The sequence below is a fragment of the Pantoea sp. SOD02 genome (genome assembly GCF_024707505.1).
In the GTDB taxonomy this organism is placed as follows: Bacteria; Pseudomonadota; Gammaproteobacteria; order Enterobacterales; family Enterobacteriaceae; genus Pantoea; species Pantoea symbiotica.
Genome location: NZ_CP102604.1, coordinates 519044 through 576714 on the forward strand (window position 1 = coordinate 519044; position 57671 = coordinate 576714).

The 57671-nt window shown below is 55.2% G+C and carries 52 protein-coding genes (1 of these 52 cut by a window edge); 25 read left to right on the forward strand and 27 right to left on the reverse strand.

Translation table 11 applies throughout. The features are described from left to right. The 5 genes from zapE to sspB all read left to right on the forward strand — a co-directional run. Window positions 1-876: the 3' portion of a cell division protein ZapE gene (gene zapE, locus NR302_RS02305; RefSeq protein WP_258144446.1), read on the forward strand. It extends 252 nt beyond the left edge of the window; only the last 876 of its 1128 coding nucleotides appear in the window; the start codon falls outside the window, past its left edge; it ends in the stop codon at window positions 874-876. Window positions 877-1114: 238 nt separating this feature from the next. Beyond that, window positions 1115-1543, forward strand: coding sequence for a 50S ribosomal protein L13 (gene rplM, locus NR302_RS02310; RefSeq protein WP_007886599.1), 429 nt, complete (start codon window positions 1115-1117; stop codon window positions 1541-1543). 15 nt (window positions 1544-1558) lie between these two features. After that, window positions 1559-1951 carry a 30S ribosomal protein S9 gene (rpsI, locus tag NR302_RS02315; protein WP_007886600.1) on the forward strand — a complete coding sequence of 131 codons (393 nt, stop codon included), beginning with the start codon at window positions 1559-1561 and terminating at the stop codon, window positions 1949-1951. Window positions 1952-2280: 329 nt separating this feature from the next. Then, a complete protein-coding gene (gene sspA, locus NR302_RS02320) occupies window positions 2281-2922 on the forward strand; it encodes a stringent starvation protein SspA (RefSeq protein WP_008104394.1) in 642 nt (213 codons plus the stop codon). A 3-nt stretch (window positions 2923-2925) separates the two neighbouring features. Then, window positions 2926-3414 carry a ClpXP protease specificity-enhancing factor gene (gene sspB / locus NR302_RS02325; protein ID WP_008104391.1) on the forward strand — a complete coding sequence of 163 codons (489 nt, stop codon included), beginning with the start codon at window positions 2926-2928 and terminating at the stop codon, window positions 3412-3414. A 52-nt stretch (window positions 3415-3466) separates the two neighbouring features. Here sspB and NR302_RS02330 read toward each other — a convergent pair whose 3' ends face one another. Further along, window positions 3467-5215 carry a sulfite reductase subunit alpha gene (locus tag NR302_RS02330; protein WP_008104389.1) on the reverse strand — a complete coding sequence of 583 codons (1749 nt, stop codon included), beginning with the start codon at window positions 5213-5215 and terminating at the stop codon, window positions 3467-3469. A gap of 69 nt (window positions 5216-5284) precedes the next feature. Further along, on the reverse strand, window positions 5285-10816 hold the full coding sequence (locus NR302_RS02335; RefSeq protein WP_258144447.1) for a glutamate synthase-related protein: 5532 nt from the start codon (window positions 10814-10816) through the stop codon (window positions 5285-5287). Between the two features lie 902 nt (window positions 10817-11718). Between NR302_RS02335 and arcB the strand changes: the two genes are divergently transcribed. Beyond that, window positions 11719-14073, forward strand: coding sequence for an aerobic respiration two-component sensor histidine kinase ArcB (gene arcB / locus NR302_RS02340; RefSeq protein WP_258144448.1), 2355 nt, complete (start codon window positions 11719-11721; stop codon window positions 14071-14073). An 876-nt stretch (window positions 14074-14949) separates the two neighbouring features. After that, window positions 14950-15672, forward strand: coding sequence for a monofunctional biosynthetic peptidoglycan transglycosylase (mtgA, locus tag NR302_RS02345; RefSeq protein WP_061718271.1), 723 nt, complete (start codon window positions 14950-14952; stop codon window positions 15670-15672). Window positions 15673-15677: 5 nt separating this feature from the next. On the opposite strand, the gene npr is transcribed toward mtgA, so the two are convergent. From npr to NR302_RS02400, 11 genes are all read right to left on the reverse strand, one after another. Continuing rightward, window positions 15678-15950, reverse strand: coding sequence for a PTS phosphocarrier protein NPr (gene npr / locus NR302_RS02350; protein WP_008104379.1), 273 nt, complete (start codon window positions 15948-15950; stop codon window positions 15678-15680). Beyond that, complete coding sequence (gene rapZ / locus NR302_RS02355; RefSeq protein ID WP_008104378.1) at window positions 15947-16801, reverse strand: RNase adapter RapZ; 855 nt, start codon at window positions 16799-16801, stop codon at window positions 15947-15949. Before rapZ ends, npr begins: the two co-directional genes overlap by 4 nt. Before the next feature lie 52 nt (window positions 16802-16853). After that, window positions 16854-17336 carry a PTS IIA-like nitrogen regulatory protein PtsN gene (gene ptsN, locus NR302_RS02360; protein ID WP_175501705.1) on the reverse strand — a complete coding sequence of 161 codons (483 nt, stop codon included), beginning with the start codon at window positions 17334-17336 and terminating at the stop codon, window positions 16854-16856. Window positions 17337-17496: 160 nt separating this feature from the next. Then, the gene (hpf, locus tag NR302_RS02365) at window positions 17497-17784 is read right to left on the reverse strand and encodes a ribosome hibernation promoting factor (protein WP_008104375.1); all 288 of its coding nucleotides are present in this window, start codon (window positions 17782-17784) and stop codon (window positions 17497-17499) included. A 21-nt stretch (window positions 17785-17805) separates the two neighbouring features. Beyond that, entirely contained in the window at window positions 17806-19245 is a 1440-nt protein-coding gene (gene rpoN / locus NR302_RS02370) for an RNA polymerase factor sigma-54 (RefSeq protein ID WP_154154511.1), read from the reverse strand. Window positions 19246-19293: 48 nt separating this feature from the next. Beyond that, a complete protein-coding gene (gene lptB / locus NR302_RS02375; RefSeq protein WP_008104371.1) occupies window positions 19294-20019 on the reverse strand; it encodes an LPS export ABC transporter ATP-binding protein in 726 nt (241 codons plus the stop codon). A 5-nt stretch (window positions 20020-20024) separates the two neighbouring features. Continuing rightward, window positions 20025-20579 (reverse strand): lipopolysaccharide ABC transporter substrate-binding protein LptA, encoded by a 555-nt coding sequence (gene lptA, locus NR302_RS02380; RefSeq protein ID WP_036648348.1) that lies wholly within the window; start codon window positions 20577-20579, stop codon window positions 20025-20027. Then, complete coding sequence (gene lptC / locus NR302_RS02385) at window positions 20554-21126, reverse strand: LPS export ABC transporter periplasmic protein LptC (RefSeq protein WP_036648345.1); 573 nt, start codon at window positions 21124-21126, stop codon at window positions 20554-20556. Before lptC ends, lptA begins: the two co-directional genes overlap by 26 nt. Continuing rightward, window positions 21123-21689, reverse strand: a complete 567-nt coding sequence (gene kdsC, locus NR302_RS02390) for a 3-deoxy-manno-octulosonate-8-phosphatase KdsC (RefSeq protein ID WP_258144449.1) — start codon at window positions 21687-21689, stop codon at window positions 21123-21125. The genes lptC and kdsC overlap by 4 nt, the downstream gene beginning before the upstream one ends. A 13-nt stretch (window positions 21690-21702) precedes the next feature. Next, complete coding sequence (gene kdsD / locus NR302_RS02395) at window positions 21703-22683, reverse strand: arabinose-5-phosphate isomerase KdsD (RefSeq protein WP_110868082.1); 981 nt, start codon at window positions 22681-22683, stop codon at window positions 21703-21705. 13 nt (window positions 22684-22696) lie between these two features. Then, entirely contained in the window at window positions 22697-23680 is a 984-nt protein-coding gene (locus NR302_RS02400; protein ID WP_008104362.1) for a calcium/sodium antiporter, read from the reverse strand. A 227-nt stretch (window positions 23681-23907) separates the two neighbouring features. On the opposite strand from NR302_RS02400, the gene mlaF reads away from it, so the two are divergent. The 7 genes from mlaF (at window position 23908) to murA (ending at window position 28688) form a co-directional block, all read left to right on the forward strand. Further along, window positions 23908-24723 carry a phospholipid ABC transporter ATP-binding protein MlaF gene (gene mlaF / locus NR302_RS02405; protein ID WP_008104360.1) on the forward strand — a complete coding sequence of 272 codons (816 nt, stop codon included), beginning with the start codon at window positions 23908-23910 and terminating at the stop codon, window positions 24721-24723. A 4-nt stretch (window positions 24724-24727) separates the two neighbouring features. Beyond that, complete coding sequence (gene mlaE / locus NR302_RS02410) at window positions 24728-25510, forward strand: lipid asymmetry maintenance ABC transporter permease subunit MlaE (protein WP_007886633.1); 783 nt, start codon at window positions 24728-24730, stop codon at window positions 25508-25510. Between the two features lie 4 nt (window positions 25511-25514). Continuing rightward, window positions 25515-26051: an outer membrane lipid asymmetry maintenance protein MlaD gene (mlaD, locus tag NR302_RS02415; RefSeq protein ID WP_008104357.1), complete on the forward strand. Its 537-nt coding sequence runs from the start codon at window positions 25515-25517 to the stop codon at window positions 26049-26051. Between the two features lie 18 nt (window positions 26052-26069). Then, the gene (gene mlaC, locus NR302_RS02420) at window positions 26070-26705 is read left to right on the forward strand and encodes a phospholipid-binding protein MlaC (protein WP_036648371.1); all 636 of its coding nucleotides are present in this window, start codon (window positions 26070-26072) and stop codon (window positions 26703-26705) included. After that, window positions 26705-27010, forward strand: a complete 306-nt coding sequence (mlaB, locus tag NR302_RS02425) for a lipid asymmetry maintenance protein MlaB (RefSeq protein WP_258144450.1) — start codon at window positions 26705-26707, stop codon at window positions 27008-27010. The genes mlaC and mlaB overlap by 1 nt, the downstream gene beginning before the upstream one ends. A gap of 114 nt (window positions 27011-27124) precedes the next feature. Continuing rightward, window positions 27125-27382: a BolA family iron metabolism protein IbaG gene (gene ibaG / locus NR302_RS02430; protein ID WP_258144451.1), complete on the forward strand. Its 258-nt coding sequence runs from the start codon at window positions 27125-27127 to the stop codon at window positions 27380-27382. 46 nt (window positions 27383-27428) lie between these two features. Then, entirely contained in the window at window positions 27429-28688 is a 1260-nt protein-coding gene (gene murA / locus NR302_RS02435) for a UDP-N-acetylglucosamine 1-carboxyvinyltransferase (RefSeq protein WP_008104349.1), read from the forward strand. A 67-nt stretch (window positions 28689-28755) separates the two neighbouring features. Here murA and NR302_RS02440 read toward each other — a convergent pair whose 3' ends face one another. Next, window positions 28756-29037: a helix-turn-helix transcriptional regulator gene (locus NR302_RS02440; protein WP_258144452.1), complete on the reverse strand. Its 282-nt coding sequence runs from the start codon at window positions 29035-29037 to the stop codon at window positions 28756-28758. A 234-nt stretch (window positions 29038-29271) separates the two neighbouring features. Next, a complete protein-coding gene (gene ispB, locus NR302_RS02445) occupies window positions 29272-30243 on the reverse strand; it encodes an octaprenyl diphosphate synthase (protein ID WP_061718262.1) in 972 nt (323 codons plus the stop codon). A 253-nt stretch (window positions 30244-30496) separates the two neighbouring features. On the opposite strand from ispB, the gene rplU reads away from it, so the two are divergent. The 3 genes from rplU to cgtA all read left to right on the forward strand — a co-directional run bounded on the left by rplU (window position 30497) and on the right by cgtA (window position 32506). Beyond that, window positions 30497-30808 carry a 50S ribosomal protein L21 gene (gene rplU, locus NR302_RS02450; RefSeq protein ID WP_007886644.1) on the forward strand — a complete coding sequence of 104 codons (312 nt, stop codon included), beginning with the start codon at window positions 30497-30499 and terminating at the stop codon, window positions 30806-30808. Between the two features lie 15 nt (window positions 30809-30823). Further along, window positions 30824-31081 carry a 50S ribosomal protein L27 gene (rpmA, locus tag NR302_RS02455; RefSeq protein WP_007886647.1) on the forward strand — a complete coding sequence of 86 codons (258 nt, stop codon included), beginning with the start codon at window positions 30824-30826 and terminating at the stop codon, window positions 31079-31081. Window positions 31082-31330: 249 nt separating this feature from the next. Next, complete coding sequence (gene cgtA / locus NR302_RS02460; protein WP_258144453.1) at window positions 31331-32506, forward strand: Obg family GTPase CgtA; 1176 nt, start codon at window positions 31331-31333, stop codon at window positions 32504-32506. Between the two features lie 40 nt (window positions 32507-32546). On the opposite strand, the gene NR302_RS02465 is transcribed toward cgtA, so the two are convergent. The 5 genes from NR302_RS02465 to NR302_RS02485 are packed head-to-tail and all read right to left on the reverse strand — an operon-like array spanning window position 32547 to window position 37403. Further along, window positions 32547-32963, reverse strand: coding sequence for a hotdog fold thioesterase (locus NR302_RS02465; protein WP_179451889.1), 417 nt, complete (start codon window positions 32961-32963; stop codon window positions 32547-32549). Between the two features lie 3 nt (window positions 32964-32966). Next, entirely contained in the window at window positions 32967-33725 is a 759-nt protein-coding gene (gene dhbA, locus NR302_RS02470) for a 2,3-dihydro-2,3-dihydroxybenzoate dehydrogenase (protein WP_154154497.1), read from the reverse strand. Continuing rightward, window positions 33722-34576 (reverse strand): isochorismatase, encoded by an 855-nt coding sequence (locus NR302_RS02475; protein ID WP_091003749.1) that lies wholly within the window; start codon window positions 34574-34576, stop codon window positions 33722-33724. The genes dhbA and NR302_RS02475 overlap by 4 nt, the downstream gene beginning before the upstream one ends. Before the next feature lie 18 nt (window positions 34577-34594). Beyond that, entirely contained in the window at window positions 34595-36211 is a 1617-nt protein-coding gene (locus NR302_RS02480) for a (2,3-dihydroxybenzoyl)adenylate synthase (RefSeq protein WP_258144455.1), read from the reverse strand. Window positions 36212-36221: 10 nt separating this feature from the next. Then, the gene (locus NR302_RS02485; RefSeq protein ID WP_258144456.1) at window positions 36222-37403 is read right to left on the reverse strand and encodes an isochorismate synthase; all 1182 of its coding nucleotides are present in this window, start codon (window positions 37401-37403) and stop codon (window positions 36222-36224) included. 176 nt (window positions 37404-37579) lie between these two features. Between NR302_RS02485 and fepB the strand changes: the two genes are divergently transcribed. Further along, on the forward strand, window positions 37580-38545 hold the full coding sequence (gene fepB, locus NR302_RS02490) for a Fe2+-enterobactin ABC transporter substrate-binding protein (protein WP_258144457.1): 966 nt from the start codon (window positions 37580-37582) through the stop codon (window positions 38543-38545). Here the strand turns inward: fepB and entS are convergent. Next, complete coding sequence (gene entS / locus NR302_RS02495) at window positions 38540-39790, reverse strand: enterobactin transporter EntS (protein ID WP_258144458.1); 1251 nt, start codon at window positions 39788-39790, stop codon at window positions 38540-38542. The two genes, fepB and entS, sit on opposite strands and share 6 nt — an antisense overlap. A gap of 141 nt (window positions 39791-39931) precedes the next feature. Here entS and fepD point away from each other — a divergent pair, with 141 nt between their 5' ends. Genes fepD through NR302_RS02510 form a run of 3 tightly spaced genes read left to right on the forward strand, consistent with a single transcriptional unit; the run spans window position 39932 to window position 42695 of the window. Then, window positions 39932-40921 carry a Fe(3+)-siderophore ABC transporter permease gene (gene fepD, locus NR302_RS02500; protein ID WP_258144460.1) on the forward strand — a complete coding sequence of 330 codons (990 nt, stop codon included), beginning with the start codon at window positions 39932-39934 and terminating at the stop codon, window positions 40919-40921. After that, window positions 40918-41901, forward strand: a complete 984-nt coding sequence (fepG, locus tag NR302_RS02505; RefSeq protein WP_258144462.1) for an iron-enterobactin ABC transporter permease — start codon at window positions 40918-40920, stop codon at window positions 41899-41901. The genes fepD and fepG overlap by 4 nt, the downstream gene beginning before the upstream one ends. Then, on the forward strand, window positions 41898-42695 hold the full coding sequence (locus NR302_RS02510) for an ATP-binding cassette domain-containing protein (RefSeq protein WP_258144463.1): 798 nt from the start codon (window positions 41898-41900) through the stop codon (window positions 42693-42695). Before fepG ends, NR302_RS02510 begins: the two co-directional genes overlap by 4 nt. 84 nt (window positions 42696-42779) lie before the next feature. Here NR302_RS02510 and NR302_RS02515 read toward each other — a convergent pair whose 3' ends face one another. Continuing rightward, window positions 42780-46691 carry an enterobactin synthase subunit F gene (locus tag NR302_RS02515; protein ID WP_258144464.1) on the reverse strand — a complete coding sequence of 1304 codons (3912 nt, stop codon included), beginning with the start codon at window positions 46689-46691 and terminating at the stop codon, window positions 42780-42782. Next, entirely contained in the window at window positions 46676-47905 is a 1230-nt protein-coding gene (gene fes, locus NR302_RS02520) for an enterochelin esterase (protein WP_258144466.1), read from the reverse strand. The genes NR302_RS02515 and fes overlap by 16 nt, the downstream gene beginning before the upstream one ends. Before the next feature lie 259 nt (window positions 47906-48164). Here fes and NR302_RS02525 point away from each other — a divergent pair, with 259 nt between their 5' ends. Beyond that, entirely contained in the window at window positions 48165-50435 is a 2271-nt protein-coding gene (locus tag NR302_RS02525) for a TonB-dependent siderophore receptor (protein ID WP_258144467.1), read from the forward strand. Window positions 50436-50441: 6 nt separating this feature from the next. On the opposite strand, the gene pmrB is transcribed toward NR302_RS02525, so the two are convergent. Genes pmrB through dacB form a run of 3 tightly spaced genes read right to left on the reverse strand, consistent with a single transcriptional unit; the run spans window position 50442 to window position 53595 of the window. Further along, window positions 50442-51503 carry a two-component system sensor histidine kinase PmrB gene (pmrB, locus tag NR302_RS02530; RefSeq protein WP_154193144.1) on the reverse strand — a complete coding sequence of 354 codons (1062 nt, stop codon included), beginning with the start codon at window positions 51501-51503 and terminating at the stop codon, window positions 50442-50444. After that, window positions 51500-52162: a two-component system response regulator PmrA gene (pmrA, locus tag NR302_RS02535; RefSeq protein WP_061718248.1), complete on the reverse strand. Its 663-nt coding sequence runs from the start codon at window positions 52160-52162 to the stop codon at window positions 51500-51502. The genes pmrB and pmrA overlap by 4 nt, the downstream gene beginning before the upstream one ends. Continuing rightward, window positions 52162-53595 (reverse strand): serine-type D-Ala-D-Ala carboxypeptidase, encoded by a 1434-nt coding sequence (gene dacB, locus NR302_RS02540; protein ID WP_154154463.1) that lies wholly within the window; start codon window positions 53593-53595, stop codon window positions 52162-52164. Before dacB ends, pmrA begins: the two co-directional genes overlap by 1 nt. A 246-nt stretch (window positions 53596-53841) precedes the next feature. Here dacB and greA point away from each other — a divergent pair, with 246 nt between their 5' ends. Next, a complete protein-coding gene (greA, locus tag NR302_RS02545; protein WP_008104312.1) occupies window positions 53842-54318 on the forward strand; it encodes a transcription elongation factor GreA in 477 nt (158 codons plus the stop codon). A 126-nt stretch (window positions 54319-54444) separates the two neighbouring features. On the opposite strand, the gene yhbY is transcribed toward greA, so the two are convergent. Then, window positions 54445-54738, reverse strand: a complete 294-nt coding sequence (gene yhbY, locus NR302_RS02550; protein WP_007886683.1) for a ribosome assembly RNA-binding protein YhbY — start codon at window positions 54736-54738, stop codon at window positions 54445-54447. 125 nt (window positions 54739-54863) lie between these two features. Here yhbY and rlmE point away from each other — a divergent pair, with 125 nt between their 5' ends. Next, entirely contained in the window at window positions 54864-55493 is a 630-nt protein-coding gene (gene rlmE / locus NR302_RS02555) for a 23S rRNA (uridine(2552)-2'-O)-methyltransferase RlmE (RefSeq protein ID WP_007886684.1), read from the forward strand. Window positions 55494-55668: 175 nt separating this feature from the next. Then, complete coding sequence (gene ftsH, locus NR302_RS02560; protein WP_036620266.1) at window positions 55669-57576, forward strand: ATP-dependent zinc metalloprotease FtsH; 1908 nt, start codon at window positions 55669-55671, stop codon at window positions 57574-57576. Window positions 57577-57671 lie beyond the last annotated feature (95 nt).

The following is a 57671-nucleotide window of genomic DNA, read 5'->3' on the forward strand; positions in this document are numbered from 1 at the left end:
AAAACCTGGGTGATGGATCTGTTTTTTCAGTCAATTCCTGGTGATCGTAAGCTGCGCCTGCATTTCCACCGCTTTATGCTGCGTGTCCATCAGGAGCTGACGCAGCTGCAAGGCCATAGCGATCCGTTGTTGATTGTTGCCGATCGCTTTAAAGCGGAAACCGATATTCTCTGTTTCGATGAGTTTTTTGTCTCGGATATCACCGATGCGATGCTGCTGGGCACGCTGATGGAAGCACTGTTTGCGCGCGGCATTTCGCTGGTGGCAACCTCGAACATTCCGCCGGATGAGCTCTATCGCAATGGCCTGCAGCGCCCGCGTTTCCTGCCAGCCATCGAACAAATCAAGCGTCATTGTGACGTGATGAACGTTGACGCCGGCATCGATTACCGCTTGCGCACCTTAACCTCGGCGCATTTGTGGAACTTCCCGCTCAACGATGCCACGCACAGTGAAATGGAGCGCATGTTCCGCGCGCTGTCAGGCAAAGCGCGTGAAGACGCGCCGGTGCTGGAGATCAACCATCGTCAGATGCCGACGCTCGGCGTGCATGAAGGCGTGCTGGCGATCAATTTCCTGACGCTGTGCGGCGAAGGGCGCAGTCAGCACGACTATATTGAGCTCTCGCGCCGTTTTCATAGCGTCTTGCTGTATGATGTGCCGGTGATGATTTATAAGACCGAAGATCAGGCGCGCCGCTTCCTGGCGCTGATCGATGAGTTCTACGAACGCCACGTGAAACTGGTTGTCGCGGCGGAAACATCACTGTTTGAAATTTATCAGGGCACACGCTTGAAGTTTGAGTATCAGCGCTGCTTGTCGCGTTTGCAGGAGATGCAGAGCGAAGAGTATTTGCGTCTGCCGCATCTGCCCTGATGACGTGGCATAAATCGTAGGTTTTAGATGCAAAAAGGTTCGATCTTTGAGTTCGACTTCTCTATAATCTTGCGACCCCACGTTACAGCATCGGTTTTCTTTCCCAAGAACTCGATGTGATCCGGTAACTCACTTGAAGGGGTGGCTTGCTGGGCAAAATGGTCGTGTGAGCCTCAATCGTTTACTTAGCGTTTGGGATTTCACCAACGTGTAACTTTTTATTTGGGTAAGCTTTTCAATGAAAACTTTTACAGCTAAACCAGAAACCGTACAGCGTGACTGGTATGTTGTTGACGCAACGGGCAAAACCTTGGGTCGCCTGGCGACTGAACTGGCGCGCCGTCTGCGTGGTAAGCATAAAGCGGAATACACTCCGCACGTTGATACCGGTGATTACATCATCGTTCTGAACGCAGAAAAAGTTGCTGTAACCGGCAACAAGCGTACTGACAAGATTTACTATCACCACACTGGCCACATCGGTGGTATCAAGCAAGCGACCTTTGCAGAGATGATCGAGCGCCGTCCTGAGCGTGTGATTGAAATCGCGGTTAAAGGCATGCTGCCGAAAGGCCCACTGGGTCGTGCTATGTACCGTAAACTGAAAGTTTACGCAGGCAACGAGCACAACCACGCGGCGCAGCAACCGCAAGTTCTTGACATTTAATCGGGATTATAGGCAATGGCTGAAACTCAAAACTACGGCACTGGTCGCCGCAAAAGCTCTGCCGCTCGCGTCTTCATCAAGCCGGGTAGCGGTAACATCGTAATTAACCAGCGCTCTTTGGAGCAATACTTCGGTCGCGAGACTGCACGCATGGTCGTGCGTCAGCCGCTGGAGCTGGTTGATATGGTTGGTAAATTTGACCTGTACATCACCGTTAAAGGTGGTGGTATTTCTGGTCAGGCTGGTGCGATCCGTCACGGTATCACACGCGCTCTGATGGAGTACGACGAGTCTCTGCGTTCTGAACTGCGTAAAGCGGGCTTCGTTACCCGTGATGCGCGTGAAGTTGAACGTAAGAAAGTCGGCCTGCGTAAAGCACGTCGTCGTCCGCAGTTCTCCAAGCGTTAATTGTTTGCTGCTTCGGCAGCGGCAGTTGGCTCAAAAAACCCGCTTCGGCGGGTTTTTTATTATCTGCATTTATGATTTTTTCCCACGAAAAACGCGAGCTTTACCCGCATTTTGCCCGCAAATCATCACGCCCGCCCCACAAGCTGCTTAAAATCTGGTAAACTCACTGTCACTTTGCGCCTGCGAGACGCAGCGTTGTGCTTGTCGTTCCTGTCGGGAAGACCGGACGATGCGACTAACGCTGACGGTAGGCGAATCTGATGAGCCGGTGAGTCGCCGCGTGGTTGGCTATTCGCAGTATCTTTTTGTGAACAAACTTGGAGGTTTTCATGGCTGTCGCTGCCAACAAACGTTCGGTAATGACGCTGTTTTCTGGTCCGACTGACATTTTCAGCCATCAAGTACGTATCGTACTGGCTGAGAAGGGCGTCAGCGTGGAGATCGAGCAGGTTGAAACGGATAACCTGCCGCAGGATCTGATTGACCTCAACCCGTATCGCACCGTACCGACGCTGGTCGACCGTGAACTGACGCTGTATGAATCACGCATCATCATGGAATACCTCGATGAGCGTTTCCCGCATCCACCGCTGATGCCGGTTTATCCGGTCGCGCGCGGTGAAAGCCGTCTGATGATGCACCGCATTGAACAGGATTGGTACAGCCTGATGCGCACCATCGAAACCGCCAACGGTGCAGAAGCCGATGCAGCGCGCAAGCAACTGCGTGAAGAGCTGCTGGCGATTGCGCCACTGTTCGCACGCACGCCGTTCTTTATGAGCGAAGAGTTCAGCCTGGTGGATTGCTATCTGGCGCCGCTGCTGTGGCGCTTGCCGCAGATGGGTGTTGATCTGTCTGGCGCGGGTTCAAAAGAGCTGAAAGGCTATATGACGCGCGTGTTTGAACGTGACTCTTTCCTTGCGTCACTGACGGAAGCAGAACGTGAAATGCGCCTGCAAGCTCGGGGCTAATGTATGGAAATGTCGCAACTAACGGCGCGTCGTCCTTACTTGTTGCGGGCGTTCTACGACTGGTTGCTTGATAATCAGTTGACGCCGCATCTGGTGGTCGACATCAATCTGCCTGGTGTGCAGGTGCCGCTGGAATATGCGCGTGATGGACAGATCGTTCTGAACATCGCGCCACGTGCGGTAGGCAATCTTGACCTCGCCAATGATGAAGTGCGTTTCAACGCGCGTTTCGGTGGCGTACCCCGTCAGGTTTCTGTGCCGATGGCTGCGGTTCTGGCGATTTATGCCCGTGAAAACGGCGCTGGCACCATGTTCGAACCGGAACCGGCTTATGAGCTGGCAACGGACGATCAGGATGGTAGCGGTCAGGAAGAGACGATGATGTCTGTGATTGATGGCGATCGTCCGGATGATGCGACTGACGACGATCACTCGCCAGATGATGAGCCGCCGCCGCGTGGCGGACGACCTTCACTGCGTGTGGTGAAGTAAAACGTGCATAAAAAAACGGGCCGATTGGCCCGTTTTTTTATGCCTGCGCGTCTTAGTAGACGTCGCGCAGGTAGCGTTTATCTTTCTTCAGCTGATCAACGTAAGCCGCCGCACGCTCGCTGGACAAGCCACCGAACTGACGAACCACTTCATACAGCGCGGCATCAACGTCTTTTGCCATGCGTGATGCATCGCCACACACGTAGAAGTACGCGCCATCCTGCAGCCAGGCGTACAGCTCAGCGCCTTTCTCAAGCATGCGATTTTGTACGTAGATCTTCTCTTCCTGATCGCGCGAGAAGGCCAGATCCAGATTAGTCAGCAGACCTTTCTCCTGCCATGCCTGCAGCTCTTCTTCGTAGATGTAATCGTGTGCCTGATGCTGGTCACCGAAGAACAGCCAGTTTTTACCTTCTGCGCCCGTTGCCTGACGTTCCTGCAGGAAGGCGCGGAACGGTGCGATACCGGTGCCTGGTCCAACCATGATCAGCGGTGCATTGCCGTTTGACGGTACGCGGAATGCTTTGTTCGGCGAGATGAAGATCGCCGGCTTTTCGCCGCGACGTACACGTTCAGCCAGATAAGTTGAGCACACACCTTTACGCTCGCGGCCGCCGCTGTGATAGCGCACGGAAGCGATGGTCAGATGTACCTGATTTGGATGCGCTTTCGAGCTCGACGAGATGGAGTAGGCGCGATGCTGCAGTGGACGCAGCATGGCAACGAATTCCGGCACCGACAAGCTGCGCGTCAGCTCAAGCTGCAGCAGATCCAGCGTGTCTTTGCCCCACAGCCAAACGGCAAGGGTATCTTTGTCGTCGTGCTGCAACACGTGACGCAGTTCCTGGTTGGTGGTGTTCTGACCAACCCATTCAATCAGTTTGCGTGACGGCTCTGAAATTTCGAACTGATAAGTCAGCAGATCGCCAAGGTTACGGTCAAAGCCAGGTACCGGCGTTTCGTAATCGGCTTTCAACTGAGTCAGCAGCAGTGAAACCAGTGACGCGTCGTTCACCGGGATCACACCCAGCGCATCGCCCGCTTCATATTTCAGGCCGCTGTCGGTGAGATCAAACTCAAAGTGACGAATATCTTTCGCCGACTCTTCAGCCGACAGGCGCTTATTGGTCGCCAATGCTGCCGCATAAGGGTTTTGCTTATTGCTGCCCGGAATGACAGGTGCTTCTGGCGCGCTTTCTAATGCATTACCGCTGCTGCCCGCACTGGCGGCGAATTGCGGCATTGCCGTGCCAATCCATTCGCTGGATGGCTCTTCGAAGTCGATATCGCAGTCTATACGATCGGCGACGCGTTTCGCACCGAGCTGCTCCAGACGCATATCGATGAATTTACCTGCCTGGCAGAAACCGTCGTAGCCGGTGTCGCCAATTGCCAATACCGCAAAGTGCATCTGCTCCAGACGCGGCGCAGTGCTGGCTGAAATCGCGTTCCAGAACAGCTGAGCGTTATCCGGCATTTCGCCTTCGCCGTAAGTCGAGGTAACGATCAGCACGTGACGCATGGTGGCGAACACATCCAGATCCACTTCGCCCAGCGCCTGCACCACCGGCACCAAACCTTTGGCGCGTGCGGCTTTAGCTGCCGTTTGCGACAGCGCTTCAGCATTACCGGTCTGTGAACCGAACAGGATATGCAACTGGGTATTTGCACCCGCAGCCGGTGCGCTCTGCTTGTCTTCTAATACCAGCAGGCGCGAATGGAGACCGGCGAGGAAGCCCGCCAGCCAGTATTTCTGCTCACCGTTAAACGGTGCATCTTCAGGAATGTAAGGAATTTTCATCGGTAAGGCACTCAATCCTGTTCAATCAAAATATAAAAACTAAATTACACATGTTCATTAGCACTGTAATCAGGAAAGTTTCCCGACCGCAGCAGCGATTTCTGGCAGTGCAGCACGCGCAAACAGCTCTTCAAAATCAGGCAGATGGCCCAGTACTTCACGGTTGCAGGCATCCTGATAAATGATCCAGCCGTATGTCGCCAGGCTGTCCATGGAGCGAATGTTGCGCTGCGTTAATGCCGCTTTGTAATCTGCCATACGTTTAGCGGCGATCAGGCTTGCCAGCTCGTCATCGCTGTAGCTCTCAATCGCAGAGCGTGCATGACGTTGCAGTCGGCTTATTAAGGTGAAATCTTCGGTCATCAGCAGATTGCGTACCGCTTTTTCCACCGCTGGATCTTCCACCGCCGTGCCTTTCGGCAGTTTGCCCAGAGCCAGCTGCTGCGCGAGGCTGAGAACGGTGTAGTTGTTCAGCAGAACAAACATCTCCAGCGTATCGGTCGCGCCGTAAGCCGGAACAGCACCGTTAGCAATGGTTTTACCGTCACGCCAGGCCGATTTGAACTTCGTCACCTGATGCGCAGCCAGCGACGTTGACAGCTCTTCGAGCAGGTCTTTACGTGATTTGGCTTTGAGGATTTCGGTGCCATCCTGATACAGCAGCAGCGAACGCGGCATCACATACACAAAGTGATGACACTCGGTTTCCCAGTTATCCAGCAGCCAGGCCGCGCGTGGCGATTGGGTTGCTTCCAGATGCCAGTTCAGCATGGTCAGCACCGCTTGCTTGTGCACCTGCGCCATTTCATCTTCATCGGCGATGGAGCCAAACAGCACCGAATCACCTGCCGCGTGCGCAGCCAGCGATCCATACGGGTCGTACTGGTAAGCGAAACCGCCGCTCATGCCGTTACCGAAGCCTTTACCAAAGGTGCCAAGGTTAAGAATGGCGCCGTTGGTCATGTATTCGCAGCAGAAGTCACCCACGCCTTCAACTACCGCAGTTGCGCCGGAGTTACGCACGGCGAAGCGGTCACCCGCCTGGCCCTGAACAAACAGACGACCGCCGGTCGCGCCAAACAGCGCGAAGTTACCGATCAACACGTTGCCATCGCTGTCCTGTGCGCCGCCGCCTGGTGACATTACCACCAATTCGCCGCCGCACTGGCCTTTGCCGACGCCGTCGTTACAGGTGCCGTAATGCTTCATTTGCATGCCGTCGTTGCAGAACGCGCCGAAAGACTGGCCGGCAGAACCGCTGGTATTAATCAGCACGCTACGCGGTGCCAGATAGTGACGACCGCGATCGTCTTTCATTACCGCTGGCAATGCTGCCAGTTGATCTTTAGGTAACTCATGGTTCAGCATGCGCTCGATATCGATCGCCAGCTGACCGCCCACGCTCTTGTTACGGTTGTTCAGGGTGATGCCCGCGCCCAGCGCGATTTCACGGCTTCCTACGCCAACCAGCTGCGTTTTCAGCTCGTTAACCCAGCCATCATCCAATTCAAAGTCTTTTTCCAGATACACCGGTTTAGCAATTTTCTGCTCTGGCACCACGGTCAACATAGCGCGCAGATCCAGTTTGCCGACTTCCAGCGGGTGATCCATCAAGTGCAGAAGATCCGAACGGCCACGCGCTTCGCGCAATGAACGCAGACCGAGGCGGGCGAGGAACTCACGCACTTCCTGCGCCACGTTGATGAAGTACTGCGCCAGCTGACGCGGATCACCATCAAAGGCTTCGGCGTTGGTGGTTAAACCGGCCGGGCATTTGACGTTACAGTTTTTCGCCATCACGCATTTCAACATCATCAGCGCGGTGGTGCCGAACTCGAAGCTGTCGCCACCGAGCAGGGCAGATTTGATCACATCGCTGCCGGTCTGCTGCGCGCCGGAGCAGCGCAGCTGCACTTTGTCGCGCAGGCCGTTAGCACACAGCGCCTGATGCACTTCGGCAATACCGATTTCCGCGACGCGGCCGGTATATTTCAGGCTGGTAACCGAAGCCGCGCCGGTGCCGCCGGTGTTACCCGCGACGTTAATCACATCCGCGCCGGCTTTCGCCACGCCGACGGCGATGGTGCCGATACCTTCAGATGAAACCAGCTTGACGATGACGCGCACGCGCGCGGCTTTACAGTCGTGGATCAGCTGAGCCAAATCCTCGATGGAGTAAGTGTCGTGGTGCGGTGGCGGTGAAACCAGCTCAACACCCGGCGTACCGCCACGCGCTGCGGCAATCTCAACGGTCACTTTCGGTGCCGGCAACTGACCGCCTTCACCGGGCTTAGCGCCCTGGCCGATTTTGATCTCCAGCTCTTCCAGCATTGGATCGGCCAGATAAGCCGCCCACACGCCGAAACGACCGGATGCCAACTGCTTAATACGTGACGCACGGATGGTGCCGTGACGTGAATAGTGCTCGCCACCTTCACCGCAGTTGCTCATGCCGCCAACCATGTTGGTACCGTGCGCGACAGCTTCGTGCGCCGGCGCCACCAGCGCACCGTGGCTCATCGCACCTGAAGCAAAGGTACGCGTGATTTCATGTGCAGGTTGAATCTCTTCCAACGGCAGCGATGGCAGCGCGGTGAAGATCAGCGACAGATAATCAGCGGCTTTGCCGTAAGCGGTGATGTGCAACACGCCATCCGCCACGCTGCTGCTTTCGATATCGTCGGTGAAACGGGTTTTCAGCGCACGCGCCAGCGCTTCAAGGCGCTCGTTCTCTGGTTTCAGGCCCGCAATCGCATCGATCAGACGCAGCTCAAACTGGTTCAGGCTGCCGTTCACCGCTTCACACTTCAGGCCACGCGTAGCGAAGCCGTTGTTCACCAGCGAGTAGCGGCCCAGTTTGCGGCCGAATTCGGCTTCGCTATCAACGTGGGTCAAATCGCACGGCAGCGCAAGGATGTCACGCAGCGCCGCAGGACGACGTTTACGCTCGGCATGCATCAGGCCGGAGAACTGACGGTAATCTGGCGTGATGGCAAAGGTGTCGATCACATCATTCGGGATGCGCTCAAAGCTGCTGTCTTTAAAGGCTTCTGCTTTGATGTTGAATGCGTTATCCAGTTTGGCCAACGTCATCAAACGAATAAAGTTGTCCTCTTCGCGCTCTTTATTAGCAAAGCGAATCGGCTGTTCCGTCATATCGATAAAGGTACGTACCGCGATGGTACCGTACGAGTGTCCCGCGCCTTCAGCACGCTCTTTGAACAGGCCGAGCAACGGTACTTCCGCTTCGCCCTGAATTTTCAACGAGCTCTGGTGCCAGTCAACTGCCATCTGAGCGATCGCCGGGAAGCCTGCGCCGCCGACAGGAGTTTTGATATTCGGGAAATATTTCTTCAATACCGGATCGTCGGTATTCAGGAAGTTCGGCTCGAAGAACTCGCCGCAGCTGTAGCTCTCAACAGTACACAGGCCGACTTTACCCATGGTTTTCATCAGCGCTTTTTCGGCTGCTTTGGCATAGCGTTTAAAGGCTTTATTGCCTTCTTCGCCTTCACCGAATTTCTCTTCCGCACGCATCTGCACGCCGAGTGGGTAAACGGCAGAAGCACCGAAGCCCAGCGTCGCCGCGATGTGGTGTGAAGAGATGCTTTGACCACTTTCGACTACCAGCGAAACATCCAGGCGCAGACCTTCCTGCACTAAGCGCTGGTTGATCGCCGACACCATCAGCAGCATCGGAATCGCTGCGTGCGTTGAGGAGATATGACGATCGGTGATCACCGCGATGCCGCCTTGCTGGCGTGCGAAATCCACCACATGCTGGGCTAAGTCATCAATGGCTTTTTCCAGCGCGTTGGCGTTGGCCGCACGGCTGACGATATCTTTGCCAACGACTGGCTCGTACAGCATCTCGAAGCGCGCATAAGGTGCGACGGTTTGCTCGCGCAGGCGCAGCATGTCGAGGTGCGTCAGAATTGGCGTTGGAACAATGATTTGCTGACCTTTGCTGCGGCCGAGATGCGGTTTTGCACCCAGAGCAACACGCAGCGTCATGCCGTCCGCTTCACGAATCGAATCGAGCGGCGGGTTGGTGACTTGTGCAAAACGTTGTGAGAAGTAGTGCGCCATGCCGCCTTCGTGATCGGACAGGCCGTTGATGGCGTTGCCGTAACCCATTGCTGAGATCTTCTCAGCGCCGGTTTGCAGCATCGGGTCCATCATGAATTTGAAGCTTTCCTGGTTGTAGTAGTAGGCGACAAAACGCTGATAGGTTTTGAGGTCACCACGATAACGCAGCGGCGAGCCGAGCTGCTCTGCCTGAATTTCCGGCAAGTCGGCGAGATCGATACGCGCTTTGCCCAGCAGCGACAGGTAATCTTTTTCAGCCGCCAGTTTTTCCAGCGCTTCAACCGTGGTGTAAGAGCGTTTCTCTTTGTGATCGTAATAGAGCATGCCGCCCGCTTCGATACGGCCACGACGCAGTACGCTTTCCGGTGGGAAGGCGATCTGGCCTGCTTCAGACATCGCACCGATGTATTCCGCAGTTTCAACGGAACGCAGTGGACGGAGGCCGAGGCGGTCAAGACGCGCGCCGATCACTTCACCGTTACCGAAGATCAGCGCAGCTGGGCCATCGTTCTTCTCTTCATATAAAGAGAAGTACTCGAGCATGGCGCGCACTTCGTTTGAGAGTGACGTATCGTTCTCCCACGCCGGCGGCATCATCGAAACCACGGCGTTGATCAGGTCGAGATTATCTTCCATCAAACGGCTGTGGATGCTCTGGTCGAGACGTGAGCTGTCTGACTGACCTTTTGGACGCACGATTTTTTTACCGCGCGCCAGCATCAGTGCCGCTTCAGCAATGCGATTTTTACGATCGGTGTTCAGCTCGCCGTTGTGCGCCATTAAGCGGAACGGTTGCGCCATGGTGGTATGCGGATCGGTGTTGGTCGAGAAGCGGGTGTGGAAAAACAGCCCGCGCACCTGATGGTCCGCATCGGTCAAATCTTTGAAGTATGGGATCACTTCGTTGGAGTTCAGGCGTGCTTTAAATACCTGCGTGCGCGAAGAGAGCGACAGCGGATAGAGGCCGCCGAATTCGCTTTCGGTAAAGGCGCGTGCTTCGATATCCAGCAGCGCGCGATAAATCTGGCGCTCGAATTCGAGTTGTTCAGTCACTTCCTGCGGCGCGGCAAAAATCCACTGCACAATCGGCAGCTGGAATTGCAGGGCGGCCGGGCGCGTCACGCTGCCGTCCAACGGCATATCGCGTTTCACTAAGATCGGGAAGTTATGCGCCGCCAGCGTTTCTTCAACCAAACGCTCAGCGTTGGCTCGCAGCTCTGCATCTTTTGGCACAAAAAAGTTACCGACGCCGAAACGGCCGGCTTCCAGCGCCAGACCGGTAACCTTGCGGAAGAAGTTCAGGGAGAGATCGACGTTTACACCCGCGCCATCGCCCACGCCTTCGGCAGACATGCCGCCACGATGCGGGACTGTGCATAGCGCGCTATGGGCCATCCGCAGAATCTCATGAGTCTGCTCGCCGTCCTTACGGGTAATGAAACCTACACCACAGCTATCACTTCCGGCTGATGGGTCATACAAACCATAGGGATTCGGTTTTTGCGTGGACATTGAGAGTCTCCTTAAACTTCTTTTGACATTACCTGCATTATTTCGCGTACCGCAGCGTGGCATTTAGAGCCAACGCGGCGGTATCAATTCTTGTGCCGCTCAGTAAAGAGCGGGCGTCGCAGCACCGAGCAAAGGCTCTCAAGACACTGTTGTCACGTCCTTAATGAGCTGCTCTTTTTATTCCGGTCTCTTTCGGGAGATAGCTTGCATCCAGAGGGAGGCTTCTTGCTGCATAGATATGCCGAGACACAGGCCCACCAGGAAAGCTTCCAGTGGAATTCCAACTTATCGGGAAAGCGAACTCAGGTCAAATAGCCAGCTTTGTTGCGGGTAATTGGCTTTTTCGTCACTTAATTAAATGATTATTAAGGTTTTATTGCGTAAATTTATGTCAATCTCCCGCTGCGCATTCCCCCAGGAAGTGTGAGCCGTCTCACTGTGACCCAGCCCTCTAATATCCAAACAATGCTGGCAGGAAGGGTTATAACAGCATTTAATTCTGTTGGGGGCAGTTGATACACAGCATGTATCTGTTTTTCTTATGGCGTCATATTTGAATCAAAATGGGGCTGCCATTAGTAAAATTAATCACGCGAGGCGTGCTTAAAAAATCACTTAAGTTGAATGGGTATGCAATAAAGAGGTGCAACCATCAGGAAAAATGGCTGCCAGGGTGCTGATTAGCACAGGATGTTGAGATAAGGCCCACAAAAGCGCGGCCCTCCAGATTATTCAGTTGGCAGAATTAGTCAAGCGCTTTGCGCATATAGAAGGGAACGTCGGCGAAATCGCGCTGCGATGCACCATTACAGGGCATAACCCGCGTGATATGGCAGGGTGAAGCGGGGCAGCGCAGCGATAATTACGCTATCATGAGCCAGATTTCGTTCAGGGAGCTCGTAATGAAACAGATTCGTCTTTTAGCGCAGTACTACGTTGATTTGATGGTCAAACTCGGCCTGGTGCGTTTTTCGCTACTGTTAGCCTCGGCGCTGGTCGTACTGGCGATGGTGGTGCAGATGGCCGTCACCATGGTGTTGCGCGGACATGTGGAAAGCATCGACGTTGTCCGCTCCATCTTCTTCGGTCTGTTAATTACGCCCTGGGCAGTCTATTTCCTCTCGGTGGTGGTCGATCAGCTGGAAGAGTCGCGCCAACGCCTGTCAAAACTGGTGGATAAGCTGGAAGAGATGCGTACGCGCGATCTCGAGCTTAATCAGCAGATGAAGGAGACCATCACCCAGCTTAATCAGGAAATTAATGATCGTATTAAAGCTGAGCAGGCGCGTGAGCAGGTGATGGATAAGCTGCGCGAAGAGATGGCACGACGCGAGCAGGCGCAAATCGAGCTGGAACAGCAATCCTCCTTCCTGCGCTCTTTCCTGGATGCATCACCGGATTTGGTGTTCTACCGCAACATTGATAAGCAGTTCTCCGGTTGTAACCGCGCCATGGAACTGCTAACCGGCATGAGCGAAAAGCAGTTGATTGGCCTGACTCCGCGCGATATCTACGATGACGAAGCCGCCACTAAAGTGCTGGAAACCGATGAGAAAGTGTTCCGCCACAATGTATCGCTGACGTACGAACAGTGGCTGCAATATCCCGACGGGCGCAAAGCCTGTTTCGAAATCCGTAAAGTGCCCTATTACGATCGCGTGGGTAAACGCAGTGGCCTGATGGGCTTTGGCCGCGATATTACTGAGCGTAAGCGCTATCAGGACGCGCTGGAGAACGCCAGCCGTGAGAAGACCACCTTTATTTCTACTATCAGCCACGAGCTCCGTACGCCGCTGAATGGCATCGTTGGGCTGAGCCGCATCCTGCTGGATACCGATCTCAATCAGGAGCAACTCAAGTACCTCAAAACCATCCACGTTTCAGCCATCACGCTGGGCAACATCTTCAATGACGTGATCGAAGTGGACAAAATCGAGCGCCGTAAAGTGCAGCTGGATAATCAACCGCTTGATTTCACCGGCTTCCTCGCCGATCTGGAAAATCTCTCTGGTCTGCTGGCGCAGCCAAAAGGGCTGAAGTTTGTTATGGCGCCAGAGTTGCCGCTGCCGCATAAAATCTCGGCGGATGGTACGCGCTTGCGTCAGATTCTGTGGAACCTGATTGGCAACGCCGTGAAATTTACCCAGCAGGGCGAGATTGTGGTGCGCGTCGCCTATCGTCAGGATGAAACGCTGCACTTTGAAGTGCAGGATTCCGGCATGGGCATTCCGCAGGAAGAGCAGGATAAGATCTTCGCGATGTACTACCAGGTGAAAGATCAACATGGCGGCAAACCGGCGACGGGTACCGGCATCGGTTTAGCGGTTTCGCGTCGTCTGGCACAGGCGATGGGCGGCGATATCAGCGTCAGTAGCGTCGCGGGGCAGGGTTCCTGCTTTACCGTCGAGATTAACGCGCCACGCGTCGCTGAGGAAGTTGAAGACGATAATCTGGATGACAGCATGCCGTTGCCGGCGCTGCACGTGTTGCTGGTGGAAGATATCGAGCTCAACGTCATTGTGGCGCGGTCGGTGCTGGAGAAGTTGGGCTGCAGCGTCGACGTCGCGATGACCGGAACGGACGCGCTGTCGATGTTTGATCCGCAGGAGTTCGATCTGGTGCTGCTCGACATTCAGCTACCGGATATGACCGGCCTCGACGTGTCGCGCGCTATCCATCAGCGTTATGCCGATGTGGCGCTGCCGCCGCTGGTGGCATTGACCGCCAACGTGCTGAAAGACAAAAAAGAGTATCTCGATGCCGGCATGGATGATGTGTTGAGCAAGCCGCTTGCCGTGCCAGCGCTTACGGCGGTGATCAAGAAGTTCTGGGATTATCAACCTGAGCAGGAAGAGATAGCCGTCGAGTCATCAGACGAGCAGTCACGCACGCTTTTAGATGTGGCGATGTTGGAGCAATACATTGAGCTGGTTGGCCCAGGATTGATTACCCAAAGCCTCACCATGTTTGAGCAGATGATGCCGGGTTACCTCGACGTGCTGGATTCCAACATGATGGCACGCGATCAAAAAGGCATAGCTGAAGAAGGGCACAAGATCAAAGGTGCAGCAGGTTCGGTTGGCTTACTGCATTTGCAGCAGTTAGCGAAACAGATTCAGTCGCCAGAATTGCCAGCGTGGTGGGACAACGTGCAAGAGTGGGTTGACGAATTAAAACAGGAATGGCTCAAAGACGTGAACGTGTTACGTGAATGGGTAGCAGAGCGGGAAAAATCACAGGACGTTAGAAAAAAATGACCCCAGTCGAAACTGGGGTGCGCGAATACTGCGCCAACACCAGGGAAATGGGTACTGCTGCTATTATTAGAAATCGAATAAGAAAGCAACAGTTCGGTATTGGTTAACGCTTCAAAATCACCTTAACAAATTCGCCAATGCTTGCGACAAGATTCATTAAATTGTGTGATGTTGAGCAGCGATTAAATACAGAAAACATTAATTTGCTGACACAGTCAAGCAAGGAATTAATTTCTTTGCCATATTGCACTTTTTTTGACCAAATGTTCTGCTTTTTGCCTGGTTTTGCTGCAGTGACCGGCAGGAAAAGCCTGACACAAGCATGGAAAATCTGATTCTGACAAAAAATTGAGGTTAAGTAAGGTTAACACTCTGATATTGATGGATAAAAACAGACTTTTCGGCTGGTTATCCAAAACGTTTTGGAAACCTTAAACGGAAAGTTCCAGTTTATAGTTTATTGAATAATGTAAACCAAACGTGCGGTAAATCGCTTTACCATCCGTGAGGTCGAATGCATACATGATCAGACAGATTTGGGCGCAATTTTCAGAATGGTCTCTGTTATCAATGAACAAGTTCGAACAACAATAAAATTGATAGTTAAGCATCATGAAAGCATTTACGTGAGCGATATCACATTCAGTTAAGTGTTCATGCATGCAGCATTTGATCTATTTATCGTTATGGAACCGATTCCTTTTTGGCGGAAGTGCTTGATGTGATTGGCTCTAATAGAGGAACACTGATTGCGATGGCAACAATTTTCCAGACGTCTTAACCAGTCTGAGGATAAAATTTAGTGGTTAATCGTTGGTATTCGCTATCGTGACTTGGGTGATTGATTAATACAGGGAACAGGTAAGAGAAAATTGCATGAGCAAGAGTAAAGGAACACTGGGAAAACGTATTAAAGTGCTGATTGCTAAAGCGCTACTGGCCTGGCTTGGCATCTGGTTAGCGGGCATTTTGCTGTTTGCTTTTTTACCGGTACCGTTCTCGGCGGTGATGGTGGAACGGCAAATCAGCGCCTGGTTTACTGGGCGCTTTGATTATGTGGCGCACTCGGATTGGGTCGGCATGGACGAAATCTCGCCGTGGATGGCATTAGCAGTTATCGCTTCTGAGGATCAAAAGTTTCCCGAGCATTGGGGCTTTGATGTCGATGCCATCCAGTCAGTGCTGGATAACGATGGCAATGAACGCATGCGCGGTGCTTCAACGCTTTCACAGCAGACGGCGAAAAACCTGTTTCTGTGGGATGGTCGCAGCTGGTTGCGTAAAGGGCTGGAAGCAGGATTAACGGTGGGAATCGAAACCGTGTGGACTAAGCGGCGTATCCTGACGGTTTATCTCAATATCGCAGAATTTGGCGACGGCGTGTTTGGCGTGGAAGAAGCTTCACAGCGCTATTTCCATAAACCCGCTAGCCGCCTGACGATGTCTGAAGCTGCGTTACTGGCAGCGGTGCTGCCCAATCCAATCCGTTTCCGCGCCGATGCGCCTTCAGGCTACACGCGGCAGCGGCAGCAGTGGATTATGCGGCAGATGCGCCAGTTGGGCGGCGAGGGTTTCCTCAATCGCTACAAGCTGCACTGATAGGTTTAATCCTCGTCAAAGCCCGCTTCAAACAGTTCTATAACCGCTGCCAGCGCCTGCTCTTCCTGCGGGCCGCTGGCTTCAATCTCAATATGGCCGCCTTTCGCTGAGTCGAGCATCAGCAGCGCAATCACGCTGCTGGCTTCGGCTTCGGTGCCCGATTCGTTACGCAGCAACACTTCAGCATCAAAACTCTGCACCAGCTCGAACAGCTTCATTGCCGGGCGCGCGTGCATGCCCAGCTTGTTACGAATCTCAACGGTTTGCTTCACGGTCATGATTTGCGTTTTTCCAGAGTGCGATGACGAGATTGCACGTTTTTACCGCGTGAACGGAAATAATCCGCCAGTTGTTCAGCGATATACACTGAACGATGCTTCCCGCCAGTACAGCCGATGGCGACGGTGAGATAGCTGCGGTTGTTGGTTTCCAGCATCGGCAGCCACAGTTCCAGATAGCTGCGCGTTTGATAGATAAAGTTGTGCACTTCGGTGTGACGATCGAGGAAGGCGGCAACTGGACGATCCAGGCCGGTCATCGGACGTAGCTTAGGATCCCAGTGCGGATTCGGCAGGAAACGCACATCGAAAACATAATCGGCGTCGATCGGAATGCCGTGTTTGAAGCCGAATGACTCAAACACCATGGTGAGTTCACGCTCGCGCTTGCCCAGCAGGCGCGTGCGCAGCATCTCCGCCAATTCATGAACCGACATCTCGGACGTATCGATAATCAGATCGGCGCGTGAGCGCAGCGGCTCCAGCAGATCGTTCTCTTCGTCGATAGCACTTTCCAGCGACAGATTTTTGCTGGAGAGCGGATGCAGGCGACGCGTATCGCTGTAGCGGCGAATCAGCGTGTTGCGATCGGTATCGAGAAACAGCAGCTGCGGCGAGAAGGTATCCGGCAGATTGTTGAGCGCGGCTTCAAAGACTTCCGGTGATTCCGGCATGTTGCGCACGTCAATGCTGACCGCCGCAGAAATATTGCGTTCGGTTAAGGTATTCGCCAGCTCCGGTAGCAATACCACCGGCAAGTTGTCGACACAGTAGAAGCCCATATCTTCAAGGGCACGCAGCGCGACTGATTTTCCTGAGCCTGACCGACCGCTAACGATCATCAGCACCATCACATTTCTCCCGTTTTAAACCGGCGAACAGGCCGGTAAAAGTGTTTCTCGCTTAAGAGTGTGCTTCCTGAGCTTCTGTGATAATGGCGTAGAGCTCTTCGTCGCTCTGTGCCGCACGCAAACGACGACAGACGGTTTTATCCGCCAGACGTTTGGCAACCAGCGAAAGCGTGTGCAAATGGGTTTTACACTGGTCCGCAGGTACCAGCAGGGCAAACAGCAGGTCAACCGGCTGATTGTCTACCGCATCAAAAGCGATAGGCTGATCGAGGCTGATAAACACGCCGACAGCGCGTAATGTATCCTCCTCCAGCTTGCCATGTGGAATGGCGATGCCGTTGCCAATACCGGTACTGCCCATACGTTCGCGGGTCAGGATGGCTTCGAAAAGCGTCTGGTGCGGCAGATTGAGCTGCTTCGCTGCCAGCTCGCTGATAATTTCCAGCGCGCGTTTTTTACTCTGGCAGTGTACGCCGCTACGGGTACAGTCCAGTGAAAGGACCGAGCTCAATTCCAGTGTTAGATCGTTGTTCATCATCGTTTCACTTGCGAGTTCACATAGCCGCGAGGTTCAGGCGATTGATTTCATTGCCGTTCGCCCGCTGGCGCTTGCGCAGATGACAAAACGGGGCGGTAATATCCGCCCCATTTATGCTCTAAGTGCCGAATCAGTCAGCACTCTGCAAGCGTGAAGGTTAGTGTTTTTTCAGTTTGTCTTTGTGTTTGGTCAGCTGACGGGAAAGCTTGTCGATTAACCCGTCGATGGCCGCGTACATGTCTTCCGCTTCCGATGTGGCGTGCAGCTCCCCGCCGTTGACGTGCAGTGTTGCATCCGCAATCTGCGTCACCTTCTCTACCTTCAGAACAATATAAACCTGATTGATGCGATCAAAATAGTGTTCCAGTTTGGCAAATTTGGTATTTACAAATTCACGCAGAGGTTCGGTAATTTCAACATTAAGGCCGGTAAGGTTTAGCTGCATAGGTCTTCCTTCTTCGTTCGGTCAAACCAGCTGTTTACGCTGGTTTGATGGCGGTATAGATAAAGACTCGCGATATTTAGCAACCGTACGTCGCGCTACCATGATGCCCTGTTCGGATAACATGGAGGTCAGTTTGCTGTCGCTCAAGGGTTTTGCGGGGTTTTCCGCCGAGATCAATTTTTTCACTAATGCACGAATCGCCGTGGACGAGGCTTCGCCACCGCCTTCGGTGTTGACGTGACTGGAGAAAAAATACTTCAGTTCAAAGATGCCACGCGGGCTGTGTAAATACTTTTGCGTGGTCACGCGGGAAATAGTGGATTCGTGCATATCAACAGCCTGAGCGATATCCGCCAGCACCATCGGACGCATGTACTCCTCACCCTGCTCAAAAAACGCCTGCTGCTGTTCAACGATACAGCGTGTCACTTTCAGCAGCGTGTCGTTACGGCTCTCCAGGCTCTTAATCAGCCACTTGGCTTCCTGTAAGTTGCTACGAATAAACTGATTATCGCTTTCATTACGGCCAGCTCCGCCCATCGCAGCATACTGCTGATTGATTTTCAGGCGCGGCATGCTGTCGGAATTCAGTTCAACCGTCCAGCGCTTGCTGATTTTGCGCACCAGCACATCGGGAATGACATATTCCGGTTCGCTGGTGTTGATTGACTGGCCAGGGCGCGGATCGAGTGACTGAATCAGCAACATCGCCTCTTTAAGCACCTCTTCCTTCAGACGCGTTACGCGCATCAGGCTGCGGAAATCATGGTTGGCCAGCAGATCAAGATGTTCGCTCACAATCAGGCGCGCTTCCGCCAGCATGGGCGTAGCGGCATCATATTGCGAAAGCTGCACTAACAGGCAATCACGCAAATCACGGGCACCGACGCCGACCGGATCGAAACGCTGCACGCGTTTAAGCACGGCTTCAACTTCTTCCAGCGTTAGCTCTTCATCGCCAATACTGTCATAAATATCTTGTAAGCTGACGGTGAGATAGCCGGTGTCGTCAATGGCATCAACAATGGATGTAGCGATGGCGCGATCGGTATCAGTGAACGGCGTTAACTCAACTTGCCACATCAGGTAATCCTGCAGCGATTGCGTGGTTTCGCCCTGATAGATTGGCAGTTCGTCATCCTGGTAATCGGTGCCGGTGCCTGACGGCGTGCCCGCAGTGTAGATTTCGTCCCAGGTGGCATCGAGCGGGAGATCTTCAGGCATGTCTTTCTGTTCAAGAGCTTCACGCGTGTCTAATGAATCACTCTCTTGTTCCTGAAATTCGCGTGCGTCGACTTCTTCGTGCAGGTCGGTTTGTTCAAGCAGCGGATTGCTTTCCAGCGCCAGTTGGAGTTCTTGCTGGAGTTCAAGCGTAGAGAGTTGCAGCAAGCGAATGGCTTGCTGCAACTGTGGTGTCATCGCCAGCTGTTGGCTGAGCCTGAGTTGCAAACCTTGCTTCATAATTCGGTTAGAATTTCCTAAGCAAACGTAGGGTGTTACGACACCTTATCAGAGTCTGAACTCTTCGCCCAAATAAACACGCTTAACCTGCTCATCTACAAGAATTTCATCAGGCGTGCCATGGGCAATTAAATGACCCTGGCTAACGATATAAGCGCGTTCACACACCGCGAGGGTTTCACGCACGTTGTGGTCGGTAATCAGCACGCCAAGGCCGCTGTCACGCAGATGCTCGATGATTTTCTTGATGTCGATAACCGAAATGGGGTCAACACCGGCAAAAGGCTCATCCAGCAGGATGAATTTAGGATTAGCCGCCAGCGCGCGAGCAATTTCCACACGACGGCGTTCACCACCCGACAGCGCCTGGCCCATGCTGTCGCGCAGATGGCCGATATGGAACTCTTCCATCAGCTCGTTGGCACGATCCTGACGCTGCTCTTCTGTCAGATCATCACGGATCTGCAGCACCGCCATCAGGTTGTCGTACACGCTCAGGCGACGGAAGATCGAGGCTTCCTGCGGCAAATAGCCGATGCCGCGACGGGCACGCGCATGCAGCGGCAGGATGCTGATGTCTTCATCATCAATCACAATGCGGCCCGCATCGCGCGGTACAATTCCCACCACCATGTAAAAGGTGGTGGTTTTACCGGCACCGTTTGGACCCAGCAGGCCGACAATCTCGCCGGATTTTACCTGCAGGCTAACATCTTCCACCACGCGGCGGCCTTTGTAGGCTTTCGCCAGGTTCTCAGCGATTAGTGTAGCCATAGCAATCAGTTACTCTTTTTAGGGCTCGCGGACGAACCGTTTTTGTCCTGCAGCTGCGACGGTACCAGAACGGTGGTCACGCGCTTGCTGTCACCCTGGCTGAACGCCTGCATCTTCTGCTCTTTCACCAGGTAAGTGATGCGGTCGCCTTTGATGTTACTGTCCTGCTGCTGAATGAAGGCATTACCGGTCAGCTCAACAAAATCATTCGCCAGTTCATAGTGCAGTTTACTGGCGTGGCCTTGCACCGGCTTACCGTTATCCTGCATCTGATAGAAGGTGGCTGGCGTGCCGTAAGCATCAACGATGGTTTTCTTGCTATCGCCGCCCGGACGGGTGACGACCACTTTATCGGCGGTAATCTTGATGGAACCCTGGGTCACAATCACGTTGCCGGTAAAGGTCGCGACGTTGCCCTGCAGGTCCAGCGCCTGATTGACGGAGTCAATATTCACCGGCTTGTCTGAGTCGCCAGTTAATGCCAGCGCAGGCAGGCTCGTTGCCAGCAGCGTACTCACCAGCAATAACTTAAGGCTATTTTTGTTCATTTTGAATTTCATAGGAAGTTTTGACCTTTTCAAGCAGCTCAGCATGTTTCGTCCGTAAATTGCCGCGCATTTTCATGCCAGTGGAATTAAAACTGCGGCCAAAAAGGGTGACTTGATCGTCAGATGTCACATCCTGGGTGACCAAATTAACCTGAGCGTTATCGGTAAGGATGCGCTCAAGCTGTGAATCCTGGGTCAAAGTATTGACGACAACGTTGCCATAAAGATAAAGCATACGATCTTTAGTCAGCTTTGCCTTATCGGCGCGCACCGACCATGTCGCGACTTTGTTTACGTCATAGGTGGTCATCACCGGATTATCGAACCAACTTATCTCATCGGCAGCAAAGTAGGTGACTTTATCGGAGACCAGCTTATAGCCCAGCGCGCCTGTTGGGTTATACACCACCGTGTTCGATTTCTCGCTGGTGTAGGTTGGCGCTTGATCGTTAGTCGCCACCGGCGTTCGGTCGTCATCCTGGTTGGTGAGATTCCAGCCGATCAGCACTAAGGCGATCAAGGCCAGGATCAGCGTCATCCAACGCCTGCTCTTACTCATATTGATTGCCCTTTGGCATCCTCAAATTTGTTCTGCGCCATCAAAATCAGATCGCACAACTCACGTACAGCGCCGCGGCCACCGGCAATGCGGGTAACATAATGCGCGCGCGGCAGTAAAATCGGGTGGGCATCGGCAACGGCCACGCTCAAACCCGCCTGCGCCATCACCGGCCAGTCGATCAGGTCATCGCCAATATAGGCGACTTGATCGGCGGTTAATGACAGTTTATCCAGGAGTTCCCGCCAGGCCAAAAGCTTATCCGATTGTCCCTGGTAAAGATGCGTAATGCCGAGCGTCTTACAGCGATCTTCCAGCAGTTTTGCTTTGCGGCCGGTAATAATAGCCACTTCGATGCCGGAGGTCAGCAAGCAACGCACGCCATAACCATCGCGCACGTTAAAAGCCTTCAGCTCTTCACCGCTGTTGCCCATGTAAATCACGCCATCCGACATCACGCCATCGACGTCACAAATCAGCAGGCGAATCTTCGCAGCACGCGCCATGACGTCCGCGCTCACCGGACCGTAGTAAGTCTCGACCATCGCCGTTTCAGCACTCATTGTTTCTTCCTGTTCAGACTACGCCAGCGCGCAGCATGTCATGCATATGTACCACACCGAGCAGGCGATCGTCATCGGCCACCAGCAGGGCGGTGATGTTTTTGTTTTGCATCAGATTAAGGGCATCGACCGCGAGCATATTCGGGCGCACGCGAATACCGCCGCTGGTCATCACTTCCTGAATGGTGGCTTTCTGGAAATCGATGCCCATATCGAACACGCGGCGCAAGTCACCATCGGTAAAGATGCCTTCGATTTTCATCAGGTCATCAACAATTACCGTTAAACCAAGATTCTTGCGGGTAATTTCCAGCAGCGCATCGCGCATTGAGGCATCACGGCTGACGTGTGGGATTTCATCGCCGCTGTGCATGATATCGCTGACGTGCAGCAGCAGTTTGCGGCCCAGCGCACCGCCGGGATGCGACAGCGCAAAATCTTCCTGGGTAAATCCGCGCGCTTCCAGCAACGCCACGGCCAGCGCATCACCCATGACTAAGGTCGCGGTGGTGCTAGTGGTCGGTGCCAGGCCGAGCGGACAGGCTTCCTGCGGCACTTTCACGCAGAGATGCACATCCGCCGCGCGGCCCATCGCGCTTTCCGGACGGCCGGTAATACAGATCAGCTGCACCTTCTGGCGCTTTAACACCGGCACCAGCGCAAGGATTTCGCCGGACTCACCGCTGTTGGAAATCGCTATCACCACATCATTGGTGCTGACCATGCCGAGATCGCCGTGGCTGGCTTCACCGGGATGCACAAAGAAAGAGGGCGTTCCGGTGCTGGCAAAAGTCGCGGCCATCTTTTTACCGATATGTCCGGATTTGCCCATGCCCATCACCACCACTTTGCCACGGCAGGCAAAGATCATCGCGCAGGCGCGATCGAAATCGTCATTGATATATTGGTCAAGCTGCTCCAGCCCTTCGCGTTCGATGCGCAGTACCGCTTTACCTGCTTGCTGGAAATCGAAATCCGGTTGCTGATGTGACATGGTCAGTCCGTCCTTAATAGCTTGTGATAAGCATGGGGCTAAGCCACAGCCACAACACCCACGCGATAAAACCACCTAATAATAGTGTGCCTGCGATACGGCCAATACGGCGTTTGCGCAGCAGGCAGAGCAGGGCGAACAGCACGCTCACCGCCAGCATCACCCAGTAATCACGCGCGAAGGCATGCGCATCAACGCTACCGGGATGAATCAGCGCTGGCAGGCCGAGCACAATCGCCAGATTGAAAATGTTGGCGCCGATCAGGTTACCGATAGCGATATCGTCCTCACCTTTCAGCGCGCCAGCCACAACGGTAGCCAGTTCGGGCAAGCTGGTGCCGACGGCAATCAGCGTCAGGCCCATCACCAGTTCGCTCACACCGAAGTAGTCGGCAAAGACGGTGGCGTTGTCGATCACCATCCGCGTCGACATCGGCAGAATAATTAGCGCAACCGCCAGCCATAGAAAGGCCACGGTGTTGCCGGCTTCATCGCGCGGCAATTCGGCCAGTTGTTCACGGGTTAGCGTGTCGTTATTGTCACGTTCAGCACGGCGAGCAATGCGGATCACCACCAGCAGATAACCCAGCGCGATCAGTAGCAGCGCAACGCCATCAAGACGGCTGAGGTGATTATCAAACAGCATGATGCCGCTGAGCAGTGAGACTAGCAGCATTAATGGCAGTTCGCGCCGAATCAGATTGGAGTGTACTGTCAATGGATGGAGCAACGCTGCGCCACCCAGAATCAAGAGAATGTTGGTGATGTTCGAGCCCAGCGCAGTGCCGACCGCTAAATCCATCTGTCCATGCTGCGCAGCTGAAAATGAGACGATCAATTCCGGCAATGATGTGCCAATGCTCACCACCGTCATACCTATGATCAGCGGTGGGATGCCAAAGGATCGACAGAGGATCGCCGCGCTAAATACCAGACGGTCGGCGCCGTAAACCAGTAAAATCAATCCGATAAACAGCAAGGCAGAGGCTACGAACATTAAAAATCCTTGATGGATGGAGGTGTCGGCGAACCTTGTCCGACAGGTAAAAACATTCTGCACGCACTAACAGGCGCTGATTTTGACTGTCTGAGAGGCAAAAGTAAATTTTAAGGCCGTTTTCGCCACACTAAGTGGGTAAGTTTCTGTAAAACTATCGTGCATTCGAGGCTACCAGGCTACCATCCACCGCTTTGATAGCGCCCGATCCGCATAAAGAGGTAAAGATGATCCAGCAGCAAACGAATCTGGTTGAGGTTCGTGGCGTCAGTTTCACGCGCGGAGATCGTACAATCTTTGACGATATCTCGTTAACGGTACCCGCCGGCAAAGTCACCGCGATTATGGGGCCGTCCGGAATTGGTAAAACCACGCTTTTACGTCTGATTGGCGGGCAATTACAGCCCGATAAAGGCGAGATTTGGTTCCGCGATCAGAATATCCCGACGCTTTCCCGCACGAAATTGTACGAAGCGCGTAAAAAAATGAGCATGCTGTTTCAGTCAGGCGCGCTGTTTACCGATCTCAACGTGTATGAAAACGTTGCCTGGCCGTTGCGTGAACATACGCAGTTGCCGCCAGAACTGTTGCACAGCACCGTATTGATGAAGCTGGAAGCGGTGGGATTGCGTGGTGCTGCGAAACTGATGCCTGCCGAACTCTCTGGCGGTATGGCGCGCCGTGCGGCGCTGGCGCGTGCTATCGCGCTAGAACCGGAACTGATTATGTTCGATGAACCTTTTGTCGGCCAGGATCCGATCACCATGGGCGTACTGGTGAAGTTAATTGACGAACTGAATCATGCTTTGGGTCTGACCTGCATTGTGGTTTCACACGATGTGCCTGAGGTATTGAGCATTGCCGATCATGCCTATATTGTTGCCGGACAAAAAATTATTGCTCAGGGCAGCGCGCCGGAACTGCGGGAAAATCCCGATCCGCGTGTGCGCCAGTTTATCGAGGGTCATGCGGATGGTCCGGTGCCGTTTCGCTTTGCCGCTGGCGATTATCTCAGCGACTTGACCCGCTCAGGGAGAACGTAAACTGATGTTGTTACAGGCGCTAGCGTCATTTGGACGTCAGGGAATTAATACCTGTGCCGCTTTTGGCCGCGCAGGCCTCATGCTATTTCATGCGCTGGTAGGTAAGCCGGCGTTTCGTCGCCATGCGCCGCTGCTGGTAAAACAGCTCTACAGCGTGGGCGTGTTATCGTTGCTGATCATCGTGGTATCCGGCCTGTTTATTGGCATGGTGCTGGGTCTGCAAGGCTATCTGGTGCTCACCACCTACAATGCTGAAACCAGCCTTGGCATGCTGGTGGCGCTCTCGCTGCTGCGTGAACTCGGTCCGGTCGTCACGGCGTTGCTTTTTGCAGGCCGTGCAGGTTCAGCGTTAACCGCTGAAATTGGTCTTATGAAAGCCACCGAACAGCTCTCCAGCATGGAGATGATGGCCGTCGATCCGTTACGTCGTGTGGTATCACCGCGCTTCTGGGCCGGCTTTATTAGCATGCCGCTGCTGGCGCTGATCTTTACCGCCGTCGGTATTGCCGGTGGCGCGCTGGTTGGCGTGAGCTGGAAAGGGATCGATCCTGGTTTCTTCTGGTCGGCGATGCAAAATGCGGTGGATTTCCGCACTGATGTCGTTAACTGCATGATCAAAAGCGCGGTCTTTGCCGTCACGGTAACCTGGATTGCGCTATTTAATGGCTATGATGCCATCCCGACCTCGGAAGGGATCAGTCGGGCGACGACGCGTACCGTGGTGCATGCTTCACTGGCGGTACTCGGTTTGGATTTTGTGCTGACAGCACTGATGTTTGGGAATTGATGCAATGCAAAGCAAGAAAAACGAAATCTGGGTTGGCGTCTTCATGCTGGCTGCGCTGCTGGCGCTGTTATTCCTCGCCCTGCGCGTCGCCGATCTCAAAACAATCGGCACCGAACCGACGTGGAAGATGTATGCCACCTTCGATAATATCGGCGGACTTAAAGTCAGTTCTCCGGTAAAAATTGGCGGTGTGTTAATTGGCCGAGTGTCAGATATCGCGCTGGATGAGAAAACCCTTTCACCGCGTGTAACCATGGATATCAGCGATAAATTCGCCAATAAGATTCCAGACACCAGCTCATTAGCCATCCGCACCCAAGGTCTGCTTGGTGAGCAGTTCCTGGCGTTGAATTTAGGTTTTGACGATCCCGAGCTTGGCTCATCGATGCTGAAAGATGGCGGCACCCTGCGTGACACCAAATCGGCACTGGTGCTGGAAGACCTGATCGGTCAATTCCTCTATAAGAGCGGCGATAACAAACCCGACAACAAATCCCAGGGCGCGGAGAGCGCACCAGCAGCACCTGCAACAACGGAATAACCTACGAGGTAAAACATGATGTTTAAACGTTTACTGATGATTGCTGTGTTGGCAATCGCACCGCTGGCAGCCAACGCCGCAGCGGATCAAACTAATCCTTACAAGCTGATGAACGAAGCGGCGGATAAGACCTTTACCCGTCTGAAAAACGAACAGCCGAAGATTAAGCAGGATCCGAACTATCTGCGTGAAGTGGTGCGTCAGGAACTGATGCCGTACGTGCAGGTAAAATATGCCGGTGCGTTGGTTCTCGGCCGCTATTATCGTGATGCGACACCGGCGCAACGTGATGCCTACTTTGCCGCGTTCGGTGATTATCTGGCGCAGGCTTACGGCCAGGCGCTGGCGCTGTATAACGGTCAAACTTACCAAATCCAGCCGGAACAGCCGATTGGCGATGCCAATATCGTGGCGATTCGCGTCACCATTATCGATCCGAACGGGCGTCCGCCAGTGCGTCTCGATTTCCAGTGGCGTAAGAACAGCCAGACCGGCAACTGGCAGGCGTATGACATGGTGGCTGAAGGCATCAGCATGATCACCACCAAACAGAATGAGTGGGGCGATCTGTTGCGCACCAAAGGCATTGATGGCCTGACGGCTCAGCTGAAAGTCTATGCAGCACAGCCGATCACCCTGGATAAAAAGCAATAATGAGTGAACCGTTACGCTGGCAGCGTACTGCCAGCACGCTGGCCCTAAGCGGCAAATTAGATCGTGATACCTTGCTGACCTTGTGGCAGGAACGCGAAACTGCGGTGGCGGATATCACCACCATTGATGTTGCCGGGCTGGAAAGGGTGGATTCAGCGGGTTTAGCGCTGCTGGTGCATCTGCGTGAAATCGCGCGAGCCCAAGGCAGCGCGCCACTTTTCTCTGGGGTCTCCGATAAACTCCAGTCGCTGATCACGCTGTATAACCTGCAGCAGATTATTGTTTCTGCGGAAAAAATCGCCTGATCTGCGGATGTCGAAGCTAAGCCCCTGATTTTTTCAGGGGCTTTTGCGTATTTAAGAGTCAGGCGCTTTCCTCTAAGATGGCAACCTTATTATTATTAAGCGAAGTAACGAGCAATGGAAAATAGTGAAGTTCAGGCCGTGCTGATGCAGGCGCTGGCATTAGAAGAAGTACACGTACTCAGCAACGATGGCAGCCATTTTCAGGTCATCGCGGTGGGCGAAATGTTCGGCGAATTGAGCCGCGTGAAGAAGCAGCAGGCTGTGTACGCGCCGCTGATGGATTATATTGCGGATAACCGTATTCATGCGGTTTCCATCAAAACTTATACCCCAGCCGAGTGGGCGCGCGACCGTAAACTCAACGGTTTCTAAGTGCCTCACCGGTTGTTTTATTGATAGATAATTGAGAGCCGTGTTAATGGACAAATTTCGTGTGCAAGGCCCCACTCGTTTAAGTGGTGAAGTGACCATTTCCGGGGCGAAGAATGCTGCGTTGCCGATTCTGTTTGCTGCGCTGCTGGCTGAAGAGCCGGTAGAGATTCAGAACGTGCCGAAGCTGCGTGATATCGATACCACCATGAAGCTGCTGAATCTGCTGGGTGCGCGCGTTGAGCGCAATGGTTCGGTCCACGTTGATGCTCGCGAAGTTAATGTTTTCAGTGCGCCATACGATTTAGTGAAAACCATGCGTGCTTCGATCTGGGCGCTGGGTCCGCTGGTGGCGCGTTTTGGTCAGGGCCAGGTTTCACTGCCGGGCGGTTGCGCTATCGGTGCGCGTCCGGTCGATCTGCACATTACTGGCCTGGAACAGCTGGGTGCGGAAATTAAGCTGGAAGAAGGCTACGTTAAAGCTTCTGTCAATGGCCGCCTGAAAGGCGCGCACATCGTGATGGATAAAGTGTCTGTTGGCGCTACCGTCACCATCATGAGCGCTGCTACGCTGGCTACCGGCATCACCATTATTGAGAACGCCGCGCGTGAGCCGGAGATTGTCGATACGGCAAACTTCCTCAATACGCTGGGCGCGAAAATCACGGGCGCGGGCACAGACAAAATCACCATCGAAGGTGTTGAGCGTCTGGGCGGCGGCGTTTATCGCGTTCTGCCAGATCGTATCGAAACCGGTACTTTCCTGGTCGCAGCAGCAATCTCACGCGGCAAAGTTGTTTGCCACAATACCAAGCCTGATACGCTGGATGCGGTGTTGTCTAAACTGCGTGAAGCTGGTGCAGAGATCGAAGTGGGCGAAGATTGGATCAGCCTGGATATGCACGGCAAGCGTCCAAAAGCGGTGAACATCCGCACGGCGCCGCATCCGGGCTTCCCAACTGATATGCAGGCGCAGTTCACGCTGCTCAACCTGGTGGCAGAAGGCACCGGTGTGATTACCGAAACCATCTTCGAAAACCGCTTCATGCATATCCCTGAACTGATTCGTATGGGCGCGCATGCGGAAATCGAAAGCAACACTGCGATTTGTCATGGCGTTGAAACCTTGTCGGGTGCGCAGGTGATGGCTACCGATCTGCGTGCATCAGCGAGCCTGGTGCTGGCGGGTTGTATTGCTGAAGGCACCACGTTAGTCGATCGTATCTATCACATCGACCGTGGCTATGAGCATATCGAAGATAAATTGAAAGCGATGGGTGCAAATATCGAGCGCGTAAGCGGCGAATAATTCTGCTTTTGCGCATTAAAAAACCAGTCACGGTAACGCGGCTGGTTTTTTTTCATCTGCAGTATGGTCAGATCTTTTTACGATCCGTGGTCGATCGTATGCGCTTTTTGCGATCCATCAGTAGGCCGGTAAAAGGATCATAATATCGGCTCGGCCAGATCTCTGCCGGATGCACCTTGATCGCATTGGCGATTAGCCATTCGCCTTTGGGCCAGGGGCGCGATAGCGCATTGGCCAATGTTGACGAGCTAAGCCCTGATTCACGTGACAGCGCTGCCAGTGATGTGCCTTTCTTACGTAATGCAGCAATGATATCTGCCGGGTGCCAATCCACTTTCCTTGGGTACATAACTTTCTTCTCCGTGTCCGTGTTATTACTTCATCTCCGCTGAAAAAGCTTTCCCGTTGCAGAGATATCTGGAAAAAACCCGCATTTTTATAGCAAATGTTTCCAGTTAATTTCCAGTAAATGTTTGAACGGCGCACGAAACTGCGTCACTTTTCGCAAAAGCAATGCAAGGGATGTAAGTGAAAGGGGAGAAGAGTGAGAAAGGAAACGGGACCAATGCAGGCCCCGTTAAAATCAGAAGTCGCGTTGTACTGACATGTGCGCCAGCGCTTCGAGTGCGCTGCGCCACGGGCTTTCGGGTAATACTTGCAGTGCTGAGATAGCTTTATCCGCCTCTTCTTCAGCACGTTTGCGCGTCCATTCCAGCGAGCCAGTTTGTTGCATTGCAGCCAGCACCGGTTCCAGCAGGTGACGACCGTTACCTTCTTCAATGGCTTTACGGATCATCTGCGCCTGTTCAGGCGTTCCGTTGTGCATCGCGTGCAGCAGCGGTAGCGTCGGTTTGCCTTCGCTCAGGTCATCACCGGTATTTTTACCCAGCGTTTCGCCATCCGCGCTGTAATCCAGCAAATCATCAATTAACTGGAAAGCGGTGCCAAGATAGCGACCATAATCCTGCAGCGCTTTTTCCTGCGTTGGCGACGCATCAGCTAAAATCGCCGATGCTTGCGAAGCAGCTTCGAACAGGCGGGCGGTTTTGCTGTAGATCACCCGCATGTAGCTCTCTTCAGTGATGTCGGGATCGTTGCAGTTCATTAACTGCAGCACTTCCCCTTCGGCGATCACGTTGACCGCTTCCGACATCAGCGCCAGGATCTTCAAGGATCCCATGCTGGTCATCATCTGGAATGAGCGCGTATAAATAAAATCGCCCACCAGCACGCTAGCCGCATTACCAAACGCGGCGTTCGCGGTGGCTTTGCCACGGCGCATATCGGATTCATCCACCACATCATCGTGCAGAAGCGTTGCCGTATGGATAAATTCGATCAGCGCCGCATTGGTGATGTGCAACGATCCCTGATAATTCAGCGCGCGTGCCGACAGCACAGCGATCATCGGACGGATGCGTTTGCCCCCGCCGCTGATAATGTAATAGCCCAACTGGTTAATCAGTGAGACTTCTGAATTCAGCTGCTCGAGGATGGTCTGGTTGACGGCCGCCATGTCCTGCGCGGTTAATTCATTAATCTGTTCTAAGTTCATTCGTCTTTTCAGCTTTACTCGTTTTTTGCATGGTAAGCGCTTTAAACAGCGTGAGTTCAGGTAATCTGTTACTGATTGTACTTGAAAAATCGGGTTGCGAAACGTTTGCATTCGCCTTGCGCTTTTTTTCTGCAAGAGAGTGCAAAGTGCTCTTGTCTTCTGCTGGAGTATTGCGTAGAATTCGCGCCCTATTGTGAATATTTATCGCGCCGCCTGATGAACAAGAAAGGCACGCGCAGAAGCGGAGTTTTATATGTACGCGGTTTTCCAAAGTGGTGGTAAACAACACCGAGTAAGCGAAGGTCAGACCGTTCGCCTGGAAAAGCTGGACATCGCAACCGGTGAAACCATTGAGTTTGACCAGGTTCTGATGATCGCAAATGGCGAAGACGTGAAAATCGGCGCGCCACTGGTTTCAGGCGGTGTGATCAAGGCAGAAGTTGTGGCTCACGGTCGTGGCGAGAAAATTAAAATCGTTAAGTTTCGTCGTCGTAAACACTACCGTAAGCAAGCTGGTCACCGTCAGTGGTTCACAGATGTGAAAATCACTGTGATCGGCGCGTAAGAGGAGATCTGACAAATGGCACATAAGAAGGCTGGTGGCTCGACCCGTAACGGTCGCGACTCCAACGCAAAACGTCTGGGTGTAAAACGTTTCGGTGGCGAATCTGTTCTGGCAGGTAGCATCATCGTTCGTCAGCGTGGCACCAAATTCCACGCAGGTAGCAACGTAGGTTGTGGTCGTGACCACACCCTGTTTGCCACCGCAGACGGCAAAGTAAAATTCGAGATTAAAGGCCCGAACAACCGTAAATATATCAGCATCGTTGCTGAGTAAGGTTGTCGTGCTGCAGACGTCTAACGTCTGAATACACGAATGAAAGGCCCCGCAGCTTTGCGGGGCTTTTTACATTCTGCTACTGAGCTTGCTGGATAACAGTTACGCTTTAGCACAGTTGTTGTACAATTTATGTACTCTTGGCTTTGCCAATCTTGTATTATCCGCCGTCGGTCAGCGCAGAAGACCCTGGCGGACCCGTTTGCGGCCTGCAAGCTGCCGTGAACGACAGCGTGACGGAGAAATAAAATGAAGTTTGTAGATGAAGCGACGATCCTTGCGGTCGCGGGTGATGGCGGCAACGGTTGCGTAAGCTTCCGCCGTGAAAAATATATTCCAAGAGGCGGCCCTGATGGCGGCGACGGCGGCGACGGCGGCGACGTATATCTGTTGGCGGATGAAAACCTCAACACCCTGATCGATTATCGCTTTGAAAAGTCTTTCCGTGCCGAACGTGGCCAGAATGGCCAAAGCCGTGATTGCACCGGTAAACGTGGTAAAGACATCATCGTTAAAGTGCCAGTCGGTACCCGCATAATTGACCAGGGCACAGGCGAAACGCTGGGCGACATGACGCGTCATGAGCAGAAGCTGATGGTGGCGAAAGGCGGCTGGCATGGCCTTGGTAACACGCGCTTTAAATCCTCGGTTAACCGTTCCCCGCGTCAAAAAACCATGGGAACACCGGGCGAGAAGCGTGACCTGCAACTGGAACTGATGCTGCTGGCTGACGTTGGTATGCTGGGTCTGCCGAATGCCGGTAAATCGACCTTTATTCGCTCGGTTTCCGCGGCGAAACCAAAAGTTGCGGATTATCCGTTTACTACGCTGGTGCCAAGCCTTGGCGTAGTCCGCATGGACAACGAAAAGAGTTTTGTTGTCGCTGATATCCCTGGCCTGATTGAAGGCGCAGCGGATGGCGCAGGTCTGGGTATTCGCTTCCTGAAGCACCTTGAGCGTTGTCGCGTTCTGTTGCACCTGATCGACCTTGCTCCTATCGATGAATCTGATCCGGTTGAAAATGCCCGCATCATTCTCGGCGAGTTGGAGAAATACAGCGATAAACTGTTCCAGAAGCCGCGTTGGTTAGTGTTCAACAAATGTGACCTGCTGAGCCGCGAAGAAGCGGAAAGCCGTGCCAAAGCGGTAGTGGAAGCATTAGGCTGGGAAGAAAAATATTACCTAATCTCTGCGGCTAGCCATGATGGCGTGAAAGATCTTTGCTGGGATGTGATGAGCTTTATCATCGAAAATCCAAAAGAAGCCGAAGAAGAAGCTAAAGAGCCAGAGAAAGTGGCCTTCATGTGGGATGATTATCATCGTGAAGCCATGGAAACTGCGCAGGAAGTGGAAGAAGACGACGATTGGGATGACGACTGGGACGAAGAAGACGACGAAGGCGTCGAAATCATTTACCAGCGTTAATCGCACAAAAAAGCGGCCAGAAGGCCGCTTTTTTTATTTCTTAACCCAGCACCGCCACCGTCAATCTCGAGGTGCAGCACAGCTGATCGCGGGCGTTACGAATCTCGATCTGCCAGCTTTGATTACGCGCACCAAGGTGTAGCGGGCGACAAATGCCGCGCACTTCACCGCTGCTCACCGCGCGATGGTGGCTAGCACTCACCTCAATGCCCACCACGCTTTTGCCTTCTTCGATGCTGAGATACCCGGCGATCGATCCCATCGACTCCGCCAGCACCACCGAAGCACCGCCGTGCAGCAGGCCAAACGGCTGCTGCGTGCGGGCATCCACCGGCATGGTGGCTTCGAGGTAATCTTCGCCGATAGTGGTAAACACAATACCAAGGTGTGCCACCAGCGAGTTCTCACCCATCTTATTCAGCGTTTCAAGATCGACCGATCGTTTCCAGATTGCCATCACTTAGGATCCTAGCGTTGCGCCACCGTCGACCACAATATCCTGCAGTACTACGTGGCTGGCAAGATCCGAAGCGAGGAACATCACGTTCGCGACGATCTCCTGCGGTTTCGCGATCTTACGCAACGGGATCCCCAGCTTGTACTGATCCGGGAAACCATTAATCATCTCCTGCTCGGCTTCTGGCGTATGCCACAGGCTGCGTTGCATATCGGTATCGGTGGAACCTGGCGAGACGATATTGCAGCGCACGCCGAACGGCGCCATCTCTAAACCCACGGTCAGACACAAGCTGCGCAGTGCGGCTTTGGAAGCGCCATAAGCGGACATGCCAAGACGCGGTGCATGCGCGGCATTGGAGGCGATAGTGACAATCGCGCCCGCCCGCTGCTGGCGAAACACCGGCAAGGTTTGCTGGAACATGTTGAACGCGCCGCCGGCATTCACCGCCAGACACGCTTGCCAATCTTCGAACGACAGTTCGTCGGTGCTACCAATACGCAGGATGCCGGCACCGTTCACCAGCACATCGAGACGTGGCTGGTCCGCCAGCAAACGCTGACAAACCGCTTTCACCTCGGCGGCGTTCGCTACATCCAGCACCTGCGTGGCGAACGGATAATCGGTTTGATCAAAACGCAGATCGAAGCCAATAACCTGCGCGCCCGCCTGATGGAAGCTCAGCGCGGTGTGATAACCAATCCCTTTGCCCGCGCCGGTCACCCAGACAATCTTGCCGCTAAAATCGAACGTCGCACTCATTTCGTCGGCACCCTTGATAACAGCGCCCACCAGCCATCGATGGTCGGATTTTTTGCCAGACTGACGAAGTCGATGTCGCTGTGCACCTGGCGCCAGCGCGCCGCCAGCGCCATCACGCGTACCGAATCCAGACCGTAATCGATTAGGTTCTCGTCATCTGCTGGCACATCGTCATCTTCCAGCAGCGGCAGAATCAGCGCACGCAGATCATCTTTGCTCAACGGCAGCGGCATCAGATCGGCGGTCATTACTACTTTACCGCTGCGACCCGCAGTGTAAGTCAGCGCCATCATGTGCTCTTCACGCGTGAAGTCGGCCAGCGCATCCGCCACCATAAATGGCTGGATATTACGCATAAAGGCGTCAGTCGCGGTGGTCAGGCAGCCGATATGTGCGTACACACCGGTGATGATCAGCTGATCGCGGCCCATCTCCTGCAGGATCGATTCCAGCGGTGATCGTACGAAAGCGCTGTAACGCCATTTGGTCAGAACCTGGTCGTCCTGATCCGGTGCCAGCGCATCAACGATCTTCTGTTGATCGGGATGTTTGTTCAGGCCCGGTCCCCACATGTCGTTAAGCAGCGCGCGATCGGCATCGCTCTGCTCGTTCGGCTGAGCGGTGTAGAACACCGGAATGCCCTGCGCTTTGCAGTAAGCACGCAGGCGAGCGATGTTTTCCACCACCTGATTTACCAGCGGGCTGTTCTCGCCCCAGAAATTAAGGAAATAAGCCTGCATATCGTGAATCAGCAGCGCGGCGCGCTGAGGTTCAACCGCCCACTTTACTTTGTTAGTTGGCAGTTCAGTCGCTGCAGGCAGCGCATAAGAGTTCAGTTTTGGAATAGCCATTACAATCTCCGGAACAGGTCAGGCTTGCGCTTGTTGATCGGCAAGCTGTTGGCGTAAACGTTTTTTATCCACCTTGCCGACAGGCGTCAGCGGCAGGGCATCTACGCAGGTAATACGGTCAGGTAATTTGAACTCGGCCACGCCCAGTTCGCGCAGGTGACGACGCAGCGCCACTGCTTTAATCGGTTGGCTGGCGACAATAAAGGCGCAGCTCTTTTCACCCATCAGTTCGTCGTTCATTGACACCAGCGCAGCGTGGATGACATCTGGATGGCGCTGTAGCAGATTTTCAATCTCTTCCGCGGCGATCTTCTCGCCACCGCGATTGATCTGATCCTTTTCGCGCCCTTGCACGGTGATGTAGCCCTGCGCGTCGATCTCAATCAGATCGCCTGAACAGTAAAATCCGTTGGTATCGAAGCTGGCAGCGTTATGTTCCGGGCTCTTGTAGTAGCCACGGAAGGTATAGGGTCCGCGCGTCATCAGGCGACCGATGGTGCCGGTTGGCAGCGCATTACCGTGCTCATCGGCGACCCACACTTCATCATCTTCAGAGATCGGGCGGCCTTGCGTGGTGAGAATAATTTTCTCATCGTCACCAAAGCGGGTGTAGTTCACCAAACCTTCGGCCATGCCGAACACCTGTTGCAGCTGACAGCCGATTTCGCGCTGAATACGTGCCGCCAGGGTTTCGCCCAGTTTGGCGCCGCCCACCTGAATACGCTGCAGCGAGGCCAGCTGTGTATTGCTGCCCCATTCCTGAATCGCCTGTAACCACAAGCTCACCGCCGGCGGCACCAAACCGGTATCGGTGACCTGATGCTTCTCGATCAGCGGGAAACAGAGCGTGGCGCTGGGATCGGCGGCCAGAATCACCTGACCACCGGCATAAAATACGCCGAGCGAGCCCGGTGAGCTCATAGCGAAGTTATGCGGTGCGGGCAGGGCGATGAGATAGCGCGTATCGGCGGTGACTTCACAGATCTCATCACTGGCGCGAATGCTGTAGTAATAGTCGTTGTGGGTGCGCGGAATCAGCTTCGGCGTGCCGGTGCTGCCGCCAGAGAGCTGGAAAAACGCCACTTCATCGGCGGCGGTTGGCGTGGCGACGAAATCACCCGCAGCTTCAGCCATCAAGGATTCCAGCGTGTTTTCCGGCTGATTGTCATTACGCAGAATCACCTGCTGCAGTGAAGGCTGCGCATCGCATAGCGTGCTGATAAAGCTATCGTCAGCAAACAGCGCGTGAGTGCGATCGGCAATCAGCAGCTTAGGTTCGATCTGCGCCGCATAGGCACTCAGCTCGGTACGCTGATGGCTGAACAGCGCGAATACCGACGCCACGCCGAGCTTAAACAGCGCAAATACCGTGACATAAAAATCAGCCACGTTGCCAAGCTGCACCAGCGCCGTATCGCCGTTTTGCAGGCCACGACGCTGCAGCGCGGCGGCCAGGTTGCTGCTCAGCACATCCATTTCGCGATAGCTGATTTGACGATCGCCATCAATCACCGCGATGGCATCATTGTGCTGATGACGCGCCAGAATGTCGGTCATCGGCACATCCAGCCAGTAACCTTTTTCGCGGTAGCGCGCAGCCAGATCGTCCGGCCAGCGAGTATAGGGAATGCTCATGCTCTTTCCTTTATTGCAGTCCAAAGGCGCGCAACATGGTGTCCAGCTTCACGCCGGTTTCACGCCACTCTGATTCGGGTTGGGAGTCGGCGACAATGCCCGCGCCAGCAAACAGGCGCACGCGCGTACCCTGCACGGTGCCGCAGCGGATGGTGACGACCCATTCGCCGTTGCCTTGGCTATCGCACCAGCCGACGATGCCGCCAAACAGTTGGCGATCAAAAGGCTCCAGCTGCTGAATGAGCTGCTGCGCGCGCTGATGCGGGAAGCCGCTCAACGCTGGCGTTGGATGCAGCAGGCAAGCCAGCGACAGCGCATTTTCGCGCTCATCCTGCACTTCACCGTCAATTTGCGTGGCGAGATGCCACAGCGTGGCGGTGGTGATCAGTGATGGAATGGTTGGCACCAACAGCAAACGGCTGCGCGGCTGCAGGGTGTCGCGCATCGCATCGGTCACCAGTTTGTGTTCATGACGATCTTTGCCGGAGTCCATCAGCGTATCGCCCGCAGCACGATCCTGTTGAGCATCGTCATGATTACGCCGCGCCGAGCCCGCCAGCGGACAAGAGCTAAAATCGCGCCCCTGTTTGCGCAGCATCAGCTCCGGACTGGCGCCAATCAGCGCACCGCCTTGCGGCAGCGGCAGATGGAAATGGTAGCTATTGGGGTTCTGCGCAATCACGCGCTGCATCAGTGCGGCGGTATCAACCGGCTGTTCGGTGACGATATCCATCAGACGCGACAGCACCACTTTATCCAGATCGCCGCGCTGCGTGGCCGCCACCGCATCGGCCACCATGGTGGTAAATACGTCGTGGTCCGGTATCGCTGCGCGGCGACGCACCTGCGGCAGATCGCTGACGTTTTGCGGCAGCGCGCTTTGCAGGTCGGCGCGGTTAAACGTCTGATAGGTTTCAGGAATAAACAGCGCAGCCGGCTGGCTGACGTCAAACGGGATCGCGCCGACCAGAATCGGATTGTCGATGCCCTGTTTTTTCGCCGTCGCAAAATGCTGACGCAGCTGTTGTTGGAAATCACCGTCCAGCGACGCGGCGTCATGCACCGGCGCGGTAATGGTGGTATAGCATCCTTGCGTTGCCAAACTACGCCACGGCGAGGTAAAGAGGAAACCACGGCTTAGCGCGGAATAATCCTTCAGCCAGGCATTTTCAAACGTGGAAGATTCCACCATAATTTTCACCTATAAATGATAAGATTATTAAGAATGATTATCATTTTTATTATGGGCCTGTAACCTACGTCGATTGGGCAAAGGTGTCAATCCATTCGCGGGATTTCAGCTGCGTTTAAACGTAATCAGGCGCTGACGCTAAGCAGGGCAATATGCTAAAAAGTGGACCAAAACTTATGAATAAATGCGGTTTTTGGGGCATTGCAGCCCTTATATGTGTTTTCCAGATTTTCACCAGCATCGCCCACGCTGAACAAGGTTGGCCGCGCACCGTGCAGGGCGCCAACGGATCGATCACCCTCAACCATGCGCCGCAGCGCATTGTCTCGACCAGCGTTACGCTGACCGGCTCGCTGCTGGCCATTGATGCGCCGGTCATCGCTTCCGGCGCGACCGCGCCGAACAGTCGCCTGGCTGACGATCAGGGTTTCTTCCGTCAGTGGAGCGATGTTGCCAAAAAGCAGCATCTTCAACGTCTGTATATCGGTGAACCCAATGCCGAAGCGGTTGCCGCGCAAGCGCCGGATCTGATCATCGTCAGCGCTACCGGCAACGATTCTGCCATTAAACTCGCCGAACAGTTCTCGGCTATTGCACCGACGCTGGTGGTCAATTACGACGACAAAAGCTGGCAAGATGTTGTCACGCTGTTAGGCAAGGCGAGCGGCCACGAAGCGCAGGCGGCGCAGCGCATTAAAGCTTTCGACGATCGTGAAGCGGCGTTGAAAAAAGCCATCACGCTGCCACCGCAGCCGGTCTCCGCTATGGTGTGGAACGGCGGCGGGCGCGCGGTCAATCTGTGGACCGCAGCCTCGGCGCAGGGCAAGCTGCTGGAACAACTTGGCTTCACCCTGGCAACGCCACCGGCGACGGTTGAGCAGGGCCACAGCATGGGGCAGCGCAAAGATATCATTCAGCTGTCGGGCGAAAGCGTTGCCAGCGGCCTGACCGGGAAAACTTTCCTGCTGTTTGCCGCTGACGATAAAACCACCCAATCGGTGTTGAGCAATCCATTCCTCGCGCAAAACGCCGCCGTACAGAACAAGCAGGTGTACGAGCTGGGCGTCGATTCGTTCCGTCTCGATTACTACAGCGCCAGCAATCTGCTGGCGCGTCTGGAAAAGCTGTTCGTTAAATCATGATGCCTTTTCCGCCAGCTCTGGCGCTGGTGGATGGTAACGACGTAAACGGCCCATCACCAACCACATCAATATGCCCAGCAGCGCCGCCGCAAAGCCAAATACGGCGGCGGCCTGCGGTGGCAGCAACCATGAACCCATCGCACCAATCACCGCCGCACCAATCGCATCGCCGGTCACGTTCTGCGCGGTCCACAAGCCGTTGATACGGCCTAACAGATGATCCGGCGTTAATGCCTGAATCATCGCGTACTGCACCAGGCTGTTGATGGCGCTGAAGTAACCGAAGGCGACTAAACAGGCGAGCGCCAGCAGCAGGTTCGGCATCAGGCTAAACAAACCCAGCGCGATAAACGCGGCAATCGCGCTGCCGAGCACCAGCTGTCCGGGACGCGCGGCGTGTTTCAGTTTACCGCTGGTGAATGCGCCGATCGCCGCACCAAGCGGCACAGCGGCGTACATCAGGCCAAGCTGGTCCGCGCTTACTGACCAATGCGGCGCGAGGGATGGATAGAGCACGCGCACCGCGCTGGCCAGCGTCACTAATGCGCCAATCAGCGCCACCATACCGACAATCGGGCTGGCGAAAAGAAACTGCACGCCAGCGGCGAGGGATTTCAGCGGATGTTCACGCGGCTGCGGCGGAGGCGGCAAGGTCGGCAATTTCAGCAGCGTTAACACGGTAAGCAAAGTGCCGAAGGCGGCGAGGGCGTAGTTCCAGGTTACGCCGCCATGCGCAATCACCAGACCGGCAATCGCTGGCGATAAAATCGAGCCGAAGCGCACCGTCAACATGGTGATGGCGCCCGCCTGCATAATGTTTTCCCTGCCGACCAGCGCGGGCGTCGCGGCCAGCAGCGCGGTCACGCCAATCGCGCCGAAAAAGCCATCCCAGAAACCGAGCAGATAAACCGCGATCAAAGAGGGTTCTGGCAGCGCGGCGTTGATGGCCAGCGCGATAAAACCTAAGCCGCAGGTCGATCGGGCAAACAGAATTAGCTTTTTGCGTTCATGGCGATCCGCCAATACGCCGCCGGTGAGCAGGCCGATAAACATGCCTGCAGCGGCCAGCGTCACCGCCAATCCCACCAGCAGCGGTGAATTTGTCAGGTGCTGAATCTGCACCGGCACTGCCACGGCGAGCATGCCGAGCGCGACAATCGAGATAAAACGCGCGATAAACACCGCGCGAAAAGCCGGATGGGTTTTCAGCAGCGAGAGATCGATAAAGTGGGAAGATTTGTTCATGTGTTCGCCTTATTGCACCAATTTTCCTCATCGTCCGCGAGGCGAGTCATGGTAACATAGCTAAACGCGAGTAATAACGATAACCATTATCAAGTTACATCGCGCATGCGACGACGTTGAACAGTGAAGGTTTAGAACGCTATGCGCCAGATTCGTGCATTAGCAGGCTCAGGGATTCTGCTCTTGCTCCTCATCGCGCTCAGCTTAATGCTGGGGGCAAAATCGATACCGCTTCCCGATGTTTATCATTCGCTTACCACCTCCTGTAACAGCGCGGAGTGCGTCATTGTGCGTGACGCGCGCCTGCCACGTACGCTGGCCGGTTTACTGGCGGGCGTGGCGCTGGGCATTGCTGGTGCGTTGATGCAGAGCCTGACGCGCAATCCGCTGGCCGATCCCGGCATTCTTGGCGTTAACGCCGGAGCCGGTTTCGCGGTGGTGATTGGCATTGCGCTGTTCGGTGCTGACTCGCCGGTGGATTGGCTCGGCTTCGCCTTTGGCGGCGCGCTGTTGGCTTCCGTGCTGGTGGCGATGACCGGCGCGATTGGCGGCGGGCGCGTCAATCCGGTGCGTCTGACGCTGGCCGGCGTGGCGCTGGGCGCGGTGCTGGATGGATTAACCTCTGGTCTGTCGCTGCTTAATCCTGACATCTACGATCATCTGCGCTTCTGGCACAGCGGTTCGCTGGATATTCGCAACTTCTCTACGCTGCGCACGCTGTTCCCGGCGGTGCTGATCGGCAGCGTGGTGGCCATTGCGCTGTCGCAGGCGCTGAACAGTTTGAGTATGGGCGGCGACATGGCGACCGCGCTCGGTACGCGAGTGGCGCGCACCCAACTGCTTGGCCTGTTGGCGATTGCGCTACTGTGCGGCGCAGCCACGGCGGCGGTGGGCCCGATTGCCTTTGTTGGTTTGATGACGCCGCACTTTGCCCGCTGGCTGGTGGGCAACGATCACCGCTGGATGCTGCCCGCGACCGCGCTGGTCACGCCGATTCTGCTGCTTGCCGCCGATATTCTTGGCCGCCTGCTGGTGGCGGGCGAGCTGCGGGTTTCCATCGTTACGGCGATGCTCGGTGCGCCGATGCTAATTGTGCTGGTGCGCCGTAAATTGGGTCGGGGTGCATTATGACGCGTCGTGTCTGGCTTCATACGCTTTGGCTGCTGTGCGCCTGCGCTCTGCTTGCCTGGCTGGCGATGACGCGCGGCGCATTGCAGATTAGCGGTGAACAGATCTGGCAAATTCTGCTCGGGCAGGGCGCCAGCAACGTCAAACTGATCGTGCTGGAGTGGCGCTTGCCGCGTGTGCTGATGGCGCTGTTGATTGGTGCGGCGTTAGGCATCAGCGGCGCGATTTTCCAGTCGCTGCTGCGCAATCCGCTCGGCAGTCCAGACATTCTTGGCTTCAACACCGGCGCTTACAGCGGCGTGCTGGTGGCGCTGGTGCTGTTCAATCAAAGCGTCACAGCGATGACTGGCGCAGCGTTGATTGGCGGTATTGCCACGGCGGCGCTGGTTTATCTATTTGCCTGGCGCAACGGCGTGGAAACCTTCCGCCTGATTATCGTCGGCATCAGCGTGCGAGCGCTGCTGATGGCGTTGAACTCATGGCTGATTATCAGCGCTTCGCTGGAGTCGGCGCTGAGTGCGGGCTTGTGGAGCGCCGGATCGCTCAACGGCATTACCTGGGCGAAAACGCCGCCGGTGATTGTGGTGCTGCTGCTGGCGTTACTGCTGATGGCGCTGCTGGCGCGGCGGATGCGGTTGCTGGAGATGGGCGACGATACCGCCTGCGCGCTTGGCGTGCCGGTGGAGCGCAGCCGCATGTGGCTAATGCTGATTGGCGTGGTGCTCACGGCGGCGTCTACCGCGCTGGTTGGGCCGATTTCGTTTGTCGCGCTGCTGGCGCCGCAGATTGCCCGTCGCCTCGGCGGCGGTGTCAAAGGTGCCTTGCCGCTGGCGGCGTTGTGCGGCGCGCTGCTGCTGATTGCCGCAGACTTCGCCGCACAGCACTTATTCCTGCCTTATCAATTACCGGTTGGCGTGATTACCGTCATTCTCGGTGGACTTTATCTGATTGCTTTACTGGTGCGGGAGGCGCGACGCCAATGACCGAGATCCCTTCACGTCTGCGCGGCGATGGCCTGACGCTGGGCTACGATAAAAAGGTGGTGGCAGAGAATCTGTCGGTGGCGATTCCGCAAGGTGAGCTGACGGTGATTATCGGCCCCAACGCCTGCGGCAAATCGACGCTGCTGCGTACACTGAGTCGCCTGCATACGCCGCTGAAAGGTGAGGTGTTGCTGGATGGCGCGGCCATTGCCAGTTATCCCACTAAAGAGGTGGCGCGGCGTCTGGGCCTGCTGCCGCAAAGTTCCAACGCGCCAGCGGGCATTAGCGTCACCGAGCTGGTGGCGCGCGGACGCTATCCGCATCAGGCGCTGTTTGGGCGCTGGCGTGCGGAAGATGAAGCGGCGGTGCAGAACGCGATGCGCGCCACCGGCGTGGCTGATTTGGCGCAGCAGTCGGTGGATACGCTATCGGGCGGTCAGCGTCAGCGCGTGTGGATTGCCATGGTTTTGGCGCAGGAAACGCCGCTATTGCTGCTGGATGAACCGACGACCTGGCTGGATATCACCCATCAAATTGAGCTGCTGGAATTGATGCAGGATCTTAATCAGCAGCATGGTCGTACGCTGGTAGTGGTGCTGCACGATCTCAATCACGCTTGTCGCTATGCCACGCATTTGATAGCGATGCGTTACGGCAAGATCGTTGCCGAAGGGAAGCCGTCGGAGATCGTGACGCCCGCGTTGATCGAGCAGGTGTATGGTTTGCGCTGCGTTATTGTGGAAGACCCGGTGGCGCATACGCCGATGATTGTGCCGCTGGGACGTGGGGGATAATTGAGGAGGTCGCCATAAATGGCGACCCTACAAAATCGTACCGGCCCTGCGTAGGGTCGCCATTAATGGCGACCTTCTTTCAAATTAACCCAGCAACCGCTGCAACAACGGCCCAATCTGCTCAAACATCTGCGGTGAAATGATCTCCACGTGGGCGCAATCCATCGGCCACACCTCCAGTTCACCGACATACGGCGCCCAGGCGCGGCGCGCATCTTGTCCTGGCTGCTGCGTCTGTTCGGCGAGGAACAGCGTGGCGCGACCGTTGAAACGGGCGCTGCGTGCCGTTGCCAGCAGGCGCACAGAACTGGCGTAATTGGCTTCAATGGTATCGAACATCGCACGCATCTCTTCACCGGCCTGATGGCGCTGCGCGGCGATAAACTGCTCGCGCTCGCGATTCACCTCTTCCAGTACCGCCGGATCCAGTACGTTCTCGCCGCGTTTCTCATCCCAGTTTTGCGTTTCCGGCGGCCAGGTATCCAGCAGGCCGAGGAACGCCACTTCTTCACCTGCCGCTTCCAGCCGTGCCGCGATGCCTTGCGCCAAAGTTCCGCCCAGCGAATAGCCGAGGAAATAGTAAGGTCCATGCGGCTGCACGTCGCGCAGGGTTTGCAGATGGGCGTCACACACCTCATCCAGATGTGCACTTTGGTTCAGCGGGCTGTCGATATCCGGCGACTGAATGCCGACCAGCGACCAGCGCTGATTGAGATAACGTTGCAGAATGCTGAACTGCCAGGCAAAACCCGACGCGGGATGGAAGCAGAACAGCATCGGTCCGTTGCTCTGACGCAGCGGCAGCACCGCTTCAAAACCGGCTTGCTGATGTGATTGCGTATCACTGAGCAGCGTTGCCAGTTTCTCAACCGTCGAGGCCACCATGATTTGCCCCACCGAAACCGGCTGTTGTAGCTCACGGCGCAGCTGCGCCGCTAAGCGCATCGCCAGCAGCGAATGGCCGCCGAGGGCGAAAAAGTCATCCTGTGCGCTGATTTCCTCGCGCGCCAGCAGCTGACAGAAAGCATTGGCTAAGGTGGTTTCCAGCCCGGAGTGCGGGGCGCGCCCTGCGCTGACGCCAGCCGATTCCGGCAACGGCAGCGCTTTACGATCCAGTTTGCCGTTGCTGCTGAGCGGGAAGGCATCGAGCTGCACAATCGCCACCGGCACCATATGCGCGGGCAGGCGTTGTGCCAGCGCCTGACGCAGAGCTTCGCTATCAACCCGCTGCTCTGCAATCACGTAACCGACCAGCTGACGCGCATCACCTTGCGCCGCCGAACCGCCGAGTACCACCGCGTGCGTGACCGCCTGTTCAATGCCGGGCTGCGCGCTGAGCACATGATCGATTTCATTCAGTTCGATGCGCTGACCGCGAATCTTCAGCTGATCGTCGCTGCGGCCGAGATATTCCACCGCGCCGTTATCCAGCCAGCGCGCTACGTCGCCGGTAAGATACATGCGTTCGCCGGGCACAAAAGGATCGGCGATAAAGCGGCTGGCGGTGAGATCGGGACGGCCAAGGTAGCCATGCGCCAGTTGCACGCCGGTTAAGTAGAGATCGCCCGCCACGCCCGGCGGCACCGGCTGCATGCGGGCATCAAGGATGCGTAGGCCGGTATTCCACACCGGAAAACCAATCGGCACGCTGGCGCCTTCGACTGCGGCCAATGCATCACCAAACGCCGGATACCAGCTGACATCCACCGCCGCTTCGGTTGGGCCATACAAATTGTGCAGCGGCACCTGCGTCAGTTTTTCCCATTCGCGCGATAAATCCGTTGGCAGCGCTTCACCGCTGCAGAACACGTTGCGCAAGCTGGCGCAGCAGGCAATCGCCGGTTGATCATCCAGCGCCGCGACAAAGGCCGCTAGCATCGAGGGGACGAAATGTGTGGTGGTGACTTGGTAGCTGGCAAACAACTGCTGCAGCGCTTCCGGATCGCGATGGGCTTCTGGCGGCGCCATCACCAACTGTGCACCGACCAGCAGCGGCCAGAAGAATTCCCACACTGAGACGTCGAAGCTGCTCGGGGTTTTCTGCAGCACCACATCATCGGCTTGCAGCGGATAGCGATCCTGCATCCATAGCAGGCGATTGACGATGGCTTCATGCCCCACCAGCACGCCTTTAGGGCGACCAGTCGAACCTGAGGTGTAAATGATGTAGGCGCCATCCTGCGGCGTCGGCGCGCTGGCCAGCTGCAGCGCATGCGGGTTGTTATACAGCACATCAAAATGCAGCTGATTGACCGACGCGATGGCGCTGAAGCGCGCGCTGAGCGCCGCGCAGGTGATCAGCGTTTTCGGCGCGGCGTCCTCTAACATCAGCTGTAAACGGTCATCCGGATAACCGGTATCAAGCGGCAAATACGCGGCTCCGAGCGAAACAATCGCCTGTAGCGCCAGCGAGAGTTGCACCGAACGCTGCAGCGCCACGGCGACAATATCGCCACGCTGCACGCCGGCGGCGCTGAGATCGGCGGCCAGCGCAAACACCTGCTGCTGCATTTCGCGGTAGCTAAGCTGATGTTGCGCATCGGCCAGCGCTGGTGCATCGGGCGTACGCGCCGCCTGTTGCGCTAACAGGGAAGCGAGCGTTTCAGCTGGCAGCGGATAGGCGGTTTGGTTGATCGCGGCAATCTGCGCATGTTCTTCGGCGGTGAGCAGGTCGAGTTCGCCGCATGGCCGTAGCGGCTGTTGCGCCAGCTGATCGAGCAGCAGAGCAAAGCGGCTGGCGTGACGTTGCAAAGTTTGTTCGCTGTAACGTTCGGCATTCGCCAGCAGCTCCAGCGTCAGTTCACCGTGCTCGCTGATATAGATGGCGATTTCCAGATCGCGCACCGGGCCGGACGCCAGTTGATGCGTGATGCCTTCCACGCCAGCGAAATCAAGCTGGTAATCAAACATCTTCAGATTGATCACCGGACCGTACAGCGGATCGCCATCGCCGAGCCGGCCGAGATCGCGCTGCACCTGCTCAGCGTCATAGCGCTGATGACGACGCATCTTTTTCACTTCGCCCGCCAACTGGGCGGCCAGCGCGCTGATCGGTTGCGTTGGATCGTAATGTACCGCCATAGGCAATACGTTGATCACTGGACCGGTGGCGCACAAGGCGGCCGAGCCGATACGGCGCATAAAGATGAAACCGGCGGCAAAGTCGTTTTGCCCGCTGAGACGCGCCAGCCACAGCGCTACCAGCGCAAAGGCGAGATCGGCGGCGCTGGCGTGCGGATGCTGCTGCACCAGCGTCTGGAAGGTGCTGCGATCCAGCGTAACGCTGTGGCGCAGCAGATCGGTGCTGGCGTGTTGTCCGGCGAGCGGCAGCGGCGAGAGCGAAGCTGGTGAAGGCAGCGCCGCGCCTTTTTCGCGCCAGAACTGGCTGTCACGCGCAAAGGAGGAGGATTCGCGATAGCGCTGATACTCGTCCACCACTTCGCTAAACGGAATAAACGGCGTCGGTTCAGCGGCTTGCTGCTGTACGGCTGCGGTATAGAGATTGGCGATGCGGCGCGTCAACGCGGTAAAGCTGAAGCCATCCACTACCAAATGGTGATAGCGCTGATACCAGAACCAATGCTGATCGTCGAGACGGAACAGGCGGTGATGCCACAGTTTTGCACCGCTCAATACGCGCAGATCGCCATTCATGTCGTCACGCATCAGTGCACGCGCTGTGGCGGGCGCATCGGCCTCAGCACGCAAATCGACAATCTGCGGCAGGCTAAAGGAGTGTGGCTGCGGCCACTGCAACGCTTCGCCTTCCACTTCGCCAAATGCCATGTTCAGCGTGTCGGCTTCCTGCATGCCCGCGACGATCGACTGGGCCAACAGGGCGCTATCAATCTCACCGCGCAGTTCGACAAAGTGCGCCACTGCGTAAGCGTTGTGGTGCGGTGACAGCTGATCGGCAATCCAGATGCCGGGCTGTGCCGCGACTAACGGCAAGGTTTTTTGGTCGGTCATAGGCATGTTCATCAGAGATTCGGACATGGATGCTCCGGTTTGCTCCACAGCGCTTGCAGGCCATTGAGCAGGCCGCCGCGCCAACAGAGCGCGTCATGGCCGCCTTCCACCGGCTGGTAATTTACCTGATAGCCGGCAGCGCTAAGCTGCTGTTGAAGTTGTTGATTAGCTTGCAGAATCAAGCCTTCGCGTTTGCCGGCTTCGAGCCAGAAACGCAGCGGTTGGCGCGGCGCGAGACCGCTATCCAGCGCCTGCAGCAACCAGCCGTGTGGATTGCCGCGTTCCGGCCACCAGAAGGATCCGGACAAGCTGAGCGCGTTGCCGAAAGTTTCCGGCCAGTGCAGCGCGGCAAACACCGACGCCAGGCCACCAAAGCTTTGTCCGGCGACGATGGTGCTGTCCGCCTGCTGGCGATAAGGCGTTGATTGTGCGATTTGCGGTAACAGTTCTTGCTGCATGGCTTGCCAAAACTGCGCGTTGCACGGCAGCTCGCGGCTACGGTGTTCGCTGTCGATGATGTCGATAAACAGATACACCGCTGGCGGCAAAGAACCGGCATCGGTGAGCTGCTGCAACGGTCCGGCAATCGGCATGTTGTGCGCCCAGAATTGTCCGTCGAGCATGATGGCCAGCGGACGCTGTGCAGGATTGGACTCGCCGGTGGTGTAAATCCATACCTTGCGGCTGTTGCCTAATAGCGCGCTATCCCATTGCTGCTGTTGCAGTTCAATGGCTGGCGCTGTGCCGTTATCCACCGCTTGCCACAGCTGTTGATTGGGCGCGTGCGGCAGATGCAGCGGCGATACGCCCATGCCGCGACCACCGGACCAGCCACGCAAGTGATTCAAAGGATCGGCCTGCGCCGTCGGGAATTTGTCGCGCCACCAGTTGCGCAGCGTGGACATCTCGGCAACGCCGGTGAAGTCGGTGGCCTGTTCATCGGGCATCAAACAGTAACTGCCGCGCCAGTTAGCAGGCAGCGAAGTCTGCCAATACCAGACATTGGTGCCCGCCACGCGCATTAACGACTGCGGCGGGCGGCGCTGGTGGTGATCGGTCACGCCGGTGATGTTGATCCACACGCGCTGTGTCGACGATTGCGTTTCATCGCCTTGCGGGTCACGCCAGAAGAAGGTGACCTGACATTGGCCATCGTCTGCTAACTCAATGCGGGGAATGCCTTGGGATTGTTGCGCCTGCCACCAGGCTTCACTGCCGGTTACATCATTTCGCCAGGTCATAGGGCTGCCAGTCGGTGTTTACGCGGAGATTTACATAAGCTTGATGAATAATACTATTGATAATAATTTGCATTTGCAATAGGGTGACTGCGCTCAAAAATGAGCACGCCTGTTCCGCCTGATGCTTACCGTTCGGTAAGGTTGCGCTACGGATGGTTTGAAGGGTCTGGAACTGGGCGCGATATGGACAGGGATCTTCTCACCGGCTCGCCAGTTAAGCATCCAACGGCTTTTCACTGGCCATCCAGGAACGTATAAAATGAAAAATTACTCAAGGTTATCATTAGCCATTCTGATTGAACTGGGGCTCAGCGCCTCACTGCTTTCCAGCAACGCCTGGGCAGCGGAGACTTCTTCCAGCAAAACCTCAGCCAGCACCACTGACGCACAATCAATGGACGGCGGCACCTTGATGGTCACCGCGCAGCAACAGAACCTGCAAGCGCCGGGCGTCTCAACCATTACCGCCGACGAAATTAAAAAGCATCCGCCAGCACGCGATGTGTCCGAAATTATCCGTACCATGCCAGGCGTTAACCTGACCGGCAACTCCACCAGCGGCCAGCGCGGTAACAATCGCCAGATCGATATTCGCGGCATGGGCCCGGAAAACACCCTGATCATGGTGGATGGCATGCCGATCACCAGCCGCAACTCGGTGCGTCTTGGCTGGCGTGGCGAGCGTGATACGCGTGGCGATACCAACTGGGTGCCGCCGGAGATGATCGACCACATCGACGTGATTCGCGGGCCGGCAGCGGTGCGTTACGGCAACGGCGCGGCGGGCGGCGTGGTGAATATCATCACCAAGAAACAGACCGATCAGCAGTGGCACGGTTCCTGGAACACCTATTTCAACGTGCCGGAACATAAAGCGGAAGGCGCGACCAAGCGCACCAACTTCAGTCTCGAAGGGCCGCTGGGCGATGATTTCAACTTCCGTTTATACGGCGGTTTAGCCAAAACTCAGGCCGATGCCTATGACATCAACGAAGGGCATGCGGCTGCACGTACCGGAACCTATGCGGGCAGCTATCCGGCGGGTCGTGAAGGCTCGGTTAATAAAGATATCAATGCTTTGTTGAGCTGGGCGTTTGCGCCGATGCAGACGCTGGAGCTGCAGGGCGGTTTCAGCCGTCAGGGCAACCTGTATGCGGGTGACACGCAGAACACCAACACCAGCGCGCTGGTGAAAAGCATGTACGGTGACGAAACTAACCGCCTGTATCGCCAGAACATTTCATTGAAATGGACCGGCGCATGGGATAACGGTGTCAGCACCAACACCTACGCGCGCTACGAGAAAACCCGCAACTCGCGCATTAACGAAGGTTTGGCGGGCGGCACCGAAGGCATCTTCTCCAACAGCGGTTTCAACACCATTCAACTGGATGATGTGCTGCTGCATAGCGAAGTCAGCATTCCATTTGAGCTGCTGTTTAACCAAACCGCGACGCTGGGTACCGAATGGAACCAGCAGCGCATGAAGGATGGTTCTTCCAACACGCAGGCGGCGAACTACGGTTCGGTGCCGGGCATTGATAACACCGGCCGCAGCCCCTATTCACAGGCAGAGATTTTCTCGCTGTTTGCGGAAGACAACATGGAGCTGACCGACAGCACCATGCTGACGCCAAGCCTGCGTTTCGATCATCACTCAATTGTTGGCAATAACTGGAGCCCGTCGCTCAACCTGTCGCAAGGTTTGGGCGATGACTTCACGCTGAAGATGGGGATTGGACGCGCTTACAAAGCGCCGAGCCTGTATCAAACCAACCCGAACTACTTGTTGTACAGCAATGGTCAGGGTTGTGCGGCCAGCACCGGCGCCTGTTATCTGCAAGGCAACAGCGATCTAAAAGCAGAAAACAGCATCAACAAAGAGATCGGGCTGGAGTGGAAACACGAAGGTTATCAGGCCGGTTTGACCTGGTTCCGCAACGATTATCGTAACAAGATCGAAGCCGGTTACTCGCCAGTCAGCAAAGCGTCCAATGGCACCACCGATATTTATAAGTGGGAAAACGTACCGAAAGCGGTGGTGGAAGGGCTGGAAGGCACCGTCAACGTGCCGTTCTCCGACAGCGTGACGTGGAACAATAACTTCACTTATATGCTGCAGAGTAAGAACAAAGAGACCGGCGATCGTTTATCGGTGATTCCGGAGTACACGCTGAACTCGACGCTGAGCTGGCAGGCGACGCAGGATCTGTCGCTGCAAACCACGCTGACCTGGTACGGCACGCAGACGCCGAAGAAGTATGATTACAAAGGGAATCTTTCTACCGGGAGCGCAACCGATAAAGTGAGTCCTTACTCAATTATCGGCATGAGCGGTACCTACGATATCAACAAGTACGCCAGCGTTACGGTGGGCATCGATAACCTGTTCGATAAACGTCACTATCGCGAAGGTAATGCGCAAACCACCGGTAACGCCAACACCAACTCTTATCTGTATGGTGCCGGCGCCAATACCTACAACGAATCCGGTCGTACTTACTTTATGAGCCTGAATACCCACTTCTAACGGCGTTTAGCCAATTAGTTGATGCGGTAAATAGCAGCGGGCAATCAGCCCGCTGCGATCTTCACGATTGACCAATTCAAGCCTGCCGCGATGCATCTGCACGATGCGCAGCACGATATTCAAACCCAAACCGCTGCCGCCGTAACGCTGATCGCGACGACGAAACGCCTGCGTGAGCTCTTCCGCTGCGGCGGCTTCAATGCCCGGACCTTGATCCCACACTTCGATAATCACTTGTTGCTTGTCCTGCTGCATCTTCACTGCTACTTCACTGCCTTCCGGGCTATAGCGCGAGGCGTTTTCCAGCAGATTGCGCAGCATCAGGCGCAGCAGCACCGCTTCACCTTGCTGCGGCACATCATCGTTCTGCGGCCAGTGCAGGATTTGCTGACGCTGTTGATACAGCTCGGCCATTTCTGGTTTCAGCGGTTGCATGATGTCTTGTTGCCACTGCAACTGCTGATAGTGACCGCCCGCCAGCGCTTGTCCGGCGCGCGATAACATTAAAAGCTGTTCCACGGTGTGCATCAGCTGATCGATGCGTTCAATCAGCATCTCGCTCTGCGGCACGTTCTGCTGGTGGAGCAGCTCGAGATGCAGGCGCAATCCGGCCAGCGGCGTACGCAACTCGTGCGCGGCATCGGCGGTGAATAGGCGTTCCTGCTGCAAGGTGTGATCGAGGCGTGAAAACAGTTGGTTGATCGAAGTGGTTACCGCCACGATCTCATCCATTTCGGAGTAGATCGGCAACGGCGTCAGGTTATCCGCTGAACGATGCGCCAGGCTGTCCTGCAGCGATTTCAGCGGACGGATAATCCAGTTTATCGCCCAAAACGACAGCAGCAAGGTGAGGGCGACCATCACTAAGGAAGGCAACAGCAACGAGGCAATCGCCTCACGGATCTCGTTTTCCACGCGATCGTTTCGCGCCTGCGCCGAGAGCGTTTCGTTGACCAAAAAACTGATCTGCTCGCGGCTTTCATGCCACAGCCAGATGGCGCTCATCACCTGACAGGTGAGGAGAATCAGCGCCAACATAATCAGTAATCGCTGACGCATGCTGTTCATTCACGGATTTCCAGACGGTAACCGACGCCGCGCACGGTTTTGATGCGATCTTTCCCGAGCTTGCGACGTAAATTGTGGATGTGAACTTCAAGGGTGTTGGAACCGGGATCGTCATTCCAGCTGTAGAGATCCTGCTGCAGTGTTTCGCGGTGCACGTTTTGCCCCACGCGCATCAGTAAGCGGGTGAGCAGCGCGAACTCTTTTGGCGTGATCTCCAGCGGGATCGCTTCCAGCAAGACCTGCTGCGAACTGAGATTGAGCGTCAAATCGCCCTGTTGCAGCAGGTTATCGCTGTGGCCCTGATAACGGCGAATCAGCGCTCGCACGCGTGCCTGTAACTCGACCAGTGCAAACGGCTTCACCAGATAATCATCAGCGCCGGCATCCAGACCATCAACGCGATCCTCCAGCGCATCGCGCGCCGTGAGGATCAGCACCGGCACCGCAATGCCGTCGCGTCGCCATTGACGCAGCAGCGAAGCACCATCGCGATCCGGCAAGCCGAGATCGAGCACGATCAGGCTGTATTGTCCGCTACGCAGCAGCGCATTGCTCTCTGCAGCCGTGCTGGCGCAGTCGATGGCGTAGCCCTGCGAGGTTAGTGCCTGCGCAAGGCCCGATTGCAATAGTGCATCATCTTCAACAATTAGCAGTTTCATCAGTTGTTCTTGTTGATATCCGTATAGAGGCGGCTCTCAAAACGTACCAGCGGGATGCGGCGCGTTTTCTGATCTTCCGGCGGCACAGCATAGCCGGACAGGAACTGGACAAAGGCGACGCGTGCGCCACTGGAAGTGGTGATGAATCCTGCCAGATTATAGACGCCCTGCAGCGAACCGGTTTTCGCCGATACTTTGCCATCCAGTCCTGCTTCGTGCAGACCGCCGCGATATTGCAGCGTGCCGTCGTAACCGGCCAGCGGCAACATCGAAATGTAATTCAGCGTTGAATCATTTTTCGCAATGTATTGCAGCACTTGCATCATGGTGTCTGGCGCGATCAGGTCATGGCGCGACAGGCCGGAACCATCGACCTGAATGCTGTTGCCGAGATCGACACCGGCTTTTTCGCGCAGAATGCGACGTACCGCATCCGAACCCGCGCGGAAGGTGCCCGGCACGTTGAAGTAGTGATGGCCGATGGTGCGGAACACGGTATCGGCAATCATATTGTCCGACTTCTTCAGCATGGTGTGCAGCAGCGTGTGCAGCGGCGCAGATTGGGTCGAAGCCAACACGGTGCCTGGCGATGTCACTTGCGCCTGGCGAACCAGATGCCCGCTGTAATCAATGTCGGCGGCGCGCAATTCGGCTTTAAGAATCTCACCGGCCCACGCAGCACCATCCTGCACGGCAAATGCCAGCGGCAGCGGCTCTGAACGTTGGCGCATGCAGCCGGTTAAGGTGTAGCGATTGAGCTCGCCTGGTACGACATCCAGCTCGCAATATTGTCCGTCACCGCTGTTACGACCAATGGTGCGCACCTGACTAAACATGTGAGCCGGATAATAGGAAGCGATACGCACAAAGGCGTTTTCGCCCGGCGTATTGGCGCTATACAGCGAAACCGAGAAACAGTTTTTATCGACGATTGCCGCACCCGGCGGCGCGCTGAAGCACTGTGTCAGATCGTTCCACGGCCAGCCTGGCGCCATATCGTGGCTGGCGAACACCGAAGTGTCGATCACCAGGTTGCCTTTGATATGGGTGATGCCCTGCTTTTTCAGCGCGGCAACCATGTTGCGCAGATCCTGGCGACCTAGCGTGGGATCACCGCCAAAACGCGCCACTAAATCGCCATTCAAGGTGCCATCGTTAACTGCACCTTTGGTCTCCATGGTGGTCTGGAAACGGAAATCGGGTCCGAGTTCTAACAAAGCCGCCAGCGCTGTCACCACTTTCATGGTGCTGGCCGGTAACGCCATCTGTTTGCCGTGATAATCGATTATTGGGGTGGATGCGCCCACTTTTTGTACCATCAGCGCCAGGTTTGCGCCGTCTGGCAAATACTGCATGTATTCATCAACGGGGGCTGCTTGTGCCTGCAGCATAAACGCACAGGTTAATCCGGTAACAAGTCGTGAAAATCGCATAATCTCGCGGTAACTGACGGGTGAGGGCGTCAATACTACGTCCCCGGACGGTGCAAAGTAAACGATGACCCACAGGGAACTCTGGGGTAAAATACGTATCAAAATGCAAAACCGAACCTGACCCGGAAAGCTTTCCCGGTCAGGCTTCTTTTGCTTGTGAAAAGAGGTAACGCGCCGCAGAAGCAGTTTTCTGCTGTCACCGGTCAGGATGACGCCGTTAACCAGGATAGATGACGAGGAGCCAAAATGAATCAGATTCCGATGACGTTGAAAGGCGCTGAGAAGCTACGTGAAGAGCTGAACGAACTGAAATCCGTGAAGCGTCCGCGCATTATCGCCTCCATCGCCACAGCCCGTGAGCACGGCGATTTGAAAGAGAATGCCGAATATCATGCGGCTCGCGAAGAACAGGGTTTCTGCGAGGGTCGTATTCAGGAGATTGAAGCCAAGCTTTCCAATGCGCAAGTCATTGATGTGACTGCCATGCCGAAAACCGGTCGCGTGATTTTTGGCGCCACCGTGACCATCTTGAATGTGGATACGGATGAAGAGTTCACCTATCGCATCGTGGGTGATGATGAAGCTGACTTCAAACAGAACCTGATTTCAGTGAATTCGCCGATGGCGCGTGGATTGGTTGGAAAATCAGCAGACGATGTCGCGATTGTGAAAACCCCGGGCGGGGATGTGGAATATGAAGTCCTGAAGGTGGAATACCTTTAAGATATTGCTACGCTTTGCAATATGTCGCTGCATTTTGTAAAGAAAGGAAAAAGGCCGCATTGCGGCCTTTTATCACATGCAGGAGCGTGGCACTTTCTTTGCCCGTCGCCGCCTTTAAAGGCATGATTAACGCGGAAGAGTAATTTTACGCTCTTTGGCAGGGCGATACAGCACCAGCGTGTTGCCGATTACCTGTACGTTGCCTGCTTTAGTCTCACGCACGATAGCGTCCACGATCAGCTGCTTAGTTTCACGATCTTCCGAGGCAATTTTTACCTTGATCAATTCGTGATGCTCAAGCGCCAGTTCGATTTCGGCGAGCACGCCTTCGGTCAGGCCATTACCGCCCAGCATGACAACCGGCTTAAGCGGATGGGCAAGGCCTTTCAGGTGCTGTTTTTGTTTGGTACTCAGATTCATCGTATTTTTTGCTTACTCAGGGATTGAAAACGGTTCATTCTACCGCCATCTCGGGTATATCGCCAAATCAACGCGACCATTGCGTGCTGATTTATCGCTACGATGACGATTTAATTGGAAAAATTATGACGGGTAAAAAGCGTTCGGCCAGTTCCAGTCGCTGGCTACAGGAACACTTTAGCGATAAATATGTGCTGCAGGCACAGAAAAAAGGGTTACGTTCGCGTGCCTGGTTTAAACTTGAAGAAATTCAGCAGGGTGACAAGATTTTCAAACCCGGGATGACAGTTGTTGATCTCGGTGCGGCACCCGGCGGTTGGTCGCAATATGTGGTTCAGCTTATCGGATCAAGTGGTCGTATCATCGCCTGCGATCTGTTACCAATGGATCCGATTGTCGGCGTTGATTTTTTGCAGGGCGATTTTCGAGATGAGGCGGTACTTAACGCCTTACTGGAGCGCGTAGGCGACCAAAAGGTGCAGGTGGTGATGTCTGATATGGCACCCAACATGAGCGGTACACCTGCGGTTGATATTCCACGTTCGATGTATTTGGTAGAATTGGCGCTGGAAATGTGTCGGGATATCCTGGCCCCAGGCGGCAGTTTTGTCGTGAAAGTGTTTCAGGGAGATGGCTTCGATGAATACCTGCGGGAAATTCGCTCCCTGTTTACGAAAGTGAAAATTCGTAAGCCGGACGCTTCGCGATTACGTTCGCGCGAAGTGTACATTGTGGCGACGGGGCGCAAACTTTAGCCCGAATTGCCGGAATCAAAGCAAGACGACCAATGCGTTTACTCTGATGTGTAATTCTGAGTTTCAGGGTAAACAAGCAAAATCATCCGCACTGCGATTCCAGGTATGAAGGAACTATAGTACCCTACGCTGTCTGTTAACATCGTTGTAATATGAGGTTAATCCCTTGAGTGACATGGCGAAAAACCTGATTCTCTGGTTAGTCATCGCGGTCGTGCTGATGTCTGTATTCCAGAGCTTTGGGCCCAGCGAGTCGAATGGCCGTAGGGTTGATTATTCAACTTTCCTATCGGAAGTGAACCAAGATCAGGTCCGCGAGGCACGAATTAACGGGCGTGAGATTAACGTTGTCAAAAAAGACAGCAATAAATACACCACCTATATCCCCGTCAACGATCCTAAGTTACTCGATAACCTGTTGACCAAAAACGTCAAAGTAGTTGGCGAACCGCCTGAAGAACCAAGCCTGCTGGCTTCCATCTTCATCTCATGGTTCCCAATGCTGCTGCTGATTGGCGTGTGGATCTTCTTTATGCGGCAGATGCAGGGCGGCGGCGGCAAGGGCGCGATGTCCTTCGGCAAGAGCAAAGCCCGCATGCTGACCGAAGATCAGATCAAAACCACTTTTGCTGACGTGGCCGGTTGTGATGAGGCCAAAGAAGAAGTGGGTGAGCTGGTTGAGTATCTGCGTGAGCCGAGCCGTTTCCAGAAACTGGGCGGTAAAATCCCGAAAGGCGTCCTGATGGTCGGCCCTCCGGGTACCGGTAAAACGCTGCTGGCGAAAGCGATTGCTGGCGAAGCCAAAGTACCGTTCTTTACTATTTCCGGTTCTGACTTCGTTGAAATGTTTGTCGGTGTTGGTGCATCTCGTGTGCGTGACATGTTCGAACAAGCGAAGAAAGCTGCGCCGTGCATCATCTTTATCGATGAAATCGATGCGGTTGGCCGTCAGCGTGGCGCAGGTTTAGGCGGTGGTCACGATGAACGTGAACAAACGCTGAACCAGATGCTGGTTGAGATGGATGGCTTTGAAGGTAATGAAGGCATCATCGTAATCGCGGCAACTAACCGTCCAGACGTACTTGACCCGGCGCTGCTGCGTCCAGGCCGCTTTGACCGTCAGGTTGTCGTCGGTTTGCCAGACGTGCGTGGTCGTGAGCAGATTCTGAAAGTCCATATGCGTCGTGTGCCGCTGGCAACCGATATGGATCCTTCAGTCATCGCACGTGGTACGCCTGGCTTCTCCGGTGCGGATTTGGCTAACCTGGTCAACGAAGCTGCGCTGTTTGCTGCTCGCGGCAACAAGCGTGTGGTTTCGATGGTTGAGTTTGAAAAAGCCAAAGACAAAATCATGATGGGTGCGGAACGTCGCTCCATGGTGATGACCGAAGAGCAGAAAGAATCGACGGCCTATCATGAAGCGGGTCACGCGATCGTTGGTACGCTGGTTCCGGGTTACGATCCGGTGCACAAGGTCACCATCATCCCGCGTGGTCGTGCTCTGGGCGTGGCTTTCTTCTTGCCAGTGGGCGATGAGATCAGCGCCAACCGTCAGAAGCTGGAAAGTCGAATTTCTGTGGCTTACGGCGGACGTCTGGCGGAAGAGATCATTTATGGTCCTGACTATGTTTCTACCGGTGCTTCATCTGACATCAAAATGGCAACCAGCGTAGCACGCAACATGGTTACGCAGTGGGGCTTCTCTGAGAAGCTGGGTCCATTGCTTTACGCTGAAGAAGAGGGTGAAGTATTCCTCGGTCGTTCAGTGGCGAAAGCAAAACACATGTCAGATGAAACGGCGCGCATTATCGATCAGGAAGTTAAACACCTTATCGATACCAACTATCAGCGTGCACGCCGTATTCTGAATGAAAACATGGACATCCTTCACGCGATGAAAGACGCGCTGATGAAGTATGAGACCATCGATGCACCGCAAATCAGCGATCTGATGGCACGCCGCGAAGTGCGTCCACCAGCAGGTTGGGAAGAGGCGAAAGTTGCTGTGGGTAACGGCGACTCAACGCAGGCTCCACGTCCTGTTGATGACCCGAAAACTCCGGGTTCAGACAAGATCATGTGATAGCGTTCTGGCGGGATGCGTTGCTCTCCGCCAGATTTGCAGCCGCAATACTTGTTACAATGCAAACCCCGGCAAGCCCGGGGTTTTTTACATTC

Bases quoted from the DNA above. Each gene is read 5' to 3' on its own strand.
- NR302_RS02480 (WP_258144455.1), bottom strand. From the start codon at position 36,211: ATGAGCATTCCCTATACTCGCTGGCCGGACGATCTGGCTGCGCGCTAC.
- rpsI (WP_007886600.1), top strand. From the start codon at position 1,559: ATGGCTGAAACTCAAAACTACGGCACTGGTCGCCGCAAAAGCTCTGCC.
- lptB (WP_008104371.1), bottom strand. From the start codon at position 20,019: ATGGCTACACTAATCGCTGAGAACCTGGCGAAAGCCTACAAAGGCCGC.
- rpoN (WP_154154511.1), bottom strand. From the start codon at position 19,245: ATGAAGCAAGGTTTGCAACTCAGGCTCAGCCAACAGCTGGCGATGACA.
- dhbA (WP_154154497.1), bottom strand. From the start codon at position 33,725: ATGAGTGCGACGTTCGATTTTAGCGGCAAGATTGTCTGGGTGACCGGC.
- sspB (WP_008104391.1), top strand. From the start codon at position 2,926: ATGGAAATGTCGCAACTAACGGCGCGTCGTCCTTACTTGTTGCGGGCG.
- fepG (WP_258144462.1), top strand. From the start codon at position 40,918: ATGACGCGTCGTGTCTGGCTTCATACGCTTTGGCTGCTGTGCGCCTGC.
- rplM (WP_007886599.1), top strand. From the start codon at position 1,115: ATGAAAACTTTTACAGCTAAACCAGAAACCGTACAGCGTGACTGGTAT.
- NR302_RS02330 (WP_008104389.1), bottom strand. From the start codon at position 5,215: ATGAAAATTCCTTACATTCCTGAAGATGCACCGTTTAACGGTGAGCAG.
- NR302_RS02475 (WP_091003749.1), bottom strand. From the start codon at position 34,576: ATGGCTATTCCAAAACTGAACTCTTATGCGCTGCCTGCAGCGACTGAA.
- NR302_RS02525 (WP_258144467.1), top strand. From the start codon at position 48,165: ATGAAAAATTACTCAAGGTTATCATTAGCCATTCTGATTGAACTGGGG.
- mtgA (WP_061718271.1), top strand. From the start codon at position 14,950: ATGAGCAAGAGTAAAGGAACACTGGGAAAACGTATTAAAGTGCTGATT.
- NR302_RS02485 (WP_258144456.1), bottom strand. From the start codon at position 37,403: ATGGTGGAATCTTCCACGTTTGAAAATGCCTGGCTGAAGGATTATTCC.
- hpf (WP_008104375.1), bottom strand. From the start codon at position 17,784: ATGCAGCTAAACCTTACCGGCCTTAATGTTGAAATTACCGAACCTCTG.
- dacB (WP_154154463.1), bottom strand. From the start codon at position 53,595: ATGCGATTTTCACGACTTGTTACCGGATTAACCTGTGCGTTTATGCTG.
- mlaC (WP_036648371.1), top strand. From the start codon at position 26,070: ATGTTTAAACGTTTACTGATGATTGCTGTGTTGGCAATCGCACCGCTG.
- lptC (WP_036648345.1), bottom strand. From the start codon at position 21,126: ATGAGTAAGAGCAGGCGTTGGATGACGCTGATCCTGGCCTTGATCGCC.
- rplU (WP_007886644.1), top strand. From the start codon at position 30,497: ATGTACGCGGTTTTCCAAAGTGGTGGTAAACAACACCGAGTAAGCGAA.
- ftsH (WP_036620266.1), top strand. From the start codon at position 55,669: ATGGCGAAAAACCTGATTCTCTGGTTAGTCATCGCGGTCGTGCTGATG.
- fepD (WP_258144460.1), top strand. From the start codon at position 39,932: ATGCGCCAGATTCGTGCATTAGCAGGCTCAGGGATTCTGCTCTTGCTC.
- greA (WP_008104312.1), top strand. From the start codon at position 53,842: ATGAATCAGATTCCGATGACGTTGAAAGGCGCTGAGAAGCTACGTGAA.
- lptA (WP_036648348.1), bottom strand. From the start codon at position 20,579: ATGAAATTCAAAATGAACAAAAATAGCCTTAAGTTATTGCTGGTGAGT.
- NR302_RS02335 (WP_258144447.1), bottom strand. From the start codon at position 10,816: ATGTCCACGCAAAAACCGAATCCCTATGGTTTGTATGACCCATCAGCC.
- murA (WP_008104349.1), top strand. From the start codon at position 27,429: ATGGACAAATTTCGTGTGCAAGGCCCCACTCGTTTAAGTGGTGAAGTG.
- mlaE (WP_007886633.1), top strand. From the start codon at position 24,728: ATGTTGTTACAGGCGCTAGCGTCATTTGGACGTCAGGGAATTAATACC.
- pmrB (WP_154193144.1), bottom strand. From the start codon at position 51,503: ATGAACAGCATGCGTCAGCGATTACTGATTATGTTGGCGCTGATTCTC.
- entS (WP_258144458.1), bottom strand. From the start codon at position 39,790: ATGAACAAATCTTCCCACTTTATCGATCTCTCGCTGCTGAAAACCCAT.
- mlaD (WP_008104357.1), top strand. From the start codon at position 25,515: ATGCAAAGCAAGAAAAACGAAATCTGGGTTGGCGTCTTCATGCTGGCT.
- cgtA (WP_258144453.1), top strand. From the start codon at position 31,331: ATGAAGTTTGTAGATGAAGCGACGATCCTTGCGGTCGCGGGTGATGGC.
- NR302_RS02400 (WP_008104362.1), bottom strand. From the start codon at position 23,680: ATGTTCGTAGCCTCTGCCTTGCTGTTTATCGGATTGATTTTACTGGTT.
- arcB (WP_258144448.1), top strand. From the start codon at position 11,719: ATGAAACAGATTCGTCTTTTAGCGCAGTACTACGTTGATTTGATGGTC.
- pmrA (WP_061718248.1), bottom strand. From the start codon at position 52,162: ATGAAACTGCTAATTGTTGAAGATGATGCACTATTGCAATCGGGCCTT.
- fes (WP_258144466.1), bottom strand. From the start codon at position 47,905: ATGACCTGGCGAAATGATGTAACCGGCAGTGAAGCCTGGTGGCAGGCG.
- npr (WP_008104379.1), bottom strand. From the start codon at position 15,950: ATGACCGTGAAGCAAACCGTTGAGATTCGTAACAAGCTGGGCATGCAC.
- kdsC (WP_258144449.1), bottom strand. From the start codon at position 21,689: ATGAGTGCTGAAACGGCGATGGTCGAGACTTACTACGGTCCGGTGAGC.
- ispB (WP_061718262.1), bottom strand. From the start codon at position 30,243: ATGAACTTAGAACAGATTAATGAATTAACCGCGCAGGACATGGCGGCC.
- fepB (WP_258144457.1), top strand. From the start codon at position 37,580: ATGAATAAATGCGGTTTTTGGGGCATTGCAGCCCTTATATGTGTTTTC.
- mlaB (WP_258144450.1), top strand. From the start codon at position 26,705: ATGAGTGAACCGTTACGCTGGCAGCGTACTGCCAGCACGCTGGCCCTA.
- NR302_RS02510 (WP_258144463.1), top strand. From the start codon at position 41,898: ATGACCGAGATCCCTTCACGTCTGCGCGGCGATGGCCTGACGCTGGGC.
- NR302_RS02515 (WP_258144464.1), bottom strand. From the start codon at position 46,691: ATGTCCGAATCTCTGATGAACATGCCTATGACCGACCAAAAAACCTTG.
- NR302_RS02440 (WP_258144452.1), bottom strand. From the start codon at position 29,037: ATGTACCCAAGGAAAGTGGATTGGCACCCGGCAGATATCATTGCTGCA.
- mlaF (WP_008104360.1), top strand. From the start codon at position 23,908: ATGATCCAGCAGCAAACGAATCTGGTTGAGGTTCGTGGCGTCAGTTTC.
- rapZ (WP_008104378.1), bottom strand. From the start codon at position 16,801: ATGGTGCTGATGATCGTTAGCGGTCGGTCAGGCTCAGGAAAATCAGTC.
- rlmE (WP_007886684.1), top strand. From the start codon at position 54,864: ATGACGGGTAAAAAGCGTTCGGCCAGTTCCAGTCGCTGGCTACAGGAA.
- NR302_RS02465 (WP_179451889.1), bottom strand. From the start codon at position 32,963: ATGGCAATCTGGAAACGATCGGTCGATCTTGAAACGCTGAATAAGATG.
- yhbY (WP_007886683.1), bottom strand. From the start codon at position 54,738: ATGAATCTGAGTACCAAACAAAAACAGCACCTGAAAGGCCTTGCCCAT.
- sspA (WP_008104394.1), top strand. From the start codon at position 2,281: ATGGCTGTCGCTGCCAACAAACGTTCGGTAATGACGCTGTTTTCTGGT.
- ptsN (WP_175501705.1), bottom strand. From the start codon at position 17,336: ATGAACAACGATCTAACACTGGAATTGAGCTCGGTCCTTTCACTGGAC.
- kdsD (WP_110868082.1), bottom strand. From the start codon at position 22,683: ATGTCACATCAGCAACCGGATTTCGATTTCCAGCAAGCAGGTAAAGCG.
- rpmA (WP_007886647.1), top strand. From the start codon at position 30,824: ATGGCACATAAGAAGGCTGGTGGCTCGACCCGTAACGGTCGCGACTCC.
- ibaG (WP_258144451.1), top strand. From the start codon at position 27,125: ATGGAAAATAGTGAAGTTCAGGCCGTGCTGATGCAGGCGCTGGCATTA.